Origin of the sequence: Clostridium sp. UMB9555A, assembly GCF_030222355.1 — a bacterium.
Classification (GTDB): domain Bacteria; phylum Bacillota; class Clostridia; order Clostridiales; family Clostridiaceae; genus Sarcina; species Sarcina perfringens.
On the sequence record NZ_JASORQ010000008.1, the window covers coordinates 1 to 57671 of the forward strand.

A 57671-nucleotide genomic window follows, 5' to 3' on the forward strand; every position below is an offset into this window, starting at 1 on the left:
CTGATGATCGGACTTGAACCGATAACCTGCTGATTACAAGTCAGCTGCTCTGCCAATTGAGCCACACCAGCACATTTTTTTATTTTCCTCTGTCGCTTTGGCTTATCGCCAATCGACAAGACTTAGTATATATTGTTATGCTTTTTATTTCAAACTCAATTTCAGGCTATTTTCAAACATTATGTTAATCTATTTTAAAATTTCTCACAATTTCTTTATTTTACTTCTTTTTTCATTTATATTTTCTCTTCAATTAACTCAATATTTATGTATGGACTTAATATATTTTTCATTTCTTTATATTCTTTCTCTTCTAATTTATCCTTAAGTATTTTAAATATATCAATAGCAGCATCTAACTCATCATTTCTCTTAATATGTTCTAATAAAACTCCATAATCAGTTAAGGATAAATTTTTAGCAATAGCCATTAATTTAAACTTATCTGCTTTATTTATCTTCTTAGGAATTGAATATTTATCTACTTTAAATACTTCTTTGCTTTCTTTTGATGATTTCCCCACAGCTACCTTTTCTTTATACTTTTCATTTTTTTTGATATTTGTAGCATTTTCTTTAAACTTACCTTCTATTTCTTTTTCTTCTTTTAATTGAGATTCATCTAAATCATTACTTTGATTATTGTTATTCTCACTTATATTTTCTTTCTCTGTATCTTCTTTTAACTCTTCTTTATTATTTTCTATAGTCTTTTTCTTATTTTCCTCTTCATTAATATTTAAAATTTCATTCCTTTGATTTTTTACACTCTCTGCTTGAAATTTAACTTCTTCATAATTTAAGTTAACAAAATACATCATTGCTCCCATTATTAATGTAGTAAAAAATAGTACTAAAAAACTTAAAAACCCTTTATTCATAAGCATATTCACCTCCATTTTAATAATTACCACCTAAAATCTTTTTTATACTTCAATTTAATATTTCTAATGCTTCCTTCATATAATTAATGAGGGGGTGAAGCCTTGAATAAAATAAAAACTTACTACGAAAATTATCTGGCATATTACGAAATTTCAAATTTTTTAAAAAATCATATAGATGAAAAAACCATTATAGTATGTATAGGAACCGATAAATGTATAGGTGATTGCTTAGGTCCATTAGTTGGTACCCTACTAAAAGAAAAATTCTTTCCTTTAAAAGTGTTTGGTACACTTGATTCTCCTATCCACGCTCTTAATCTTGACAAAAAGATAACCGAAATATTAAAAACTTATCCTGGCTATAAAATACTAGCCATAGATGCTTGCCTAGGAGATTCTAAATCTATTGGTGAAATTCATGCTAGAAACGAGCCTATTCACCCTGGGAAAGGCGTTGGTAAATCCTTAAGGAGTGTTGGAGATATGTCTATAATAGCTATAGTTGATTCTTCCGAAAATATAGATCTATTTACAAGTAGACCTATTAGATTAAGCTTTATATTAGATATGTCTAAAGTTATTGTAGATTCTTTAATTCACGCCTATTATTTGAAAAATAAAAAAAATTAACTATATATCTCTTAACATTAAGAGATATATAGTTAATTTTACTCATCAATTAATTTCACTTCTAAATCATCTATATCTAAATTTAATTTCTCAAATGTTTTTAGTACTTTACCTGTTCCTTCAGCTACGCATTTTACAGCATCATCAGCAACTCTAACCTTAACTCCTGTCCTTTGTTCAATAAACTTATCTAAACCATTTAATAAGGCGCCTCCACCAGTCATAAGAATTCCTTCTTCTATTATATCCGCTGCTAATTCAGGTGGTGTTTTTTCAAGAACAGAATGAACAGCTTCTCCAATTATGCTAACCTCATCTTTTAAGGCTATTCTAAGTTCTTCACTATCAACTGTTATTATTCCTGGTAAACCTGTAACTAGATTTCTTCCTTTTACTTCCATACTCTCTTTTCTATTGCCTTCAACAGCTGTGGCAACGTTTATTTTTAATTCCTCTGCTGTTCTCTCACCAATCATAAGTTTATATTTACTTCTAACAAATTTAATTATAGCTTCATCAAATCTGTCTCCAGCTACTTTTACAGATTCTCTTATAACAATTCCACCTAAGGATATTATAGCTATATCTGCAGTTCCTCCACCTATATCTACAACCATATGTCCACTAGCCTTTGATATATCTAATCCTGCCCCTATTGCAGCTGCTAATGGTTCTTCTATAAGATATACGTTTTTAGCTCCTGAATTCTTCGCAGCATCTATAACTGCTCTTTTCTCAATTTCAGTTGCTTGACAAGGTATACATATCATTACTTTAGGTGCTGATATTCTTCTATTTCCAACACCCTTCTTGATAAAATACTTTAACATAGCTTCTGTCATCTCGTAATCTGATATAACACCATTTCTCATAGGTCTTAATGCTACTATATTTCCTGGTGTTCTTCCTATCATCTGTCTTGCAGCTTCTCCTACTGCTAGAACTTTGTTCTTATTTTTGTCTATAGCTACCACTGATGGCTCTTTTAAGACTATACCTTTATCTTTCATATAGACAAGAACTGTTGCTGTTCCAAGGTCTATACCCATGTCTGTACCTTTTCTCCAAAACCACATATTTACAACTCCCTAATATATAATAATAATTATTATTTTCTATAAAAATATACATAAATACTAACTTTTATTATATAAGGAATAATTTCATCATTCAACAACTTTATATTTTAACTTAGTTGCCTTTCCACCTCTTATATGTCTTTCAGCTTTATTTAAATCTAATATACTTTTTGCTTCTTCAGCTATATCTGGATTTATCTTAGGCAATCTTTCAGTCATATCTTTATGTATAGTACTTTTACTCACACCAAAAACTTTAGCTGTTTTTCTTATAGTAGCCCTTGAATAAATAATGTACTGAGCCACTTCTAAAACTCTCTCCTCAATATAATCTTTCAAGAACCTTACCTCCTTAAAAATATTCTTAAATTTTTAATCAGCTGCTTTTTATATAAGCAGCTGATTATGTATTAAATTATTCTTTTACAGGAATATCTTTTAAGTATTTTTGTGGATCTACTGGCTCCTTAGAATTTTCCATATGGAACATTAAATAATTTTCAGAAACTCTATCACTTGGACTACTTTGAATAGTTTTTCCAATCTTACCTATAGAATCTCCTTTTTTAACATTATCCCCTTCTTTAACTTTAATCTCTGGATCTAAGTTTCCATAAAAACCAACAATACCATTTTGATGCTCTATTTTAACAAAGCACCCTTCTTTTGAGTTCCCTTTTCCAGCCTCTACAACTTTACCATCACCAATTGCTAAAACTTCAGTTCCCTCAGTAGCTTCTATATCTATTCCTTTATAAACAGATGCACTTTGACCTGATTCATTTAATCTAGGTTCTAAGTTATATAATCTTGTTATAACTCCACCCTTAATTGGTGATGTAAAACTTTGACTTTGGCTTGAAGTTGCAACTGACTTATCATCATTATTTGCTTCCGGTTTTACTTCTTCAATATTAGCTTCATTAGATGCAGTTTTTTCCGAATCATTTGCTACATCTGTTTTTCCTTCAACTAGTTCAGCATCGTCAAAAGTATTACCAGTTGTAGTACTATTATCCTCTGTATTTTCTATAGTGTTTTCTGCTATATTTTCTTCTACTGTGTTATTTGCACTTTTATTTGCTACCACTACTCCAACTGTTGCTACTAAACATAGGCAAACAAATAAAACTACATAAAATCCATCCTTTTTAATAAATCTCTTAAATTGGTCTTTTTTATTCATTTTCAACACCTCCGTTTCTAATTCTGTCCATTTATCCTAAATTAATACACGTATATAAATCTTTTTTATAAAAAAAGAACAAGCAAAACTTATTTGCTTGTTCTTCTATTAAGCTATTAACCTATTAAAACTTCATTACTTTCTTCAATTTTACTTCCTTTAAAATAATGCTCTAATATTTCATCATATTTACTGCCTTCCTTCGCCATTACATTAGCTCCCCATTGACTCATGCCAACACCATGTCCATACCCTAAACATTTTATGTTTATTTTATCCTCTAAAACTTCTAATGTAAAATTAGCAGAATTTAATCCAAATATTTTTCTAAATTCCTTTCCCTTAATTGTAGCATCTCCTATTTTTATGTCATCTACAGTTCCCCCTGTGTTCCTACTTAATATTTTAACTTCCTCATTTATATTATTTCCTAAATCACTATTAGGAATATATTTTTTAATTTTACTCTTAAAATCACTTATAGAAATACTGATTTCACTCTCATATTTAGGTGATATTTCTTCCCCTGGACTTTCAACTGACTTTAAGTAAGGAACATCTTCTGAAAATACAGCAACAGCATCCTCTGTATTTCCTGAACTTGTAGAAAAGTATTGAGGATATTTTACTAACTGGTCATTATAAGCTAGAACCTTGCCTTCTGTTTCTTTAACAACTTTTTTTAATTTTTTTAAATATTCATCTCCCTCTTTACCCCAAGCTTTTTTCCTTTCATTGATATTTAAGTATGCTTGACAGTGAGTAGTATCACATATATTTCCTTCCTTTATATTGTTACATCCAGTAATTAATTTATTTATAACAAATGTCCTTGCTAAAATAGACTGAGCTTTTAATGCCTCTTCATGAAAAGTAGCTGGCATTTCACTTGAAACTACAGATAAGACATATTCCTCTAATGGTACTTTTTCTACTTTATTTTCTTTAGATATGTAAACTTCAACTTCCTTTAAATTAACTACATCAACTAACTTTTTATTTTTAACTTTCTCTACTTTATTATTACTTTCAGCCATACTTGAACTAGATAAAAAACCAAAAAGTATTGGTATAAAAACTATACTCACTATAATTGTTACAATAAAAATTGCTGATTCTAAAATCTTTCTATTTATCATAAATCCTCCTAAAACTTATTAATACAGTTTATGTATATGCTAAGTTTTCTAAAACTCGAACTTATAATAAAATTATTTAAAGCAAAAAAGTCAACAGCAATGCTGTTGACTTATATTCTACTTATGTCAGCACCTAAGGCTCTGAACTTATTTTCTATTTCAACATAACCTCTATCTATATGGTATATATCAGTAACTATTGTCTCTCCCTTTGCTACAAGTCCAGATAAAATCAAAGCAGCTCCTGCCCTTAAGTCAGTTGCCTTAACTTCACATCCATTAAGGTTATTTACCCCTTCAATTAAAGCAGATCTTCCTTCTACTTGTATATTTGCACCCATACGTCTTAATTCATCTACATTCATAAATCTATTCTCAAAAACACTTTCAGTTATAATACTACTTCCTTTTGCTATGCTCAATAAACTCATCATTTGTGATTGCATATCAGTAGGATATCCTGGATAAGGCATTGTTTTTATATTAATTGGTTTTATTTCTTCATTTCCTTTTACTATTATACTGCTTTCCTCATTATGAACATCAAAAAACTCTGTTCCAGCTTCTTTTAACTTAGATATTATAGCTGAACAATGGTCTTTATTTACTCCATTTATTTTTATTTTTGATCCTGTTATTGCCGCTGCAACCATAAATGTTCCAGCTTCTATTCTATCATATATAGGAGTGTACTCAGTTGAAGTTAATGAATCCACACCTTCTATTATTATTTTACCTGGTTTTTCAATATAAATTTTAGCTCCCATAGAATTCAAAAAATTAATTAAATCAGTTATTTCTGGCTCTTGAGCGGCATTTTCAATTACCGTAGTTCCTTTAGCCATAGTTGCTGCCATCATTATATTCTCTGTTGCTCCAACTGATGGAAAGTCTAAATATATTTTACTCCCAACTAATTTTTTTGCTTTTATACATACAAATCCATTACCACAATTGCTATCTTCAGCTCCTAATGCTCTAAGACCTTTCAGGTGTAATTCTATTGGTCTAGAACCTATATTACATCCACCTGGTCTAGCTAACTTAAACTCACCATATTTAGCTATCATTGGCCCCATTATTAAAAATGAAGCTCTCATTTTTTTAACCAAATCCTCACTTGGAATTAAAGGATCTTTATTTAGTGGTGGTACAATTAATTTATTTTCTTTCTTATCTATTTTCAAATTATATCCCAATTGTTCCATAACATTACAAATTGTAAAAACATCTTGTAACATAGGTAATTCATTTATTAGTACACCATCAGTAGCTAATATACTTCCTGCGATTATTGGTAAAACTGAGTTCTTAGCCGTATTTATATTTACTTCTCCTTTTAATTTCTTTCCACCTTGTACTACTATTTTATCCATATTATCCTCCATTAAAATTGTTTTAATATGTTGTAAATATGATAGGAGTTCCTAAAATCAACTTCCTATCTTCCTCATATGTCATAATGGAGTAATTAAACTGGTAATCACTCTTAAGATTAATTATTCCTGTAGTTCCTTTCTCTAAATTTATTCTTTTGGTTTCCTTTACCTTACTCTTACCAATTGATTTTATAAGTTTTTCTTCAATTTCATCTATATTATTATTCTCTCTAATATTCCCTTTTATATAAGTATAATATTTTATATTTTTCATGTTTTTATTATGAATAAATTGAAAATATTCCTTAATATTATTAAAATCAATTCTATTTTTAGAAACAATTACTACTTGAACTCTGAGTTTTGAATTTTCTTCTATTAGACTAATATCCAAGTCAAATTGTTCTTTTGAAATATTTAAATATATCTCATTTTCTTTTTCTACTATACTAGTAAAATCTTCAATTTTAATATAACCATTAATATTTTCAAACTGATTTTTTATATTTTCATCTGTAATATATTCTATTTTCATACCATACTCTTCTATATTACCAATTTCCTCTTCAACCTTAGAATAAACTTTGTTATCTAAGTTGTTAGTGCTTGGACTAAAAATAAGCGAGAAACAAAATAATGCTACTACAAAAATATTATTATTCATTAATATACCACCCTTCTAATTTAATTATTGTCAAGAGTAGTATTTTTATACAAAATTTTCCTTGCATATTATCAATATATTATAATAATCTAAAAAAGTTCTATTAATTACATAAAAATATTTATTAAGAAGAATAATCCTAACAAAAAAAGCATACAGTTTCCTGTATGCTTTATATAAATTACATTTCTTTTAACTTTAATCTAGACATAGCTCTTGCTAAGGCTAACTTAGCTCTCTTTTCATCTAGTTCATCAGTCTTATTTTTTAATCTTTCCTCTGCTCTTTGCTTAGCATTCATAGCTCTTGCTTGATCTATTTCTTCAGGCCATTCTGCTGAATTTACACAAAAAGTAACTTCATTATTTTGAACCTTCATTAATCCTGTTGAAGTAAATAAGTATTTACTTTCACCATTCTCATCATCTATTCTTGTAACAGTAGGAACAGTTGCTGTTAAATAAGGTTGGTGACCAGCTAATATTTCAAACTCACCAACAGCATTTTTACATAAGACTCTTGAAACTTCACCTGAAATAAGAACTCTTTCTGGTGTTGTAACAATTAACTTAAATTTATTCATTTTTATTCACCCCTTTTATTGGGCCATTGCTCTAGCTTTTTCTAGTACTTCTTCTATTGTTCCAGCAAATAAGAAAGCTGATTCAGGAACATTGTCATGTTTACCTTCTAATATTTCTTTGAAACCTCTTATAGTTTCTTTTATTGGAACATATCTACCTTGCATTCCAGTAAATTGCTCTGCTACTGTGAATGGTTGTGATAAGAATTTTTGTATTCTTCTTGCTCTAGCAACTATTAATTTATCTTCATCTGCAAGCTCATCAACACCAAGGATAGCGATGATATCTTGAAGTTCTTTATATCTTTCTAATATATGCTTAACTTTTGAAGCAACTTCATAGTGTTCTTCTCCAACAACTCTTGGGTCTAATATTCTTGATGAAGAATCTAGAGGATCAACAGCTGGGTAAATACCTATTTCAGCTATACTTCTTGATAAAACTGTTTTAGCATCAAGGTGGTTGAATGTTGTAGCTGGAGCTGGGTCAGTTAAGTCATCGGCTGGTACGTATACCGCTTGAACTGATGTAATTGATCCATGAGTAGTTGATGTGATTCTCTCTTGAAGAGCTCCCATCTCTGTAGCAAGAGTTGGTTGGTAACCAACAGCTGATGGTATTCTTCCTAATAAAGCTGAAACCTCTGATCCAGCTTGTGAGAATCTGAATATGTTATCTATGAATAATAACACGTCTTGACCTTGGTCTCTGAAGTACTCAGCCATAGTAAGTCCTGTTAAAGCAACTCTCATTCTTGCTCCAGGTGGTTCGTTCATTTGTCCAAATACTAATGCTGTATTTTTTATAACTCCTGATTCCATCATTTCATAGTAAAGGTCATTACCTTCTCTTGATCTTTCTCCAACTCCTGTAAATACAGAAAGTCCACCGTGCTCTTTAGCTATGTTGTTTATAAGCTCTTGTATAAGAACTGTTTTACCAACACCTGCACCTCCAAATAGACCGATTTTTCCCCCTCTTTGGTAAGGTGCTAAAAGGTCGATAACCTTTATTCCTGTCTCAAACATTTGAGGAACAACTGATTGCTCTTCAAATGATGGAGCTGGTCTATGAATTGGATATTTTTCTTCATTATTAACTTCAGCTCCACTATCTAGTGGTTTACCTAATACGTTAAATATTCTTCCTAATACGCATTCACCAACTGGTACTGATATAGGTGCTCCTGTATCAACAGCTTCTACACCTCTTCTTAGTCCTTCAGTAGCTTCCATAGCTATAGTTCTAACTATATCGTCTCCTACGTGTTGCTCTACCTCACAAACTAAAATTTTTCCATCGTCCATTTTTATGTGTATTGCATTAAATATATTAGGAAGTTCATCATTTGCAAATTTTATATCTACAACTGGTCCAATAACCTGAACTACTTTACCTATATTATTAGACATTTTGAGTACCTCCTTATTTTTGTGCTTCTGCTCCACCAACGATTTCTGATATCTCTTGTGTTATGATACTTTGTCTTATTCTATTGTACTTAGCATCTAATGAGTTTAATAAATCATCGGCATTTTTAGTTGCTCCGTCCATTGCCTGCATTCTAGCACTTTGTTCACTAGCTTTTGAATTAAACATAGCATTCATGAATTTACCTTTTAAGTATGATGAAACTAATGAATCTATTATTTCATCCTCATCAGGTTCAATTAAGAAAGAAACTTTACCTTTTTCTCCAGTTAAGTCTAGTGGTAATAATTTTTCTTCAACAACCTCTTGCTTAACAGGTGAAAAGAATTTAGTATAAACTAAACTTACTTCTCCAAAATTTCCATCAGTAAATTCTTTAACAGCTTTATTCACTATAGTTGATGCATCACCAACGTTTGGTGTATCTCCTAAATCAACATATTCTGCTAAAGTAGAAATCTTGTTTTTCTTAACATAATGGATACCTTTTTTTCCTACTACTACTGCTTCTATGTTTTCAAGATTATTTTCATAGTTATCTCTTACAAAAGCCGCAGTATTACCATTAAATCCACCACATAATCCTGAATCTGATGCTAATAATATTATTAACTTTTTAGGATTATCATTGGGTTTAAGTAAAGGATTATTATTGCTATTTAATGATCCGATTAATTCTCTAGCAATTTCATCTAGACTACTAAAATATTGATTGTTTTCAGTTAGTTTTTGTCTAGCTTTTCTTAACTTAGAAGTGGCAACAAGTCCCATAGCTTTTGTTATTTTTCTTGTGTTTTTGATACTTTTTATTCTTCTTTTAATTTCTAAAAGTCCTGCACCTGCCATTTAAGCTCCACCTCCATTCTTAAAAATGTGGGCATAGCTTTAATTAAAAAGCTATGCTCTTATTTTACATTAAGAATATTTTTTTAAATTCTACTATAGCACTTTCTAAAGCAGATTTTAATTCATCGTCTAAAACTTTCTTATCTAATATAGCTTTACCAATTTCTCTATGATGAGTGTCCATATATTCTAAGAATTCTTTTTCAAATCTCTTAATATCTGAAACTTTGATATCTAGTAAGAAATTGTTAACTGCAGCGTATATTATCATAATTTGTTTTTCAACTGCCATTGGCTTATATTGATCTTGTTTTAAGATCTCGATAAGTCTCTTACCTTTTTCAAGTCTTGCTTGAGTATCTTTATCAAGGTCTGAACCAAATTGAGCAAATGATGCTAACTCTCTATATTGAGCAAGTTCTAGTCTTAATGTACCAGAAACTTGTTTCATTGCTTTTATTTGAGCGTTACCTCCAACCCTTGAAACTGATATACCAGGGTTAACAGCTGGTCTTTGTCCTGCGTTGAATAACTCAGTTTCTAAGAATATCTGTCCATCTGTTATTGATATAACGTTAGTTGGAATATATGCTGTTACGTCTCCTGCTAATGTTTCTATTATTGGAAGTGCTGTTAATGAGCCTCCACCATTTTCTTTTGATAACTTAGCAGCTCTTTCAAGTAATCTTGAATGGATGTAGAATACATCCCCTGGGTAAGCTTCTCTTCCTGGTGGTCTTCTAATTAATAGTGACATTGTTCTATAAGCAACTGCGTGCTTACTTAAGTCATCATATATTATTAATACATGCTTACCTTTATTCATGAAGTATTCACCCATTGTACATCCTGAATATGGTGCAATGTATTGTAATGGAGCTGATTCTGATGCTGATGCAGTTACAACTATTGAATAGTCCATAGCTCCTTCTTCAGTTAAAGTGTTAACTATGTTAGCTACTGTTGATTGTTTTTGTCCAATAGCAACATATATACATATAACATCTTTACCTTTTTGGTTAATTATAGTATCTATAGCTATAGCAGTTTTACCTGTTTGTCTATCTCCTATAATTAACTCCCTTTGTCCTCTACCTATTGGTATCATTGAGTCGATTGCTTTGATACCTGTTTGTAGAGGCTCATTAACAGAACTTCTTTCTAAGATACCTGGTGCTGGTACTTCTATAGCTCTGTATCCATCATTTTTAATAGGACCTTTTCCGTCTATAGGTTGACCTAATGAATTAACAACTCTACCTATTAAGTCCTCTCCTACTGGTACTTCAACTATTTTTCCAGTTCTTTTAACGATGTCTCCTTCTTTTATACCTTCTTCAGATCCTAAAAGAACGCAACCAACGTTATCCTGCTCTAAGTTAAGAGCCATACCGAAAACTTGATTAGGGAATTCAAGAAGTTCACCTTCCATACACTCTTCTAACCCGTAAACTCTGGCAACTCCGTCACCTATCTGTATGATAGTACCAGAATCAACAGTTTCTAACTCTTTTTCATAGTTTTTTATTTCATTCTTGATTATAGAAGTTATTTCTTCTGGTTTAATATGCATAGACTCACCTCTATTCTCTCTTAAGCATTATCTGTTTCATATCGTCAAGTCTAGATTTAACAGTACCATCTATAACATCATCGCCAACTCTGACAAAAAGTCCTCCAATGATACTTTTATCTATTTCTTGCTTTAATAAAATTTTCTTTGAGTATTTATTTTCTAACTTTCCTACAAGTCTTGTAACTTCATCTTCTGTTAGTGGAACAACACTTTTTACTTCTGCAAGTAAAGTATTGTTTCTTTCTAGATGAATTTTTTCCATTTCTTTTAATTTTTCTCTTAGATAAAGTATTCTATCTTTTTCTATAAGAACCATTAAGAATGAAAGTAACTCATCATCTATTTTTCCTTCAAATATGTTTCTGAAAGTTCTTTTCTTTCTTACAGTACTAATTTGAGGATGTTTTATTATTTCATAAAGTTCATTATTTCCATAAATGATATCACAGATTTCTCTTAAATCATTTAAGTATTCTTCAACTTTATGCTTTTCTTCTGCAACTTCATATAGAGCTAAGGCATATCTACGATCTAAATATTCATACATAATTAGATACCTACCTTTTCAATAAAATCATTTATTAATTCTCTATGTTTAGATTCATCAATAGATTCTCCAAGTGCTTTCTCTGAAAGCATTACAGAAATATCAACTACTTGTTGCTTTAACTCGTATTTTACTTTTTCTTCTTCTCTTTGAATTTCAATATTAGCTCTATTTATTATAGCCTCAGCTTCTCTATGAGCATCATCAACTATTTCTTTATAAATTCTATCAGCTTCTTTTTTCTGTTCTTCTCTAAGCTTTCTGCCTTCTTCTTTAGCAGATTTAAGAATTCTTTCATTATCTAATCTTAATCTTCTTGCTTTTTCTGCATCTTCATCGGCCTTTAAGATAGTTTCATCTATAGCCTCTTGTCTTGCATCGATGGCTCTTTTGATTTTGTCCCAGAAAAAATGTTTTAGTATAAGAATTAATATTATAAAGTTAATGATTGTAGCTAATATTCTCATAAAATCTATTTCCATATATCAATCACAGCCTCCCTTCGGAGTCAATTATATTAACTCTATTATGTTTATTTATTAATTACTACAAGTTCTTAATAAAAAGTACGTAATTTGATATTAAGCAACGAATAATAAGATTATTGAAACAACTAATCCATAGATAGCTGTTGCTTCTGAAAGACCAGCTCCCATGATGAATAAACTTTGAATCTTATCTGATGCTTCTGGTTGTCTTGCAGTTGCCTCTAATGCTCCTGCAGTTGCAATACCTATACCTATTCCTGCTCCTATACCTGCTAATACAGCGATACCTGCTGCTAATAACTTCATATCCATTAAAAATTCCTCCTTTTTCAAATCAAATAAAGTTACTTTGATTTGTTTAATTAACTTTTCTTAGTGATCTGCTATAATTTTAATATTTACCATAGTTAACATAGTAAATACTATCATTTGTATTGTTCCATCAAATACATCGAAGAAACCATGTGCTAGTATTGGCATACCTAATTGAGCAAACCAACTTATGTGTCCTAAACCTGAATACATTAAGTCTATTAATAAGGTAGCTGCTAGCATATTACCGAATAAACGTAGTGCAAGAGATACTGGGAAAATAATTCTCTCCATTAAGTTTAAAGGTAACATTAGTGGATAAGGCTTAAAATATCCTTTGATATATCCTCCAATATGACATCTACGTATAGCATTAACATGAACAACAACAAAGGAAGTAATTGCTAATGCCACTGCAACACTTAAATCTTGAGTAGGAGGTGCAAGCCCTATTAACCCATAAAAGTTTAATACAAGTAGGAATATTGCTAAAGTTCCTATATAAGGCACAAAACCAATATAACTTTCCCCCATGTTGCTCTTTACTAAGTTATAAACTGTTTGATAGATTGATTCTAAAACAACTTGTAACTTACCTGGTTTATTTTTAAGATTTCTAGTTGATAATAAAGCAAAAACTATTATAAGAAGCATTGCTGCCCATTGAAAAATAATTGTACTGCTTATTGTCAAACTACCAATCTTAACTGTAAACAATGGTGCAAAGATATCCACGGAATCACTCCCTTTCTATCTTAGTATTAATTTATATATGTATATAAATATTTATTTATTGTTTTTTATAAGGCCTTATTTTTTTTAGTATAAATAAATATTGATATCTGGTGTAAAATGAATCCTATTAAGTAAAATGCTAATTCCTTAACATCTTTCATAAAGATTAGTGTAAATAAAAGAATCAAAAGCATTCTTAATACAAAACTTAATTGTATCTTTAAAGCGCCTCTTCTATTACTTATGACTTTATTAATTACAATTGCATTTGCTGTAAAATTAATTGTTGCAATTACACTTCCAACTAAAAAAGCCACCCCAAATCTAAAATTAAATAAACTAATTAATAGGGTTGCTATTATTGTTAATAAAATATTAGTCTTCATAACTGAAAAAACTAAACTTTTAATTTTAGCGTTCACATATAACCTCCATAGTTCCGCAATGTTACTTTACTAATTATATTCCCGAATTTAATATTAATAAAATTTAAATTTTGGTTGAATTTATTAATATTCTGATATTTTAAAGTGATTTTAACTATTTCCTTCATTTTTACTCTTAAAAACTCTCATTTACTCTTTTATAAATTATTTATGAATGTTTTTGAATTTATCATTTCATTTTTCTGAATTTTTAAATTACTATATAAGAACTTAAATTAAATTTCGATTACTATTTTCGATTTTGAAATCCTTTTTTAAAAGTTTTTGTTATAAAATTGTATATTTTATAGGGTTTTTTATCAAAAAAATTTTAAACCACTATTAAGAATAAAACATACAACTTAAAAGGTTTTGAATAACCTTTTTAATATTTATTCACATTTTTTTATTTTTTTTTTTCAAAATCTAATATTTTAAATATTTTTCTTTACTTTAATCCTATTTTTTTCTATTCTTCTTACTATTATTCATGTTTTTTATATAAAATTAAATAAATTATCTGTTTTCTAATATGAATTTTTATTCTCAAATTAGTGCATTTTTTTAAATATATTTTTAAACTTAAATATGAATTTTCAAATAATTTTTCACAAAAAAAGATACTATCCCAAGATAGGATAGTATCTTTAAAATATATATTATAATAATGGTAAACTTATTATCTTTCTACTATTAAAGCAGTTCCCATTCCTCCACCTATACAAAGTGTTGCTAAACCTCTCTTAGCATCCCTTTTCATCATTTCGTGAAGTAATGTAACTAATATTCTAGCCCCTGAAGCTCCTACTGGATGTCCTAAAGCTATAGCTCCACCATTTACGTTAACTTTACTCATATCAAACTCTAAATCTTTAGCAACTGCTAAACTTTGAGCTGCAAAAGCTTCATTTGCTTCTATTAAGTCAAAATCTGCAACTGTTAATCCAGTTCCTTCTAAAGCTTTTTTAGTAGCATAGAATGGTCCATAACCCATAATTGAAGGATCTAATCCTTTTGAACCATAAGAAACTATTTTACAGATTGGAGTTACTCCTAATTCTTTTGCTTTTTCAGCACTCATAACAACTAATGCAGCAGCACCATCATTTATACCTGATGCATTACCGGCTGTAACTGTACCATCTTTTTTGAATGCTGGTCTTAACTTAGCTAATTTTTCAGCAGTTGTTCCAAATCTAGGGAATTCATCAGTATCAAATACTATTGGATCACCTTTTCTTTGTGGAATTACTACTGGAACTATTTCATCTTTGAATTTTCCAGCTTTTATAGCTGCTTCTGCTTTCATTTGAGAATTTGCAGCAAATTCATCTTGCATTTCTCTAGTTAATCCCCATTGTTCTGCTATATTTTCAGCAGTTATACCCATGTGGTATCCATTAAATGCATCTGTTAAAGCATCATTGACCATAGCATCGACCATTTTTCCATCGCCCATTCTTTGACCAAATCTTGCAGTTCTTAAAACATATGGTCCTTGTGACATGTTTTCCATACCACCAGCTACTATTACGTCAGCATCTCCTGCTTTTATCATTTGAGCTGCTAAAGCTACACATCTTAAACCTGAACCACAAACTTTATTTATTGTCATTGAAGGAATTTCAACTGGTAAACCAGCTTTTACAGCTGCTTGTCTTGCAGGGTTTTGTCCTAATCCAGCTTGAATTACATTTCCCATTAAAACTTCATCAACACATTCTGGTTTTACACCAGCTTTATTTAAAGCTTCTTTAATAACTAAAGCTCCTAAATCTACAGCAGGAACATCCTTTAATGAACCACCAAATGAACCTAATGCTGTTCTTACTGCACTTGCAATAACTACCTCTCTCATATCAAAAACCTCCCATTTAGGTAAAAATTTATCAAAAATCTATATTTTTTCTAACTAATTTAATTATAACCATAAATTTACTAGCTTTCAATATTTTTTGTTAAATTTTAAACAATCTTTTTTATTATTTTTTCTCTTTTCGAAAAAAAAGACAGATAATTTAGCTTTATTATAGAAGTCTTTTATTAAAATTTCTATATTATTCTAAATATCTGTCTATTTATACCATTTATTCAAATTATATTTATTAAACTTTTTAACAAAGTCTTATTTACTTATAAATTCTTCTACTTCTTCATTATCTTTTCCAAAGTAATTTAAAATAGCTTTTACTATTCTTTCAGAAGCTTTACCATCTCCATATGGATTTATAGCTTTACTCATTTTGGCATAAGCTTTTTCATCATTTATAAGTGAATTAGCTTCTTCTAATATTTTTTCAACATCAGTACCAACTAATTTAACTGTTCCTGATTGAACAGCTTCTGGTCTTTCTGTAACATCTCTTAAAACTAATACTGGTTTTCCTAAGTGAGGAGCTTCCTCTTGTAATCCACCTGAATCAGTCATAACCATAAAGCATTTATTCATTAAGTTATGAGTTTCTTTTGTATCAAGTGGTGGTAAAAGATGTACTCTTTCTTTACCATCAAGATTTTTATAAACAACATCTTTTACAACTGGATTTAAGTGAACAAGGTAAACTAATTCAACATCTTTATTATCTTCAACTATTTTATTTAAAGCTGTACAGATATTTTCTATACCTTCTCCCCAGTTTTCTCTTCTATGAGCAGTTATCATGATAACTTTTTTGTTTTCAAAATCTATTTTATTTAATTCATCATTTTCAAAAACATAGTTATCTTCTACAGTATGTTCCATAGCATCGATTACAGTGTTACCTGTAATTTTTATGTCATTTTCATTTATTCCTTCTCTTAAAAGGTTAGCTTTTGATCCTTTAGTTGGAGCAAAGTGTAAATCAGCTAAAGCACCTGTTAACTTTCTATTCATCTCCTCTGGGAATGGAAAATATTTATCGAAAGTTCTAAGTCCTGCCTCAACATGACCTACTCTTATTTGTTGATAGAATGCTGCTAATCCTCCAGCAAAAGTTGTTGTAGTATCACCATGTACAAGTATCATATCTGGTTTTTCTTCTGTAAATACTTTTTCTAATCCTTCTAAAACTCTATTTGTTATTCCAGTAAGAGTTTGACGATTTTTCATTATGTCTAGATCAAAGTCAGGCTTTATATCAAATAGTTCTAAAACTTGATCTAACATTTCTCTATGTTGAGCAGTTACACAAACCTTTGATTCTATTTCTGGTCTTTTTTCTAATTCTTTTACTAATGGAGCCATTTTTATAGCTTCCGGTCTTGTTCCAAAGATAGTTAAAACTTTTATCTTTTCCATGAATCATTTACCTCCAAAAATAATTAATAGCTACTTAAAATTAAGTAGCTATTTAAATTATAACTATTTTGTTCCAAATAGTCTATCTCCTGCATCACCTAATCCAGGAACGATGTATCCATGATCGTTTAATTTCTCATCAATACATGCCACATATATATCAACATCTGGATGAGCCTTTTGTACAAACTCTATTCCTTCTGGTGAAGAAATTAAACACATAAGTCTTATTTGCTTAGCTCCTCTTTTCTTTAAAAGAGTTATAGCATCTGCAGCTGAACCACCTGTAGCTAACATTGGATCAACAACTATTACATCTCTTTCAGCTATGTCTTGTGGTAACTTACAGAAATATTCTACAGGTTGAAGAGTTTCTTCATCTCTGTATAATCCTATATGACCTACTTTTGCTGCTGGGATAAGTTGTAGCATACCATCTACCATACCTAATCCTGCTCTTAATATTGGAACTATAGCAACTTTTTTACCAGATAAAACTTTACATTTAGTTTTGCAAACTGGAGTTTCTATTTCTATTTCTTCCATAGGAAGATTTCTTGTTACCTCATAAGCCATAAGCATAGAAACTTCACTTACTAGTTCTCTAAAATCCTTAGACCCTGTATTTTTATCTCTTATAAACGCTAACTTATGTAATATAAGTGGATGTGTTATTTCTGTTACTTTACTCATTGTATCTTCCTCCTAAAATTTATATAAAAATATTTTTATCAAATTATTTTAAATACTTTTCTTCAATAGATGTTATTTTATCTATTCTATTTTGGTGTCTTCCACCTTCAAATTCTGAATTTAAGAAAGTATCAACTATATCTAAAGCTAATCCTGGTCCTACAACTCTCTCACCCATAGCTAGAATATTTGCATTGTTATGTTGTCTTGTTGCATGAGCACTAAATGTATCAGAACATAATGCTGCTCTTATTCCTGGCACTTTATTTGCTGCTATAGATATTCCTATACCAGTTCCGCAGATTAATATACCATATTCAAATTCTTTTTTAGCTACAGCTTCTGCAACCTGTATAGATATATCAGGGTAATCACAAGAATCTGTGCTGTATGTACCAAAATCTTTTACCTCAATACCTTTTTCTTCTAAATGTTTTATCACTGTGTTTTTTAAATTAAATCCACCATGATCGCAACCAATTGCTATTTTCATTTCATTAACCTCCATTATACCTGTTTGTTTTAATATATTATTTTAAAAAAAGTGCTTTTTCAATGACTAATAACACTACTTAATTTAAAAAATTAAATAGTAAGTCAAATAAAAAAGCACTTTTTTTTATTAACTGGAAGAACACTAAATAAAGATATTAAACTTTCAAAAAAAACAAATATAGAATTTTTAAAAAATATAAATTCAAAACAGTTCCTTTTTCTCAAAAGTTTCATTTTTATCTAGCTCCTTCCATATATATTCTTAAACTATTGTTATGTCAAATCCACAGGATTTTTTTAATCTATTCATTATGGCTACGCCTAAATCTTTTTCCTCAAAGGCCTCAGTTATTATAACATCTACCCCTAAGTCATCAAAAGCTCTAAGCATTTCAAATAAATTTTTTGTTACAGAAGTTAAGTCTTCTCTAGTTCCTAATGATTTTACTATTCCTTCATTGTACATAGAAATTGTTTCATCAGTTGCCATAATTCCGACCTTTAAATCTTCATCTATGTAATTATGCACTATTTCTTTAATTTTTTCAACCATTTTATTTATTGGACCTTGAACCATTCTAACTTTTGCCTTTGGTGCATAATGTTTATACTTCATTCCAGGTGCCTTAGGTTTTGTATCTTTATCTAAAGTAGTTAATATAGCTTTATCTATATATACTCCTTCATCTATGTCCTTTAACATCTCTAAAGTTATGCCTCCAGGTCTTAAAACGCATAAATGTTCACCAGTTGCATCTACTATAGTTGATTCTACTCCTATTTCACTTTTTTTAGCTCCTATTATAAAATCAACTCTTCCATTTAAATCTTCCTCACATCTTTCTATATCTGTAGGACTTGGTCTTCCTGATATATTAGCTGATGGTGCCGCTATTGGAACTCCTGATAGTTCTATTAGCTTTAAGGCTATTTCATCATTTGGCATTCTAACTCCAACTGTATCTAAACCTGCTGATGTAACATCTGAAACTATATCTTTTTTCTTTAATATTATTGTTAAAGGACCTGGCCAAAATTTATCCATTAACTCCTGTGCATATTTAGGTATTTCAGCAACATATTTATCTATATCTTTTTTATCAGCTATATGTATTATTAAAGGATTATCCTGCGGTCTTCCCTTTGCCACAAAAATCTTTTTAACAGCTTCTCCATCTAAAGCATTTGCGCCTAATCCATAAACTGTTTCAGTAGGAAATGCCCCAATACCACCATTTTTTATTATTTCAGCGGCTTCCTCTAAATATTTTATATCTTTATCTATATCTTTTATGAATTGTACTTTTGTTTTCATAAAACAATATCACCTTCATCTTTTATAAATTCTTCTGACCTCTTGCGATCTTTATATTTTCAATACTATCATTTGTATAAGTTGCTGTAACACAATTTTTATAAATGTCATCTAAAAGTTTAAATTTCTTTAAAGCCCCTCTTTTTATTATTATATAATACCATTGTGTTTCCTTGTTTAATTTAATCATCTTATTATAATCCTTGCTTAGTCCAGGATGAACTTTACAAAAGTACTCTCCTACTTGCTTTCCAAATTTACCTTTTCTTCCTTTGTTAGTAAAGACAATTATAATTTTCATATCTTCAAGTTCATTTTCTGTATGAACTAAACCTACTCTATCGCAGTATATATACTTATATTTAGATAACACATTAGGTTTTATTCTTAGAATTCCATTTTCACAAGTATATTCTAATCTTATATTATTAAAATTTTTAATCATAACAATAACTATAAAAATTTCTAAAAAGATCAAATATACTATAAGAAAATCCTTATAAACTTCAAAAAAACAAACCAAAAGAGGTAATAATATTAGAAGTATTACCATAACAAACATGAATCTTTTATATGATTTTTTTTGTTTTTTTATAGCTTTATCTATATCCATAATTATATTCCTCTTTAATTACCATTTTAAAACTATGTATTTTTAAAGCCTTACATTATTCATGTAAGGCTTTGTATATTAAAATTCAGTATTACCCATTGCTTTCATCTTTTGAGCTTGATCTTCAGTAATTAGAGCATTTAATATTTCGTCTATGTCACCTTCTAAGAAACTATCTAATTTGTATAAAGTCATGTTTATTCTGTGATCAGTTACTCTTCCTTGTGGATAGTTGTAAGTTCTTATTCTTTCACTTCTATCTCCAGTACCAACCTGACTCTTTCTATCTTCAGCAATACCAGCTAATCTTTCAGCTTCAGCTTGCTCGAATAATCTTGCTCTTAATACTTTCATAGCTTTTTCTTTATTTTTAAGCTGTGATTTTTCATCCTGACATGAAACAACTAATCCTGAAGGTAAGTGAGTTATTCTTACAGCTGAATCAGTTGTGTTAACGCACTGACCACCATTACCTGATGCTCTAAATACGTCTATTTTAATATCTTTATCGTTTATTTCGATTTCTACATCATCAACTTCTGGTAAAACAGCTACTGTAGCAGTTGAAGTATGTATTCTTCCTGAACTTTCTGTATCAGGAACCCTTTGAACTCTGTGTGCTCCACTCTCATATTTAAGTTTTGAATAAGCACCTGCTCCTTTTATCATGAATACAACCTCTTTGAAACCTCCAATATCAGTTTCATTTGCACTCATAAGTTCAACTTTCCATCTATTCTTTTCAGCGTATTTAGTGTACATTCTGAAAAGATTAGCTGCAAATAGTGCTGCTTCATCTCCACCAGCACCACCTCTGATTTCAACAAATACGTTTTTATCATCATTAGGATCTTTTGGTAGTAAAAGAATTTGTATTTCGTCCTCTAATTCTTTTTTTCTTTCTGTTAAGTCCTTGATTTCAGAGTTTATCATTTCTCTCATTTCTTGATCACTTTCTTCTGAAAGCATCTCTTTGTTAGCTTCTAATTCTTCTGTCGCTTCTTTGTACTCTTTGTACTTATTAACTATAACTTCTAAGTCAGCGTGTTCCTTACAAAGCTTTCTCCACTCTTTTTGGTTAGCCATTATTGAAGGATCACTAATCTTAACTGAAAGTTCATCATATTTATTTTCAATAAAATTTAATCTATCAAGTATCATCTATTATCACTCCGTATACAGATTTTCATATTTTACAATTATAGCACACTACTATGCTATCTTTCAAGGCTTACTCTTCCTATAACACATCTATCTAAACCAGCTAAATCTTTTATGACCTTAACATCGTAGTATCCTTTTTCAATCATAAGATTTTTAACATCCTCACCTTGATCATGTCCTATTTCAAAAGCTAATATACCATTTTCTTTTAATACTTCTAAAGATTCATTAATAATTCTTCTATAGAATATTAAACCATCTTCTCCCCCATCTAAAGCTAAATGCGGCTCATAATCCTTAACATCTTCCATTAAAGTATTTATGACTTCCGTTCTTATATATGGTGGATTAGAAACTAGAATATCATACTTATTTCCTTTTTTAATGACTTCACTTAAAAGATCACTCTTAATAAAGCCACATCTTTTTGATAATTCTAATTCTCTTATATTTTTTCTTGTAACTTTTTCTGGTATATCATCTATATCTACTAAATCTACAACAATATTTTTTCTATAATTAGCTAAAGATAAGCCTATAGCTCCACTTCCACAACATAAATCACATACATTAATTTCTGCATCTTCATCTATATTGTTTAATACTTCCTCTACAATTATTTCAGTATCTCCTCTTGGAATTAAAACTCCTTCTTCTACATAAAAATCTAATCCCATGAATTCACAAGTTCCTAAAATATATTGCATAGGCATTTTTAATTTTCTTTTTTCTAATAAATTTAAGAAATGTATTTCATCTGACTTTTTAACTTCTTCACTTTTATTTGTTATAAGCCATATTTTATCTTTTTCTAAAACTTTTCCTAATAATAATTGAGTATCTAATATATATGTATCTATACCCACTTCTTTTAAAATTTCATTTCCTAAATTTAATAATTCTCCAACTTTTTTATTTGGTTCTTTCAATCCTTCAGCCCTCCTTAAAGAAGCTATCGCTACTTCAATTTGTGAATCATCAGGCTCCCTTGTAGTCAATTTTTGCAATTGTAATCCTGGCGCTGCTATTATCTTTGCAAAATTTCCTTGAGATTTGCCAAGCCATCTTATAAGTTCATAAGTTATTCCTGATATTACTGGTAACATTGCCACTCTTATAGCCGTTCTCTGAGCAACTGAATCCCATTTAGTAAAGGAAAATATAAATATACTTACAATAGCAACTAAAAACAGAAAGTTTGTTCCACATCTAGGATGAAATCTAGGATATTTTCTTACATTTTCAACTGTAAGTTCATCTTCATTCTCATAACAGAATATAGTCTTATGTTCTGCTCCATGATATTGAAATACTCTTTCTATATCATCTACTTTTCCCATTAAATACATGTATCCTAAAAGCATACCAATACTTATGACTCCTTCAATAGCACTTAAACTCCAATCTGGCAGATTAAGTTTTTTAAGTAAAAAAGTAATTCCAGTTGGTATTGCTACAAATAAAATTATGGCAAATACAAAGGAAAGCATAATTGTAAGTGTCATTATTACATTATTAGCTTTTTCACCAAATTTATTATTTAACCAATCTTCAAATTTAGATGGTTCTGTATCATCAAAAAAACTTGCTGAATAATTTAATGATTTTAATCCTACAATTAAAGACTCTATAAGAGTTACAAATCCTCTTATAAAAGGTAGCCCTAAAATTTTATTTTTCTTTGTATATGGTATAGTCTTTTCAAAAGAAACCTCTATATCTCCCTCTGGAGTTCTAACTGCTGTAGCTGTTCCTTTTGATCCCCTCATCATAACGCCTTCTAATACTGCTTGACCGCCTACTTGGCATTTTCTCATAATTTGAACCCTATCCTTTCATTAACTACTTATCAGAATCCTTACCATATTTATAATTAAAATAACATTGTCCACATAGTGATTGATATTCTACATTGTCAACTAAATCTATAGCCACTTGTTCTCCTTCAAATGTGAACTTTCCATTTATCATTCTTCCATTTAATATAGCTTTTCTTCCACATCTACATATAGTTTTCATTTCTTCTATACTATGTGCTAATAATAAAAGTCTTTCACTTCCTTCAAACCCATTCATTTGGAAGTCTGTTCTTAATCCGTAACAAATTACTGGTATTCCCTTACCAACTGCAATTTCAAATAATTCATCTATGTGATGAGCTTTTAAAAATTGAACTTCATCAACTATTATACAATCTATTTTTCTTCCTTTTTCAAGTCTATCTTCAATTGTTTCTATAATATTCTCATCATTATCTATTAAAATATCTACAACTCTCTCAACGCCTAGTCTTGAAACAACCTTATCTCCACCTTTTTTATCAGTAGATGGTTTAATTATGATAACTTCCATACCTCTTTCCTCATAGTTATGTGCTACTTGCATAAGGTGTGTAGATTTACCTGAATTCATAGCTCCGTATCTAAAATATAATTTGCTCATTTTAACTTTAAACTCCTTATCCTTTTATAATATTCTAAATATGATTATAACTTAAATAAGAAAGCTTTTAAACTATTGACGATTAAATATCCCCATGATATACTTGTTAATAGTTGTTTAGCAACATTTTTTTATTTTTGAAAGAGGTGAATTACATGAGACAAGGCATACATCCAGAATACCATCACGATACAGTGGTTAAGTGTGCATGTGGAAACACTTTCACAACTGGTTCAGTTAAACCAGAACTTAAAGTTGAAATATGCTCTAAGTGCCACCCATTCTTCACAGGAAAACAAAAAATCGTTGATGTTGGCGGAAGAGTTGATAAATTCAACAAGAGATTTAATCTTAATAAATAATTTCTTTATGGGAAAGACTCAAATCTTTCCCATTTTTGTTTATAAGGCATATTTTTCAAATAAAGTTTGTTTTTGCAAATAGATTTTTAGTAAAAGTGAGTGGATATGATGAAAAAAGTTCTTATTTTAAGTACATCTACTGGTTATGGTCATAATCAAGCAGCTAACTCTTTAATGGAACTTATAAAGAATGATGATACAGAAATTCTTGTACACGATTTTCTTAAGGAGAACCGTTTCTTTGATAGATCAATAGTAAATGGATACGATTTATGTGCAAGTTCCCTAGGAACTCTTTATGGTCTACTTTACAAAATTAGTAATATAAAATTTATAAATAATTTAGTTAGTTTTTTATTTTTGCCAGTTGCAAATAAATTAGCTAAATTTATTCATAGTTTTAATCCAGATTTAATAATTACAACCCATCCTTTAGCAGTAAGTATTCTTTCTTATTTAAAGAAAAGACAAATTATAAAAGTACCAGTTATTTCTGTTGTTACTGATTTTAAATGTCATTATACTTATGTTTCTAAAATAATTGATCATTACATAGTTGCTTGTGATTTTACAAAAGAAAATCTAGCCTCAAAGGGAATACCTAAAGAAAGAATATCTCCTTTTGGTATACCTGTAAAGCAAGATTTTTATAAAGAAGATTACCATAACTATGTAGAAAATATTATCCAATCACCATTAAATATTCTTTTAATGGGAGGCGGTATGGGGTTAGATAACATATCTAAAGTATTAAAAACCCTAATTAAAAATGAGAACCCTTTAAATTTAACTATTGTTTGTGGAAACAATGCTGAGTTAAAGAAAGAATTATGTAAAGAATATAGACATATAGAGGGGAATAAAAATTTAAACATTTTAGGATACACAACTGAAATACCTAAGATAATGAAAAGTTCGGATTTAATTATTACAAAACCTGGTGGACTAACTACTACAGAATCACTTTTAAGTCATTTACCAATGATAATTCCATTTATAATTCCAGGTCAAGAAAGTGAAAATAGAGAATTTTTATCTAAAAGTAATTGTGCAATTACTATCAACCACTTGGAAGAATTAAATAAGGTAATTAATGATTTAAATAAAGATAATAATAAATTAATTAATATGAGAAAAAGTATTTTAGATGTGTTAAGTTCTTATTCTCCAGAAGGGACAATTAAACTTTGCACTAAGATGCTAAATGATTCTTATAATAAAAGAAGATATTAAAGTTTATATACTTTAATATCTTCTTTTGTTTTAAAAACTTATTTAATTTTCTAAATTGCTTTTTAAAACAACTTGTAAAAACTCTTTATTATTTTTTGTTTTTGATAATAAATTTATAAGCTTTTCAGCTACATCCTCTATATTATTTTCCTTTTGTAATACTCTTCTTATTTTATATGAAGCTTCTCTTTCTTCTTCATTAAATAATAAATCTTCTTTTCTAGTACCAGATTTATAAATATCTATAGCTGGGAATATTCTTCTCTCTTGAAGCTTTCTATCTAAGTGTACCTCCATATTTCCAGTACCCTTAAACTCTTCAAAAATCATATCATCCATTCTACTTCCTGTATCAACTAAAGAAGTTGCTAAAATTGTTAAACTTCCGCCCTCTTCTAAATTTCTAGCTGCTCCAAAGAATTTCTTAGGCATTATAAGTGCCCCTGGATCTAGTCCCCCTGATAAAGTTCTTCCAGATGGAGTAACTGTTAAGTTATAGGCTCTTGATAATCTTGTTAAAGAATCCATTAAGATAACTACATCTCTTCCTTGTTCAACCATTCTTTTAGCTCTTTCTAATACTATACTTGAAACTTTAGCATGGTTTTGTGGTTCTTCATCAAAAGTTGAATAGATTACTTCTCCATCTATACTTCTCTTCATATCCGTTACTTCTTCTGGTCTTTCATCTATTAAAAGCACTATAAGTTTAACTTCTGGATTATTCTTTGATATGTTTTGAGCTATTCTTTTTAAAAGAGTTGTTTTTCCAGCCTTAGGTGGTGCAACTATCATACCCCTTTGTCCCTTACCTATTGGACAAATTATATCCATAAGTCTTGAACTTAAATCTCTTCCATTTTCAGTCTCAAGTCTTAATCTCTCTTTTGGATATATTGGTGTTAACTCTTCAAATTTCTTTCTTCCAACTGCTTTTTCAGGACTTTCACCATTTACTCTCTCTACATAAAGTAAAGCTTTAAACTTTTCTCCATCCTTTGGTATTCTAACTTTACCTTGAACTTCATCTCCAGTTCTTAATCCAAATCTTCTTATTTGTGATGGAGAAACATATATATCATCTTCACTTGTTAAATAATTTCTACATCTTAAAAAACCAAAATTATTATTATCTAGTATTTCAAGTATTCCCTTAGCAGAGTCTGATGAACTTATCATATCCTTTAATTGCTCTTTTTTTCCTTCATCATTTGAATTATTATAATTACTATTATTGTTATTATAATTATTGCTATTTCTAACTACTCTTTCACCAGAAAAACTTTCTTTATTTCCACTTTGCTCTTTTTGAGATATTTTTTCTCTTAAAATAACACCGTCTTTATGTATTACTTTAGTGTTGCTATTTTGTTTATTAAATTCAGCTTTTAATTCCTCAATTAATTCACTTTTTTTCTTTTTACTTATATTTTTTATTCCTAATTCTTTAGCCTGCTCTTTTAGCTGAACTAAAGTCATATTTTCATATTGTTCTATATTCAATTTAAGCACCTCCTGCTTTTTTAATTAGTGGAATAAGGTAAAGAAAAGTTGTTTTAGATTGCCTTAAGACTTTTATATATAGAAACTTTCGAATATCCTATTTAAAAATGTATAAATTTCTTATGTTAAATATTTATATTATTATCATATCACATAAAATCTAATCTATATATAGTATATTTTTATAAGATTTTATTTCTAATATTATTAAATAAAAAAGGACACCTAACATTTAAGTTAGATATCCTTAATATTTCTAAAATTATTTATTGTTTAATGCAGCACCAACAAATCCTACGAATAATGGGTGAGGTCTGTTTGGTCTTGATTTTAACTCTGGATGATATTGAACTGCTACGAACCAAGGATGATCCTTAACTTCTACACACTCAACTAATCTTCCATCTGGTGAAGTACCAGCTATAGTTAATCCGCTTTCTATTAATTGAGTTCTGTATTCATTGTTGAACTCATATCTATGTCTATGTCTTTCGTAGATTAAATCTGAAGCATAAACATCCTTACAGAATGTATTGTCTTCTAATTTACATGGATATAATCCTAATCTCATTGTTCCACCTAAATCCTCAACATCTTTTTGCTCAGGCATTAAGTCGATTACTGGGAATGGAGTTTCTGGATTTAACTCTGATGAATGAGCTCCTTCTAATCCTAATACGTTTCTAGCGTATTCTATAACAGCACATTGCATTCCTAAGCATATTCCTAAGAATGGTTTCTTGTTTTCTCTAGCCCATCTTATAGCTTCGATTTTTCCTTCTACTCCTCTGTCTCCGAATCCACCTGGAACTAGAACTCCATCTACTCCACTTAATAATTCATCAACATTTTCTTTAGTTACATCCTCAGCATTTATCCACTCTATTTCAACATTAGTGTCATTGCTTAATCCACCATGATTTAAAGCTTCAACTACTGATATGTATGCATCATGTAACTCAACATATTTACCAACTAAAGCAATCTTAGTTGTATGAGTTAAGTGAGTTATTCTATGAACCATGTCTATCCATTCAGCATTATCTATGTCTCTGCATCCAAGACCTAATTTTTCACAAACTAATCTATCTAATCCTTCTTTGTGTAACATTAGAGGAACAGCGTATAAATGCTCTGCATCTAAGTTTTGAATAACTTCGCTTGCATCTATATTACAGAATAATCCGATTTTCTTTTTGATATCTTCTGATAATTCTTTTTCTGATCTACAAACTATTATGTCTGGTTGAATTCCTATACTTCTTAACTCTTTAACTGAGTGTTGAGTTGGTTTTGTTTTTAACTCACCAGCTTTTCCTAAGTAAGGTACTAATGTAACATGTATGAAACAAACATTTTCTTTACCTACATCATATTTGATTTGTCTTATAGCTTCTAAGAAAGGTAATGATTCGATATCACCTATTGTTCCACCGATCTCAGTGATTACTACATCTACATCTCTTTCTTTTCCTACTCTATGTACTCTATCTTTTATAGCATTAGTTATGTGAGGTATAACTTGTACAGTACCTCCTAAGTATTCACCTTTTCTCTCTTTTGATATTACTGACCAGTAAACTCTACCTGAAGTAACATTTGAGTTTTGAGTTAAGTTTTCATCTATGAATCTTTCATAGTGACCTAAGTCTAAGTCTGTTTCAGCACCATCATCAGTTACGAAAACTTCTCCATGTTGGTATGGGCTCATTGTACCTGGGTCAATGTTTAGGTATGGATCAAACTTTTGAATACTTACACTTAATCCTCTATTTTTTAATAATCTTCCTAATGAAGCAGCTGTTATTCCTTTTCCTAATGAAGAAACAACTCCACCTGTTACAAATACGTACTTAGTATTTTTGCTCATATCTTTTCCTCCTAATATAAATTTATGCTTGACATCGTTCTTTATTTCATTTATAATGATAATTACCTCATTTAGAATGGGTTTTTTATTGCTTGTTTTAATAACATAGTAGATATTCTATCAAAAGTTAATGTAGAAGTCTAGTACTTTTTTTGTGTTTTTTTAATTTTTTATTTATAGAACGTTTACTATTTATATTTTACTCACATTTAATAAAATTAATTATTAATATTTGAATTTATAAGTTGAAATCTTTCAACTTTTTTTATTTTAAAAATAAATAACTTATAAAAATAAGGCTACACCTTTTGGTATAGCCTTATTTTTTATTTAAAGATTAATCTTCTACTTTTATTTTCATATCAAGATTTGTTTTTATAGGTTCTTGTCCACCAGCTATTAGATGATATTTTATAGAGATGTTTCCTCCCTTTTCATTAACATCTAAATCTAACTCTTTTGTTGATGTCTTAAGCTCTAACATTCCATAAGGAGTATTATAAAGAGCTACTTGTGTATTATCTTTTTGGAATTCCATCTTTGTACTAGTTGTTCCTTCTCTATGTAATACAACTTTATCACCTTTTATTTTTAGAGTTGTTTTTGTTCCTTCCATTCCTGATATTTCAGTTTCATCATAAGTAGCTATAAATTCATCTCCATTAATAGAAAATTCTCCAACAGTTACAACTTCTATTTTTTCTTTTTCTCCAATATCTTGAGTGCTACATATTGATATTATAGCTTTTTTACTCATAATAATATCCTTTCTAAATCAATTATTGATTTATCATATATTTTTTAAGTTCTTCATCTTTAAATGGAGTTATTGTTATTGTATTAATCTCTCCATTTTTCTCATAATTTATTTCAACAGCATCGCTATCTTTTTCTTTGCAATATCTTCCGCATATTCTAGCAGCAGTTTCTAAATCTTCTTTATTAAATTCTCCTCTTAATATAACAGGAGCCCCAGTAGAATTTTTAGATGTTACTAAAATATCATCTTCTCTTTTAAACTTAACTATTTCTTTCCACTCTTCACCATTTCTAGCTACTATAACTTTATTTTTTGGTGATATTCTCATATGTCTACCATACTTAAGAACTTCAATTTCATCCTTAGCTACTGTTTCTTGATTATCAAGTAAATCACTTAATCTTATTGCATATCCAGGCTCTGTTAATTTACATCCCCCTGCTGGTGATGGATAATCAACTATATTCCACTTTTCAGCAAGCTCCATTTGAGCCTTTCTACTTCTACCTGATATTTTTAATAATTTTTCTCTATCTACTAAGCCATTTAACTCCATCTCTGTAGGCTCTAAGTTTAAAGCACATAATGGTCTTAAGATTTTTTCACTAAATCCTGATTCTTTTTTAACAGTATTTAATGCTTGTCTATTTTGAGACATTGGTCTTTGGTTTAAAACTTCACCAGTTATTATAAAGTCAGCGTCAAACTTTTTTAATAATTCTCCTGAATATCTCATCATCATTGCATGACAATCTATACATGGGTTCATATTTTTTCCCCTACCATGTTTAGGGTCCTTAACCATTTCAAAATGTTCTTCTGAAAAATCTACTACCTCTAAAGGCATATCTATTTGTTTACACATTCTCTTTGCATTCTCTTCATTAAAGAAATAAGATTTAAAACAGATTCCTATTACCTCTATTCCTTGATCCTTTATTAACTTTGCAGCTAATATACTATCTAATCCACCTGAAACCATGGCTAATGCTCTAGTCATATTTTTTCCTCCTAAAAATCACTTTATTATCATATGTTAATTCTTTTATTTAAATAAATCAATTACCTTAAATTCAAAATTTACGTTATTTTCCTTTTTATTAACACTCTTAAATTCTTCTTCTGATAATACATCCTTCATCTTTTTCTCTGTTTCATCATAGGCAACTTGTCCCTTAGTAACATCTATGAAGCATAAAGGCGGAAACATAACACACCACCAATTTTGACCTTTTCCTTCGCCAATTAGTATTCTATAAGCCTCATATTCTCCTTGTGGTAAAACTATATTGCCATATTCTTTAACAGGAAAATTTTCTCTTGTTAATGTTGTTTCAACAGTATAATCAAATCCCTGTGATTTAATATAATCTTCAGCTATTTTTATAATGTTTTTATCTTCTCTTTTTAATATTTCTCTAGACTCCTCTAAACTTTGTGATTCATTTAATATAGGTGAAATATATTTTAATACCTCATCTTTAACTCTAAGTTTTAAGTCTTGATCTATATCACTATCACTATTGGCTAAAACATGAAATCTTATTAACTTTTCACTTATATCTTCAACAATATTTTCCTCTGTAACACCTAAAGCTTGTCTAGTATTTAAAGAACTTCCTACTATAAATAAACATATAACTCCTAAAAATAAAACTGATAATATTTTTTTCATAACAAACACCCCCTGATACCTTGATTATTACCAAGGAGTATTTTTTATATACAATAAAAAAATATTTTTTTATAAATTATTGCTATTTATAGTTCTTGTTATATATACATCTGAATATTTATATTTTCCTTTTAAAAATTCAAAAGCTCTCTGAGCTGTTAGCATATCATCAAAAAAAGCAAATACAGTAGGTCCACTTCCACTCATCATTGCACCTAATGCTCCACTTTTTCTCATGTCTTCTTTTATATTTTTTAATATAGTATGCTTCTTTAGAGTTACATTTTCTAAAACATTTTTCATATTTTTTGATACATAATCTAAATCATCATTTTCCATAGCTTGAATTAAGCCTTCTATATTAACATGTTTTCTTATCTTATTTATATCTAAATTTGTATAAACTTCTTTAGTAGATACCCCAAAATTAGGTTTTAATACAACTAATATTTTATTTTCAAAAGGTTTTAAAGGTGTTATAATCTCTCCAATTCCTTCACATAAAGCAGTTCCACCTTCAATACAATATGGAACATCTGCTCCTATTTTTAGTCCTATTTCTTTTAACACTTCTAAACTAGCATTTACATTAAAAAGCTTATTCATTATAACTAAAACTGCCGCCGCATTAGTACTTCCACCAGCCATACCTGCAGCTACAGGTATATTCTTCTTAATATTAATTTTTACACCATCTTTTATATTAAATTCATCTCTAAATAACACTGCCGCTTTGTATGCTAAGTTTCTTTCATCTGTAGGGACATAATGCTTATTACAAGAAATGCTTATATTACTATCATTACTTTTCTCTATATCTATAACGTCATACAAATCTACTGTTTGCATTATCATTCTTAATAAATGATAGTTATCTTCTCTTTTTCCAATAGCATCTAAGGCTATATTTATTTTTGCATAAGCCTTCATTTTCATATAATCACCCTTCTTACATTAATTAAAGCTAAATATAATTATATTATTTTCTTCTAAAAACATAAAGAGTTAATTAAAATAAAGAGAAATCTTCTAAATTACCTACTAGAAGATTTCTCTTTTAAATTATTTTTACTATATGCTAGCACTTTTTAAATCTTTTGTGCCCTTATTTTTAAATTCATTTATTATATCATATAGAGATTCGTAATCTTCAAAAAACATTATAATAGTTTCACCTTTTTTAGCTAACTTTAAAGTTTCTCTAAGTGCTTCTTCCTCTGACAATATGATTTTTACATTTAAATCTTTTCTATTTGATGATAATACACCTTCGTTTATTATACTAGCAACCTCACCTTTATCTTTTCCTCTTAAGTCTTTATCCTCTTTTATTACTATGGAATCAAAAAAGTCTCCACTTATTCTACCAACTTCTTTCATAGTATTTAAATCTCTATCTCCAGGAACCCCTATTATTCCAGTTATATTTTTTAAACCAAGATTTTTAAGAGAGTCTATAACCACCTTGTATCCATCAATATTATGACCATAATCTAATATTACATTTACACCATTAACGTCAAACATATTAAACCTTCCTCTGTTGTCTTCTTCACAAGATTTAAACTGTTTTAGACCTTTAGATATGATGCAATAATCAACTTCTATTCCAACTAAGGCTGCACAAGCTGCCATAGCATTTTCTATATTATGCTTTAGTTTACCATTCATAGTAAACTTCATTTCCTCTGCGGAAGCTATTTTATATTCTTTACCTCTATTTTTTACATATATAGTTTCATCCCTATAAAATACAATAGGATTTCCCTGTTTTAAATTTTCCTGTAGGTATTTATTATTTTCATTCATTGAAAATAATATTTTAGGCTTTTTAATCCTATCTAAAACTTTTAAGCTCCATTCATCATCAGCATTTATAACTGAATATCCATTATCTTTTACAGCTTCACCAACTAAGGATTTTACAAAAGACAAATCTTCCATATCATTTATTCCATCTATTCCTAAATGATCCTCTCTTATGTTAGTTATTACTCCTACATCTGCTAAATCATAAGCTAATCCTCTTCTTACTAAGCCACCTCTTGCACTTTCTAAAACAGCTACATCAACCTCTGGATTTAATAATACAGACCTTGCACTATCATATCCTGTATCATCACCTTTATGTATATATTTGTTACCTATTTTAACTCCAGAAGTTGTTGTACATCCTACATTAAACCCAATTAAATTTAAAATATAAGATATTAATCTTACTGTAGTAGTTTTCCCATTGGTTCCTGTAACTGAAATAATAGGAATATTAGAATAATTCTCTTTAAACATATTATCTAAAATTTTTCTTCCTACATTTCTTTCTTTGCCTATAGTAGGAAAATGATGCATTCTTATTCCTGGTGCAGCATTAACTTCTAAGATTATTCCATCATTTTCATATAGAGGTTCTGCTATCGATTTTGCACAAATATCTATACCACATATATCTAAACCAATAGTTTTAGCTGCTCTTTCACAAATTTCAATATTTTCTTTACATATTAAGTCAGTATAGTCCTCAGCACTTCCACCTGTAGAAAGATTTGCATTTCCTCTTAAGGTAACTTTTTCTCCATACTCTAAAACTGAATCTAAGGAATATCCTAGCTTGCTTAATCTATTTATTAATTCTTCATCTATTTTAACCTTTGTTAAAGGTTTTTCATGCCCTTCTCCTCTTAGCGGATTAGCATTCATAGCTTCTATTAAATCTCTAATAGTTCTTACTCCATCACCTGTTATATATGGTGGTTTTCTTAAAGAAACTGCTACTACCTTATAATCCACTAACATTACTCTGTAGTCATTTCCAACCTTATATTCTTCTATCATTATTTCTTTACATTCTTTTGTGATTTCAGCATAGGCTCTTAAAAGTTCTTTTTCACTATTTATATTTACAAAAACTCCATTACCCTTGCTTCCCCATTGTGGTTTTAATACTACAGGATACCCAATTCTATTAACCACTTCAAGAAGATGTATTGTGTTAAATACCTTTTCTCCTCTGGCAACAGGCAAGTTCTGTATATCTAAAAGTTCTTTTGTAAGCATTTTATCACAGGCTATATCTATAGCAATTCCCTTTGTATTATTGCCAATAGTGGCACTAAACTTCTTTCCTGCTTTTCCATAACCTATTTGGTATAAATTTTCGTTTCCTACTGTAATTATAGGAAGACCAACTTCTTTAGCCGCATCACATATAGCCTTTGTTGATGGCCCTATGCTCTCTTCCATAATAACTCTCTTTATTATTTCTATTCTTTCATCAAAGTTAATATCTTTTTTCTTTATTATTGAATTTATGAGATCTATGGCTAATTCAGCTATTAATATTGCTGTTCTTTTTAATTTATATTCAAATATTATGTAATAAAAATCATCCTTTATTTCTCTTGCTTTTCCATATTTTATATCTATACCTAGTTTATTATGTATTCCTATAATTGTATGTTCACAAACATGAGCTAAGTATGTTCCCTCTTTTAAGCGTTGAACAAATCCACCTTCTATGTCTATTCCACATCTATGAGTATATAACTCTGGAACATAACTTAATAACCTTTCATTGAATCCATCAATATCTTTAGTAGGAGTTTCACAATATCCCTCTAAATCAACATCTAATCTAATACATTTTCTATGTGAATATATGTTTCTTCCCTCAAAGATACGTTGATTATTTATCTTCATTTTTATTTCTTTCCTCCTCAAAAGGCACCCTAGTTGATAAATTCATTTTTTTGCCTGCTGTTAATACATGTAACTTTATATTAAATATACTAAATACCTCATCTTGTCTTTTCTCAGATACATTTGTATATTCAATATTTCTTCCATCTACAAAATAAACTGCTCCACTACCAATTACAGTTAATTCATCATCATTAATTACTATAGCAGTATCTTCATCTATACCAATTCCTAAAACTTCAGGATTTTGGCACACTCCTGATAATAATCTACCTATCCTTCCTCTTTGAGCAAAGTGTTGATCTATAAGAGTATTTTTAATTAAACCTAATCCTGCAGACATATTTAGTGTACTCTTTTTAGGTGACTCCTCTTCTTCTCCACCAACTATCATAACATCACTCATAACAGAAGCCCCTGCTGATGTTCCTACAAAGTAACATCCCTCATTACTTCTTTTTTGTAATGTATCATAAAGAGGAGTTCCCCCAATTAAACTAGTTATTCTAAGCTGATCTCCTCCAGTAAAAAATATTACTGAAGCCTCATTTACTAAAGAAATATTATTTTCATCAAAAGCTTCTTCTCTTTCTATGACACGAAGCTCTTTGATTTCTCTTATTCCCATACTTGAAAATATATTTTTATACTGTTCTATGACTATATTAGGTGATTCTGTAGCTATGGTTGCAATCAACATAATTCCTTCAGATTCTTTAAATTTATCTGCTACAAAATTTAATATAATCTTTTCCCCTTTTTTATCTTCTGCTCCACCTATTATTATTAAATTTTTTTTACTACTACTTTTCAAATTATTCACCTCAAATCATGCATTTCTTATTTTTGCCATAAAATTTATATTTATTCATAAAAAAGAGTTTTACGACATAATATCGTAAAACTCTTTTTTTTATAAAACTGCTCTTCCTGGAATCATAATTTTATCGCCAGCATATATAGAATCTGGATCTTCTATATCATTTAATTTAACTAAAGTATCTATTGTTGTCTTGTATTTTTTTGCTAAATTCCACAAAGTATCACCTTTTTGAATTGTGTATATAGTAATGGATGCTTTCTTTTCAACAGTGTCATCATTTTGTTCAATATCTTTAACATATTCTTTATCAAAAACATCTGAACATTTAGCATAAAAATATACTACTGCTTTAACTGCTAAGCTATTTCCTTCTATACTACATTGTAAATCTTCTAAATTAGCCTTAGTATCAAAAGTCATACCAGACTGAGAATTTGGCATATCTAAAGCAACTTCAAAAGGAATTTCTCCACTTACTTTATTAAGTCCCTTTTCCTCATCAGTTGTCTTGTATATTGATTCAACAGATAAATTACCTTTTATAACAACCTTTTGATCCATAAAATAGCTTTCCATATCTACTATTTTACCTTTGCAATCAACGGTTTGAGTGGCATCTAATCCATTTTTCCCTAAGTCTATATTTCCTTTTATTACTGATTCATTTGAATTTTCACTAACAGCCATATTAATCTTGCAAACTTCCTTTAAAGGCATTACATTTTGCGTTGGTGAATATAAATCTTCAACTGTTTCTGCAAATTCTAATTTTGATATTGCAACATTTGCATCAACAGATAAATTAATATCTATTATTCTACTTTCTCCTAAATCATTTTGAGAAATCTTCACATCATGACCTTTGATTTCGAAGTATCCATTACAATTCATATCTGAATTTACACCTACAACCTCTTCATCATTAGATAAATATAAATCCTCTTCTAAAGCTACAACCTCTCTAGAATCATAAGCTCTATAAAGAACATTAATTTTAGCCAAGCAAGATGCTTGTACTTTATCTTCTCCTAATTTTATCTCTTGTCTATGAAGCATATATCCACATTTTATTATTTTTCCTATTTGAGGTTTATCCATACCTACGTTTATAGGTAATTGTCCACTCATTGAACAAACCATATTTGTAATATTCTTCTCTATACTCTCTGGTTTTCTCTTTATTTGTAAATCTCCTAAACCATCTAATTCTTTAACAACATCTATTTTTTCTTCTTTATAAACCCTATACTTGGTTCTTAGTTTTCCTTCTACTCTTATCTTTCTTTCATTGATTATGTTCGCATCGATATGTTCTAAATCACATTCCATATCACACATCATACTATGTTCAGCCCCAGCTATATCAATAAAGCTAGAATTTTTTTCTTTATAAATAACGCTATTTATCCCTAAACCTTCTTCTTCCCTAGCTAAGTACATAATATTACACTCAACTTCATATTCTAATAATACTCTATCACTTTGAACTTCTCTGTTAAGCACATATACTTTAGTATCAACTGAAAGTACATCATGAACATCCGGTTGAGTATCTGGTATTAAGTATTCTTCTCTAAAAGGTATATCTAAAGAGTTTTCACTTAAGACCTTCTCAAACCCAAGACTTTCTTTAATAATATCTAAATTAACCAAATGTATCCCTCCTAAATAATCTAATACTATAATATATATGTATGATAATTAATTTATGATAATTCTTCTTATTGATACTTTATTTATTTTTTTATTGAAACCCATATTTTATAAACGTTTACATAACTTTTTAAAGTAAAATTAAAAATTTTTTATCTTTTTTCGACATTTTTTTATTTAAAGTGTTGACATACTAAAAAATATGTCGTATTATAAAGATGGTTATTGACCATATAACCTCTCATAAATTCTCAATACCCTTTTATACCATAGTTGAAAGATGGAAACCCACCATCTTTCTTTTTTTTGTTAAATAAATAAAACAAAAAAGTTAGCTAATTTAATTAGCTAACTTTTTTATTTAACCAACAAAATCTAGTTGAACCGTTTTTGTAAGTACATCTGAATAACTGTATGTCACTTTCCTTTGGGTGTCTTTTTGTAATCTAACTACAAAAATACTTGGGTGAACACTTTCTAGTATTCCTTCATTTTCCAAAATCTTTTTTCTTCCACCATTAGCTCTTAGCTTAACTTTCTCACCTACGTGATCTTCTATGCTTTTTCTGATGGAATTCAATGTAAGTCTGGTACTCATTTTAACACCCTCTTTCTATTATACATTATACACTAAAGGGGATGTTTTTTCAATAAATAAATAATTTTACTATATAAGTCCATGTCTTGTCAACAAAAATATACTATATTTAAACTAAAACATCCAATTATATTATTAACTTAAATGTCTTATTTTATTCTATTAATTTAAATATAGGGATTTTGGATAACCTTCCCTATATTTTCCTCTAGTTTGTAATCCACCAACTCCCTTTATTCCAGTTATTGTGTTTTCTATAACATCTTTTATTGAAACAATCTCATCTATTCTTGTATATGCAACTCTTTCACATACTAAAACTGGATCTAAACAATGTATAAGTACTCTATTAGGTGAACTTGCAAAATTAGCACCTGCTTCTAAAATACTTTCATAACAAGATTGGCAAGCCCCAGCAAAAATAACAAGCTCATCATAACTTGAATTATAATTTCTTAAAATTTTTACAGATTCAATAAAATACTTTGAGTTTCTATAATTATTTAAATCAAGCATTCCCTTTGAATCTTTAAGAACCCCATCATGGCCAGTTAATACAACTATATCTGGATTATATTCCTTAACTAAAGATAAAATTTTTAAAGGTTGTTCTCTTTCAGATACTGCTATTCCTACAGCATTTAAGTTTAATTGCTTGTACGCCTTTAAGCAGGTTTCCATATATGATGGATCTCCATCTATATGAAGTATTCTCCCAGGTCTTCCAAATACCAACCCTTTTTCTTTTTCTGTCCTTTTTAAATTATCCTCTTCACTTCCTCTTGTCATTAATTGATTATTTTTCTGTTCTCTACTTAAAATTACTTTTTTAATAATATCATTCATTTTAGAATCAAAGGATTTATCTTTATCTCCAGCAAAGTCATCCTCAACTTTTTCTAAATCCTCTCCCTTAGAGTCAGCTATTATCCTTATATGAAGTCCCTTTAAAATATAAGTTATTCCCTCCCCATTCTCTTTAATATCTATAATTTTAAAAGTTATATCCTTACTATATGATTTTCTTACTACTAAATCTCCAACTTTCATATACCTTCTCCTAACTTATATAGTCCTATTATCATAATATGAAGATTTATTTGTAAGTGTGATGAAGCCATCTCCTCATGTAATTTATTGTTTTTTTATTTAAATTAAAAAATATCTATTAAAAATTTAATAAAATTAATATTAAAATTAACTATAAAGCAAAATAAAAAATGGTGCCTAATTAGTAGGCACCTAAAATATAATTATCCAACTTGGTTATATTTACTTTTAAATTCTTCAATAAATTTCATATAACTTTCTTTCTCATTAATTATGTTGTTTATTTTATTTATAAAGATATTTTGTCCCCACATAACTTCATTGTAATAGTATCTATTTGCAAGTCTCCAATATCTTTGAGGGAATAACAAGTATGCATATAATACCTCATATTCTTCTTCTCTTAATGGACTTACTGTATTATAAGAATCTATTATGGCCTCTGCATATTCAATATTCCAGTCAACTCTTTTTAAAACCTTCTTCATGAAGTTAGCTATGTCATATGTTCTTATTTCTCTTTTACAATAATCAAAGTCTATTATATATACTTCATTATCATCTCCAATTATTATATTGTGATAAGTATAATCATGATGACAAAATACTTTCTCAGCCTCTGCTTCCTCACATAAACTTAAATACTTTGAATTATTTAATATTTTTGTGGCTCTTATTGCTAACTCCTTATAAAAATCAACATTTTTTATATAAATAATGTCAAAATCTTTTTTTAAATTTTTCTTTCTAGCCATTCCTCTCATTTTTTCTAAGGCTTTGCCTCTCTTCTCCATAAGATATGGCCATCTTCCTAAGTCACTTTTTAATTTTGAGTTTTCTGGTGGATCATATCCCTTGCTGGCTTCATGTAATTCAGCTAACTTTTTAGCAGCTAATTTAACCTCTTCTATGTTAGTGAAATCACACTCTCTTCCCTTTATCCAATTTGAAAGAGTATATAAATCCTCATTTACTAGAGCATACGGTTCACCCTCAATATTTAAGAAATATCTATCTATATGTTCAAATCCATTTTTAGCTAAATGCTCCTTTGCTCCATAAACGAAAAGAAGTTTTTGAGTTCCATAGTTTATCCTTTTTAAACACCTGTCACCCTTATTACTCTTTAAATAATATACACCCTTATTAGGTTTTAATTTTTCTATTTTAATATCAAATTGTCTTTCTATTTCAAACTCTCTCATCATATCTATTCACCCCCTACCATATTTATATGTAACAACCTCTTGTTTTATTAACATTTTATTCCATATATAAATATAATAATATATATTTATACTGAAAGGACATATGCTATGAAAATATGTATTGATGGAAGGGCAGCTACCTTATACCGTGGTACTGGAATTGGTAACTACACTTATCAAATAATAAATAATCTACACCAGATAGATTTTTTAAATGAATATAACATACTTACTCCAGAAGCATCCTCTCTAAAATTACCTAAAAAGAATAACTTTAATTATTTATCCTCAAGTACAAATGATAAGAAAAACTTTTGGGAATTTATAAATACAAAAAATCCTAAAGAAAATATTATAGGTGATGTATATCATATTCCTCAAAATGGTATAGGCTTTTCAAAACCTAATGATATAAAGACCGTAATTACCCTACATGATATTATCCCTATGAAAATGCCTGATACAGTTAGTGAAACCTTTTTAAAAATTTTTAATGAAAATATACAAAATATTTTAGATAACACAGATGGAATTATTACAGTTTCTAACTTTTCTAAAGAAGATATAAGTAAAACTTTTTCCTACCCAAAGGAAAAAATATTTGTTACTCATTTGGCTGCTGAAGAAATATATACCCCATTAAATAAATTCCACTCATCTCAATATCTAAAAAAACACTATGGTATAGATAGGGATTTTTTATTATATGTAGGTGGTTTTAGTCCTAGAAAAAATATTTTAGGACTTATTGAAGCCTTTAACCTAGTAAAAAATTCTTATAAAAGAGATTTAAAGCTTGTCATTATAGGAACTAAGGGACCTTCATATGAAATTTACAGAAAAAAAGTAGATGAGTTAAATTTATCTTCATCTGTTATTTTTACTGGATTTATTCCTATAGAAGATATGCCTATATTCTATAGTGCCAGTAAAGCATTAGTTTATCCTTCTTTTTATGAAGGCTTTGGATTACCTCCTATAGAATGCATGGCCTGTGGAACCCCTGTAATAGCATCTAATTTAACCTCAATGCCTGAGGTATGCCAAGATGCTGCTCTTTTAGTTGATCCTTATGATGTTGATGAAATAAAGGAAAATATACTTACTTTATTAAATAACCATAAATTTTATTCCCTTATGATTTATAAAGGTCTAAGTCATTCAAGTAAATTTAATTGGAAAAAAACTGCTTATAATACACTTGAGGTCTACAAACATATTTCTTCACAAACTTAAAAATATACTCTCTAAAATTTAGTTTTAATATGTCTTATAAAAAATTTATTATTTTAAAATGAAAAGGTACTGTATAAAAATTTAAACATAAAACTTATAGACTTAATAGAATTTCTTACTTCTAAGAATCAATTTATAAGTTTTATTAGTTATTTTATACAGTACCTTTTTCTTAGTTTTATTATTTATTTATATGATTTAATAAAATTTCCTTTTCCTTTGTATACTCTAATTTTCTTTCTAATTTATTTAAGAATGACTCATATTTCCAATCCTTTAATTTATGATAATATTGCATTGAAACAGTATAAAAATCATGAGGGAATCTTAAATATATATACATTAACTCTTTTTCTTCCTTTGATAAGTTGTTTAAATTATCATACTTTTCTATAATTGAATCATACATTTCTAAACTAAATCCAAATCTTTTTATACTCTTAATTATAAAATTACATAAGTCTATAACCCTTAAATTTATATTGCAATAATCAAAGTCTATAAAGCTTACATTATTTTGATTAAATAATATATTATGATATGCAAGATCATTATGGCATAAAGTTATTTTTTCTTTATCTCTACATAAGTCATCATATTTACTCTTTTCTAATAAATCTATACACTTCTTTACATCACTTAAATGATAATCTACTTCTTTTATAAAAATTTCATCAAATTCATTTTTATACTTATATTTCCCCACTAATTCCTTTAGTTTTTCTAAATCTTTTTTGCTATTTATAAAATAATCTTTTAACTTAAAAAGCTCACTATTTTTTTCATTCATTTCCTTTGAAGTAGCCTCTTGAATTCCTCTTCCTGCATTATGAAGTTTAGCTACTGCCTCTGTTATTATTTCTAATTCGATTGGATTAGCTATATTAAATTCAGTTCCTTCAAAGTAGTCTAATAATATATAATCATTTCCCTTCCATTTGAATCTCCACTCTCCATTTGTAAGCTTATTTATTTTTAATATACCATCATATCTTTCCCTTAAGTACTCTGTTGAATGGATTATAAAGTTTAATCTGTCATCATCATAATTTATCATCTTTAAAATCTTCTTACCTTGTTTTGTATCTAATAAAAATACATTTCTATTTGGTCTTAAATCAAATATATCTAGTCCTAAAGCTTCAAATAATTTAATATCTAAATCATATCTACATAAATATTTCTCATCTTTATATCTAATCTTATTCATAAACCTCTCCCCCTACTATATAAGATAATCTTTAACTAATAATTCTTCTAATTCATTACTTTTAATCTTTAAATCCTTTATATAATTATTTTGCAAATACCTCATTGAATTATATGGATACTGAATCAATGAGTTTATATAAACATAACTTTTAAAATCTAAGTTTTCTTTCTCTACTACTTCAAGAAGTAAATCCTTTAATTCATCCTTATAGTTTCCTCTTATCTTTTTTAAATAGTTATAATAATCCTCTTCCACCATATTAAATTTTATATCCTCTGTATTTTTTATAAAAATCCTTTTGTCTCCATTCTTAACTTCATAATATATCCTACCAATACATACTTCTTCCCTTTCCATAGCTCTTCTTATAAGCTCTTTATAATTAATATTATAAATACATTCTAAGCTTTTTTTTGAGGCATCTAAGACCTTATTAATCAATTTATTACTGTCTTCTATTCTCTCTACTCTTCTACTCCAAAGTTTAAAAATTTGAACCTGTTTCCACACTTCATTTCTAAATTTAAATCTTATCCTATTTTCCTCTTTAAAAAATTCCTTGTGAATCTCACTTAGTGTATTTAAATATTCTAATGGATCATAAAATCTTAATTCTCTTTTTTCTCTTTCTATTTCTTTTCTAGGTAATACCTCTATATTATTTTCTCTTAAAAACAATTCTAATTTTTCACTCAAATTTAAATCACCTCAAAGTAAAATTGCTTAATTCATCAACAAAGTTCTGTCTAAACTCTCTATCTTTTTCGTATTTACCTAGTTTCCTTAAAAAATGTTCTTCTTCCCAAGGCTGTTGTTCCCAATAATATTGAAGTCCTAATTGCCAATAAGCTTGAGGAAATTCAATAAAAGAAGCCATAATAGGAAACTCTTCATTCCTTACTTCTTTATTCTTTGAATAACTCTCTATTATATATTTAAATAAATTTAAGTCCCATCTCCCCTCTTTCATTGTTCTAATGCATAGGCTACTTAAATCATGTAAGTGAGAATCTAAAATACAGTAATCAAAGTCTATTATATTTATTTCATTATTTTCTAATAAAAGCACATTATGATTTGCATAGTCATGATGACAAAAGCCTAATTTTTTAACTTCCTTTTTCATATAGTCAAAATATCCACTAGTTTTTATATGAGAAAGTGTTCTTTCAACTCTTTTTAACTCCTCATCCATAATAGAAAGATATAACTTATCAAATTCTGACATATATGCTTTCTGATATATTCTTTTTTTAAAATCAAGAATTTCTTCTCCCCTTGTTTCAAAGATCTTATACCACTTACCCCATGCTATTCTAGGCTTAAGATCTCTATTTATAACAAACCCTTCACTACTATTATGTAGTTCACTAAGCTTTTTCGCTGCTAAGCTTAAATCCAACTTATTTTTATAATCACATTCTCTACATTTTACCCAAGGAGTTAAATAAGCTAATTTATCATCTAGCCTTACATAATCTTTTCCGCAAACAGTATCTAATATTTTAGGAATTGAATTAAAACCATTTTTCATAAGATGCTTTTGAGCAGAAACTATAAAATAAAAATGAGGATATTGATACTTTATTACCTTCAAACAATACTCCTCATCACTGGTTATAACTTTATATGTGTTTTTCACTTTTATTACTTCTTTGCTTTCTATACCATAGTTAAGTAAGATTTTATCCTTTATATAATCATGTTCCATAAACTTACTCCTACTGTCACTTTTTAATTAGTATATGTTCCTTAAATTCTTCTTGTTACATGCACATTTTATATTATTTATTAATATTATTAATTATAATGATTATTTTTCTAAGGAGTGGAATCTTAATGTATAACTTAATAGATGCAAGAGGTGCAACTTGGTATAGAGGGACAGGTATAGGAACATACACATATAACCTATTAACAAACATATTAAAATTAGATAAGGATTCATCTTATGATTTATTATGCTCTGGAGAAAAAATACCTGAGTTTGAAAGTGAAAATACTAAAATAATAATGTCTTCTAGAAAACATCAACGTTTTTTTGAAGATTACTATATACCATCCTATGGAATAAAAGAAAATATAGATTTGCTTCACCTTCCTCAAAATGGACTTGGACTTTCCTCTGAAGGAAACTTTGCAAAATTAGTTACTATTCATGACTTAATTCCTTACATTTTACCTGAAACTGTTGGTAAAGGTTACTTAAAAAAATTTCTTCAAAGTATGCCTGAAATAATTGATAATTCAACAGGAATAATCACTGTATCAGAATACTCTAAAAGTGATATTCTAAGATTTTTCCCACACTTTCCTGCTGAAAATATTTTTGTAACTCCACTGGCAGCTAATGAAAATTATAAACCTTTAGATAAAGAAAAATGCCTATTTGATGTTAATAAAAGATTTAATTTTAATGGACCATTTATTATGTATATAGGGGGCTTTAGCTTAAGAAAAAATGTTAGAGGACTAGTTGATGCCTTTAACAATATTCATAAAAATATTGATGAAAATTATAAACTTTTAATTGTAGGTGGATTAAGAGACGAGGGATTAAAATTAAAGACATATACTGAAAGTTTACCTATAAAAGATAAGGTTATTTTCACTGGATTTATAGAGGATGAATATTTACCAACCTTGTATAACGCAACTACCCTCTTTGTTTATCCTTCTTTATATGAAGGTTTTGGTTTACCTCCTTTAGAAGCTATGAGTTGTAAGACTGCCGTTTTAACCTCAAATATAACTTCTATTCCTGAAGTTGTTCCCTTTAAAGAAAGCTTAGTTGATCCAAATAACCCTAAGGAATTATCTTCAAAACTAGAAAATCTATTAAATGATTCAAAACTTAGAAATAATTTAGAAGATATATGTTTTGAAAGAAGCAAAGAATTTACTTGGGAAAAAACAGCAAAGAAAACCTTAGAGGTATATAAGAAGGTAATAGAAATCTCTAAAAACTCATTAATAAAAGCATAAAAATTTATTTTTTTAAAAATTACAGTTAATAAATAAAACTTATAAATATATTATGAGAATTAATGAATTTTAAATGAAAGTCTAAAGTTTAATTTAAAGAACAATTATTTTATAAACTAGATTAATGTCTAAAATTCATTTAAATATTCTCTTAATATTATTTATAAGTTTTTATTTTCATAAAGATATTTTAATTGATAACTTTATAATTTTTCCTAAAAGCAATTTAATTTGCCATGTTTCTATGATAATCTAAGTTATTTAAAGCTTTCATATGCTTTAATAGGTAGTTAGCTGTTATTCCAATAAAAATGCCAGTTCCTATACCTGCTATAGATAGAAAAGGAAGATAACTTAGTATGCCTATATTTTTAATTACAATAGCTGTAACAATTAATTGTCCTAAATTATGAAATACTCCCCCAACAGTACTAACTCCAATAGCCGATACCTTTTCTTTTAATATATTCTTAGTTAAAATCATTCCTAAGAAACTTAAAATCGTTCCTCCTAATCCAAAAATAAATGTAGAAACTGAGCCCATAATAAGGGTTGATAAAATTAATTTCAAAAATATTAACCATAGGCATTCTTTATAATTGTCTAAGGTATATATTCCTATAACCACTATTAAATTAGCTAATCCTAACTTTGCTCCTGGAGTAATAAAAGGCATAGGTATCATACTTTCAAAAATATATAAAACTAAAGCTTGTGCAACTAATACCCCTATATAAATTAACTTTTTAGTCTTCATGATATATAACTCCCCTTTTTAATTATTAATACTCCAATTAGAATTTTATTTTATTGAACACCTCATTGTCTTAGCCATCTTATCTGTTGCACCTTATTAGAATTCTATTTTATTAAATACTAAATAATCTAAATTTTGTTACTAAAATTCTATAGTATTATAAAATTTAAATCCTAAGCTTTTTGATTTAAACTTAATTTCTTAGTAAGATAATATGCACTCTCCTTCTTCATCACCTTTAATTTCAATAAAAACCCTATTAGGTAGACATACTATACTTTCTCCTATCTTACTTATCTTTCCTTGTTTCATACATACTTTATCTGTACAATTTGAATGATTCATATATACCTGCCCTTTATTTATACAAATCTCATTAACCCCTAATCCCTCTTCAATTTTAATAATCTTATTAAGATTTTCCTTAATCTCTAAACTTTCATATTCTTCTCCATTAACACTTATAATTACTCTTTTTAAATCTCCACTATTATTATTTGAAATAAGAAGTCTAATAGGCATTAAAGATAGAATTATTAAAACTATAATTATAATCAAATCCCACTTTTTCATAATAAACTCTCCCATATTAACAGTTCCTTGTTATGTATATATGATTTTAAAGTTAAAATTATTTGTTTTATTACTCTTTAAGGAATTTTTTTAATATTAAAAAGTATATTTATAGTAACAAAATTATTTAGGAGGAATTTATGAAAAAGAAATTTTTTGCTCTTATATTATCTACTTTAGTAGCTTCTAACTTTATTGCTTGTGGAGCTTCAAACAACTCTAAATTAAAAGATGGGGACTATACTGTAGAAACTGCTAAGGCCGATGATCATGGTTATAAAGCTAAACTAAGCATAAAAGTTTCAGAGGGTAAAATAACTGAAGCAAAATATAATGAATTTAATGGTGAAACTAATGCTATGAAACGTGAAGATAAAGATTATAATGAAAAAATGATAGGAGTTTCAGGAATTGGACCTGCTGAATATGAACCTCAACTTGAAAAATCCTTAATAGAAAAACAATCTTCTGACATAGATGTTATTACAGGAGCAACAAGTTCTTCTAATCAATTCAAAAAATTAGCTGAGAAAGTATTAAAGAATGCTGAAGAGGGAAAAACTGAAGCAACTTTAGTAGACTAGGTAAAACATATTATCTTATTTCTAGGAGGGTAAAATGGAGAACTTAAGACATATTTGTATTTTTCTATGTATGATTTTAACTTTCACTTTAAATGGATGCTCCATAAAAAAAGAACCTATAAGCAAATCTAGTTTTTTTATGGGGACAATAGTAAATATAACTTTATACGATAAATTTGATCAAAGAATTATAGATAAGGCATTTAATAAAATAAGTGAAATTGAATCATTGTTAAGTTTAAATATACAAAACTCTGAAATTAATAAAATAAATGAAAAGTCTGGTATAGAACCAGTAAAGGTTACCAAAACTACCTTTGACATAATAGAAAAATCACTAGAATACTCTAAAGCTTCTAAAGGAAACTTTGATATAACTATTGGGCCTTTAGTTAAGCTATGGGGAATAGGAAGTGAAGATGCAAGAGTTCCTGATGATAATGAAATACTAGATACTATAAGATTAATAAATTATGAAAATATTATTTTAGATAAGGAAAATACCACTGTATTTTTAAAAGAAGAAAATATGGTTTTAGACTTAGGTGCTATAGCTAAGGGATATATAGCAGATCTTATTTCAGATATATTAATAAATGAAGGTATATCTAAGGCTATTATTGACTTAGGTGGCAATATTTTTGCCCTAGGTAAGAAAAACAAAAATGAAAATTGGACAATAGGAATACAAAATCCTTTTGAAAACAGAGGTGCTCCCCTAGGAACTTTAAGTATATGTAATAAATCAGTAGTTACCTCTGGGATCTATGAACGTTATTTAGAAATTAATAATACTAAATATCATCACATTTTAAATCCTAAAACTGGATATCCCTATGATAATAATTTAGCTTCTGTAACCATAGTTTCTTCAAAATCTATAGATGGTGATGCCCTTTCAACCTCAACCTTTGGTATGGGCCTTTCAGATGGCTTAGAGCTAATTGAATCACTTCCTGAAATAGAAGGTATTTTTGTAACTAAATCTAAAGAAATCTTCATATCAAAGGGACTAAAAAATAATTTTAAATTACTTGATAATTCTTTTAAAATAGCAAATTAAACAAAAATTTATATAAATTATTAAAACATAGCTTTTTATTAAAATTAATATTTCCTTTAAATAAAAAGCTATGTTCTAATTAAATGTTTATTTTAAAAAAACTATAGGACTTTATCCTTAAAAAATTAAGATTCTAAAACTGGAATATTTTCTTCACTTTGACTTTCATCATTTAAGTTTTCTTCTGTCTTTCTATGTACTATTAAAGCTACAACCATGGCAGTTATACCAGCTATTAATTTTGATGCTATATAAATATTTATAATCTCAGGTGTCTTAAGAGATACAAAACCTAGCTGTCCTCCAATTACAAAGGCTCCACTTACACTAAAGGCAGTTAAGGCTATTCTTCCCTTAGAACTCATCTTATTAAAACTTTGAAATAATATTATATTTGAAGCAAGAGTTCCTAAAAAAGCCGCAATAGAAAACTCATCTATATTTATCTTTTCTCCTATTTTACTTAAGACTTTTGAAAATTTTTCTGTTATAAAATTAATTAAAGGATATGCTCCTCCTAAGAATATAGCTATTTTACCAACCACACTTAAAGCCTCATCTATAGGTAAAATACTTCCTATAGGCTTTATTCCTAAAATAGATAAAAATCCTAAAACTAAAAGCCCTAATATACTAACAAGCTGTATAAGCTTACCTAATTTAATAAAGAATTTCACTGTCGTATCTTTAAACCTATTCATAAAAACTGCTAATAATATAGCAAATATTATTAATGGAAAAATATTAAATAGTAATAATTTAATATCAACTCCTAAAAATAAGCCTGCAACTATTGGCGCTATAGGTAAAGTCATTATTCCATATAATAAACCTGTTGTTAGGTCTTCAAGATACTTCTCCTCTATAATTCCTAAAGCTAATGGAATAGAAAAGCTTATGGTAGCCCCTAAAGTCGAAGCTATTATTACCCCAGAAATCCAATACATGTGAATATTTGATGATAAACTTTCTGCAATTCCTAAAGCTCCCATATCTACAGCTAAAAACATTGATGGAAATATGGATGAATCAATTCCTATAAAATTGCTTATTGGAGTTAATAAGAATCCTATGCCTTCTCCTATTAAAGGCGAAAGAGAATATATCCCTACCATGGATATAGCTATTGATCCCATAGATATCATTCCATCTTTAAATTTATCTCCCAGCCCCAATTTATTATTATTTATGTAATCAAATCCACTAATTACAAAGAAAATACCTATTATACCAAGCACTAATTTCTCCAAATACTCTCCTCCTTAAAACCTCACTATTTTTTTAGTATATTTGACTAACTTATTCAATTCAATATATATATATTTAAATTTTCAATTTATTAAATATATAAATAAGAATCGTATAAGGCCCTTTTTAAAAAGACTTCTTATACGATCCCCTATTAAAATTTCTTACAAATTATTTGTGGATAATTCCTTATTATCCATTAGTGCTAAGGCTTGATTTAAAATCTTATTACCATTCATCGTTCCATAATCTGCACTATTTATAAGAGTTATTGGTATATTACTATCTACTTTTTTTCTTAAACTATTAAATAAATACCTTACTTGAGGTCCTAACATTATTATATCTGCCTCTTTTTCATATTTTTTAAGCTCATATTCTCCTATTGCAACTATAGAACAATCAATCCCTAATTCATTTGCAGCTTTTCTCATTTTAGAAACTAATAAAGATGTAGACATTCCTAGTGTACATAATAATACTACTTTTTTCATATATAATCCCCCTAAATTAATACCTTTCTTTGCTTACACCATATATTTTTTTATTTTAGATAAAATATATATTTAATTTAAAATGACTATTACTACTATTCTATAGTCAAATATAATAATTAACAATCAATTTTATTGGATATATTTCATTTTTATCTAAAATTTTACATTTTTTTTGTTTAAAATAAAAAAGGACATATATCAAGGTAATAAAATTTATTTGATATACATCCTTTATTAAACTAATTAGCAACTAATGTTAAATTTAAGTTGACTTTCTTACCATCTCTAATTACTTCAACTGGTACTGAATCTCCGTCATTATATTGACTTTTAGCTTGATTTAATTCTTCTAAAGTTTTTACTCTTTTTCCGCCAAATTCAATTATTAAATCCCCTATTTTTAATCCTGCTTTTTCTGCTGGACTAAATTCTTGTACTCCTACAACATAAACTCCTTCTTCTAGCTTATTTTCTTTTGCTAATTCTGGAGTAACAGTTCTAGCTGTAATACCAAGTTTTAATATTGGTTTTGATAATGAACCTAATCTTGTTTTAACTTCATTTATAGGAATTGCAAATCCTATACCTTCAATATCTTCACCAACTTTTTTAGCGGTATTTATTCCTATAACTTCTCCTTTAGAGTTTATTAATGGACCACCACTGTTACCAGGGTTAATAGCTGCATCTGTTTGTATATAATCTAATACATTTCCGTTTTCAGTCTTCATCTTTCTATTTGGTGAACTTACTATACCCTTAGTTACTGTTGAACTAAATTCTTTTCCTAGAGGATTTCCTATAGCAATTACTTCTTCACCAGCTTTAACTGTAGATGAATCTCCTAATTGTGCTATTCCAGGCATTTTAACATCGTCTGTTATTTTTATTACTGCAATATCTCTTTCTGCATCGTAATTTACAACCTTAGCATTTACTTCTTTTCCATCAGAGAATATTACTTTAACTTCTTGAGCTCCATTTATAACATGGTAGTTTGTAACTACGTATCCTTCTTCATTTATTATAAATCCAGATCCTAATCCTTCTTGTTCTTTTACATTAAAGAATTGATCTCTTACTAAGCTCTTTGTAGATACTCCTACAACGGCAGGTGTAACTTTTTCAACTACTTGTGGAACAGTTAATGCTCCATCTTCCCCTTTAAATTCTGGTGGATTAGCTGAAGTATTACTATTATTCTCTAATTTACTTACTGGTATGCTATTTTTGAAGGCATAATAAACTCCTCCAGCTCCTATAACACCTCCAAGCATAGCTACTATAACAGCGCCTGCTACTAAGGCTATTCCTCTTTTAAATCCACTCTTTTTCTTTACTTTTTTGTTTTTACTATTATCATTAGATTCTTTTGAGCTTTTTGCTTTTATATCAGAGGAGTTTTTATCTTCCTCTCTTTTAACTTCATCTTTTGAATTAATTTTATTATCTATATTTAATTGCTGAGTTTCATCTATGTTAGTTTGCTTCGTATCATTATTTGACTCTATATTTTCTTTATCTTCTATGTCCTTATCTGAATCTAAAGTTTTATTTTCTTTATCATCAAAACCAAAGTAGTCATTTAAGTTTTCATCTTTTTTATTGAAATCACTCATTATTCATACCCTCCTAAACATTTGTTTTCCACATGTTTATAATAACCATTTTTTGTGTCATTTATATGTCATGTTTATGTCATTTCTATGTCATAGGATATGTCTATATTCTTAGGCTAATTCTGCTCTTCCAAACTATTATCTTGAATAAATCTTATACTATCTAAAAATAATTCTGGCTCCTCTAAAGGTATAACATCTGTCTTATTCTTAGCATTTATTATTTGAACTTTGTTGTCTAAAGTGAGTTTCTTTAAACTCTCTTGCTCCTTAGTAAAAGCATTATCATTAACTATTATGCTCAAAGGTTTACCATTTAATAGACCAGATTTTTGTGAATTACTACTTTGCTCTAAAATATTTGTAAGCTCACTATAGTATCCACTATTATAATCACTTTTTGTTCTTAAAATATTATATACCTTAAGATTTTCATTACTTAAATTTTCCTCTAAACCATTTGGATTTTTTAACATACCAAATTTATTCATTATTGATGTTAACCCAAAATATGAACCATACTTTTGTATAAATCTACTGATTTTTTGACTTGAATACTGTTCCATATAATCTTTATTTTTACTTAAAGCTTCTTCACTTATTGGATCTACAAGAATAACTCCTTGGACTAAGTCAGGATAAAGTTCAGCAAAGTTACACATTACTAATCCACCATATCCTTCTCCAACAAGTATGTATGGTCCACCAATTCCTGATTTTTTAAGAATCATTCTAAGATGTTGAGCTTGTTCTTTAATACCATCATCCTTTACTGATTCTGAAAAACCATAGCCTGGTCTATCATAAGAAAATGTTCTATAACCATATTCTTTTTCTATAAGCTCTTGAACCTTACTCCATTCACTTAGTCCTAGACCTATATCAGAACTCATGATTATAGTTGGTTTACTTTCTCCTTGGAAATTGTAATAATTTTTCTTACTATCAATTCTTACATACTTAGTATCTGGTTCTATTTTTTTACTATCTATTTTGTTTAATATCATTTGATAAGCAAAACCTATAAATACTAGAGCTAATATAAATATAAAAATATTCCTAATTACGTTTATAGGCTTTATTTTTATATTCTTGTTCATTTTATGAAATCCATTTGAGTACGGAATAAACCTCATTGATAATTCAGCCCCTATCTTTCTCCTAATCTTAAATTAGGTTTTGCGTTAAGACTCATTTCAGATACATTTCCCTTTAATAATTCAAAATATGCAGCACTTCCTATCATGGCAGCATTATCTGTACAAAGTATTGGTGATGGGAATAAAACCTTTATTCCTCTCTTTTCTCCTTCTCTAAGAAGATTTTCTCTTAAAGCACTATTAGAAGCAACTCCACCTGCAATGGCTATTTTATCTGCCTTTCTCATCTTACAAGTTTTTATTGCATTATCAGTTAATACTTCAACTACGGCCTTTTGGAAACTAGCTACAACATCAGCTTTATTTATTTCTTCATTTTTCATTTCCATCTTATTTAAATAATTTAATACAGCTGATTTAACTCCACTAAATGAAAAATCTAAGGTATCATCATGGAAATTAGCTTTTGGGAATTTTATAGCATCACTATTTCCTTCCTTAGCTAATTTATCTATTTTAGGTCCTCCTGGATATCCTAATCCTACGGCTCTTGCTACCTTATCGAAAGCTTCTCCAGCTGCATCATCTCTTGTTTCACCTATTATTTCAAATTTTCCATAGTCTTCAACGTGGACTACAAAAGTATGTCCTCCTGATACAACTAAACAAACAAAAGGTGGCTCTAAGTCTTTATGATCTATAAAGTTAGCACTTATATGCCCTTCTATATGGTTAACTCCTATTAATGGTTTATCTAAAGAATATGCTAATCCTTTAGCATATTGAAGTCCTACTAAAAGCGCTCCAACTAAACCTGGACCATATGTAACAGCTATTGCATCTATGTCATCAAATGTTACTCCTGCAACTTCTAAGGCTTCCTCTACTACTGCATTTATAGCTTCTATGTGCTTTCTTGATGCAACCTCTGGGACTACTCCACCGAATTTTGTATGTATATCTATCTGAGAAGATATTATATTTGATAAAACTTCTCTACCATTGACTACTACAGCCGCTGCCGTTTCATCACAACTACTTTCTATTGCTAATATAATTTTTTTATCCATTTTTATCCCTCTTAATTTTAATTTTTCATGTAAACATAGAGTATTATACTTTATCTGTTAAATACTTTCAAGAAATGTAAATACATAATGTTACATTATGATATAATCTATATTATTATATCATATGATTGGAGGTTTACTATGAATTCATACGCAAAAGTTATAGTAAAAGGCTCACCTATTACTAAATCAAATTTTAAGCTATCAAATTCACAAGGTAGAGCAATTTTACCATCCAATTCTGGAAAATATCATGATAGATATGCATTGTATGAAGAGCAAATTGCTTACGAAGCAAGAATTCAAAATCCTAATGTTATTTTAGAAGAATCTTTAATAGCAGTATTGAAAGTTTATTATAAAAGTTCTAAGAGACATCCAGATACAGGTAACATAACAAAAAGTATCTTCGATGGAATTGAAAAGAGTGGATTAATAATAAATGATATGCAAATAAGAAGAATAATAACAGAAGAATTTTATGATAAAGAAAATCCTAGATTTGAATTAGAGCTTTTTGGTGAAAGTTCTTATAGTTTTAATTATGAAATAAATAAACGTAAAGAAACAGTTGAAAAACTTCTTTATTCACCACCACCTAATAAAAAACGAAAAACTACTAATACTAATAAAGAAGAAAAAGGTTCTTCCATAAATAAAGAAACTTCAAATAAGGTATGTGCTATTTGTAATAAGGCTATTTTTGGAAATGATTTTGTTACAGCTAATAAAGGGACAACTATTATTTGCAAAAAATGTTTACTAAGAATGTAGGTGATTATATGAATATAATTTGTATAGGAGACTCCCTTACCTTTGGCTATGGTGTAGGACAAGAAAATTCTTGGGTTTCTCTTTTAAATGATGAAAAAAACAAATTCATAAACAAAGGGGTTAATGGTGACACTTCAACTGGTATTTTATCTAGAATATATGAAATATTAAAATCAAGTGATTCTAATATTTGTTTAATTATGTGTGGTTCAAATGATATTTTAATGAATAAGTCAATCCATTCAATTATTGATAACATAAGGTTAATGACTGATGATTGTAATTCACTTAACATAAAACCAATAATTTTATCACCTCCCAAAATATACAATGACTTAGCTATTAAAAGGTGGGATTCTTCTATTGATTATGAAAAATGTAATTCTAAGCTAGAGAATTATACTAGAGAATTAGATTTATTCTGTGAAAAAAACAATTTGTTATTTATAGATTTAAACTCTAATCTTCCTTTTGATTCTTTAAATTATACTGATGGATTGCACTTAAGCATAAAAGGAAATATATTAGTATCTAATTTAGTAAAAACGAGTTTAAAAAATTATTTATAATTCTATACCTTTGAAATTTTGAAAATTTCACTAAAACAAATATTTCTTTTTAATCATAACCTTCTTTAAAGCATAAAATAAGACTAAAATTCAAAATTAACTTAAATATTAATCTGAATTTTAGTCTTATTAAAAATTAATTTTCAAGATACTCTTTAATGGCATCTCCAACTTTAAATCCTTCTTTTGTTGCTAGATCAGATAGTTCATAGGCATGCAGAACATTTCCACAAGCAAATATTCCACTTTCTGATGTTTCAAAGTTTTCATTTACTAAAATGGTTTCGCTACTATTAGATATTCTTAATCCCATCTTTTTCCCTAAAGCACTTTCTGGTATCCATGGAACTGATATTAAAAGTGAATCACATTTTATAAAACTTTCCTCTTCTCCACCTTTACTTATCATTACTCCCTCTACTCTTTCAGTACCTAAAACTTCGTTTACTGTATATCCAAGTTTAACAGGAATATCAAAGGCCTCAATTATATTTTCCACAATATATTGAGAAGAATTTAAATAGTCCTTACTTTCAATTATGGCTTCTACTTTAGCTCCCTCTATAATAAGTCTTCTAGCAACAATCATATCACTATCATGTGAACCTATTATGACTATCTTTTTTCCTGGAAGATAACCATAAAGATTTATAAATCTATGAGCAGTTCCTGAAGTATATATACCTGTAAATTTATTTAAAGGGACACTTACATTTCCCTTAAACTTTTCTCTACTTCCAGTAGCTAGAACTATTGCTCTAGTTTTCATCTTTTTCATACCTTCATCTGGATTAACATAACTTATTTCTTTATCTTTAGTTATTTCTAATACAGTAGTATTTAATTTAACATCTATGCCTAGATTATGAACTTTATCAACTAGGTACTCAACAAATTCACTTCCAGTAACAGCTTCTCCTAAAATTTCTTTTCCAAAGCCACAATGTATGCAGTGGTTTAAAACTCCACCTAGAACATCTTCTCTTTCAAGAAGCAGAACTTTTCCTATGCCATTTTCTTTTGATCTTATAGCTGCTGCCATTCCACTTATTCCGCCACCAACAACTACAACATCATACTCACATAAAATATTCTCCATACTCTAAAAATATTTTCTCCTCTCAAAAGTATTATAACTTTATTACCTTATTAGAAGTATTCATAGATTCAACTATAGTGTACATATTGCTTATTTCTCCTATAGCTAAATCATCCTTTATTCCATAAAAATCTAAGCATGTTCCACAACTTAGTATCTTAACTCCACGCTTTTCTAAGTTTTGTAATGATTCTAAAACTTCTGATCCTTTAACAGTAAGCTTAACTCCACCATTTAAGAATATAAGTTCCTTAGGTATAATATCACTTTCTGATAAGGTATATAGGTATCCTTTCATAAGTATAGTACCTAAATCATCATTACCTTGACCTAATTTATCAGTACCTACTACTATTACAAAGTCATCTTCATTCTTTTCTATTTTATTCTCACCATTTTTTTCTATTTTAATTATATAATTTCCCTCTTTTTCTGAAGCATCAAAATTATATCCACATCCGTCTGCATACTTACAGATATTATTTTTTGCTACTTCATTATCAACTAATACTTCTGCAACCCCTTCTTCTATTGAATCAAAATATTTTTTTGTATTTATAACTGGCATTGGACAAGCCATACCTAAACAATCTATTTTTTTCATGACCTCACCTCTTAAAATAATCTATATTATAAAGATATCACATTTTTGTAAATTGAGAAAATCAAAGTTATTCTAAAAAAGTTCTTTTTAAACTTTTTTGTAATAATTCCTTCATACTATGAACATATTGTTTTATGATATAATATTAACAGCTTTGAATAATAAAAGAAGGGGTGTTTCAATGCAAGAAAAAGTTAAATTAAATAACAGGCTTTCTAAATTTAAGGAGTCTCTTAATAAAAATGCTTTAATAAGACTAGGTTTTTACATATTTACTCTTATAGCTATAGTTTTAAAAGGAGCACTTTTTTTAGGTTTCTCTTTAAACCAAAACCTTTA

59 protein-coding genes (1 of these 59 running past the window's edge) are annotated in these 57671 nt (G+C 28.5%); 10 read left to right on the forward strand and 49 right to left on the reverse strand.

Annotated features, from left to right (window positions below; genetic code table 11):
* Positions 1–236: 236 nt before the first annotated feature.
* Positions 237–899, reverse strand: a complete 663-nt coding sequence (locus QP548_RS14615) for a hypothetical protein (RefSeq protein ID WP_061429097.1) — start codon at positions 897–899, stop codon at positions 237–239.
* Between the two features lie 87 nt (positions 900–986).
* Here QP548_RS14615 and yyaC point away from each other — a divergent pair, with 87 nt between their 5' ends.
* Positions 987–1517: a spore protease YyaC gene (yyaC, locus tag QP548_RS14620; RefSeq protein ID WP_061429098.1), complete on the forward strand. Its 531-nt coding sequence runs from the start codon at positions 987–989 to the stop codon at positions 1515–1517.
* 38 nt (positions 1518–1555) lie between these two features.
* Here yyaC and QP548_RS14625 read toward each other — a convergent pair whose 3' ends face one another.
* From QP548_RS14625 to QP548_RS14740, 24 genes are all read right to left on the reverse strand, one after another.
* The gene (locus tag QP548_RS14625) at positions 1556–2593 is read right to left on the reverse strand and encodes a rod shape-determining protein (protein ID WP_061429099.1); all 1038 of its coding nucleotides are present in this window, start codon (positions 2591–2593) and stop codon (positions 1556–1558) included.
* Between the two features lie 90 nt (positions 2594–2683).
* Positions 2684–2935, reverse strand: a complete 252-nt coding sequence (gene spoIIID, locus QP548_RS14630; protein ID WP_003452341.1) for a sporulation transcriptional regulator SpoIIID — start codon at positions 2933–2935, stop codon at positions 2684–2686.
* A gap of 76 nt (positions 2936–3011) precedes the next feature.
* Positions 3012–3782 (reverse strand): M23 family metallopeptidase, encoded by a 771-nt coding sequence (locus QP548_RS14635; RefSeq protein WP_061429100.1) that lies wholly within the window; start codon positions 3780–3782, stop codon positions 3012–3014.
* 116 nt (positions 3783–3898) lie between these two features.
* The gene (gene spoIID / locus QP548_RS14640) at positions 3899–4921 is read right to left on the reverse strand and encodes a stage II sporulation protein D (protein WP_061429101.1); all 1023 of its coding nucleotides are present in this window, start codon (positions 4919–4921) and stop codon (positions 3899–3901) included.
* 110 nt (positions 4922–5031) lie between these two features.
* Positions 5032–6297, reverse strand: a complete 1266-nt coding sequence (gene murA, locus QP548_RS14645; RefSeq protein ID WP_061429102.1) for a UDP-N-acetylglucosamine 1-carboxyvinyltransferase — start codon at positions 6295–6297, stop codon at positions 5032–5034.
* 22 nt (positions 6298–6319) lie between these two features.
* The gene (locus QP548_RS14650) at positions 6320–6964 is read right to left on the reverse strand and encodes a hypothetical protein (RefSeq protein WP_061429103.1); all 645 of its coding nucleotides are present in this window, start codon (positions 6962–6964) and stop codon (positions 6320–6322) included.
* A gap of 181 nt (positions 6965–7145) precedes the next feature.
* Positions 7146–7547: a F0F1 ATP synthase subunit epsilon gene (locus QP548_RS14655; RefSeq protein WP_061429104.1), complete on the reverse strand. Its 402-nt coding sequence runs from the start codon at positions 7545–7547 to the stop codon at positions 7146–7148.
* A gap of 15 nt (positions 7548–7562) precedes the next feature.
* Positions 7563–8960 (reverse strand): F0F1 ATP synthase subunit beta, encoded by a 1398-nt coding sequence (atpD, locus tag QP548_RS14660; protein WP_003452277.1) that lies wholly within the window; start codon positions 8958–8960, stop codon positions 7563–7565.
* Positions 8961–8973: 13 nt separating this feature from the next.
* A complete protein-coding gene (atpG, locus tag QP548_RS14665; protein ID WP_003452288.1) occupies positions 8974–9825 on the reverse strand; it encodes an ATP synthase F1 subunit gamma in 852 nt (283 codons plus the stop codon).
* Positions 9826–9889: 64 nt separating this feature from the next.
* Positions 9890–11398, reverse strand: a complete 1509-nt coding sequence (gene atpA, locus QP548_RS14670) for a F0F1 ATP synthase subunit alpha (protein WP_003452357.1) — start codon at positions 11396–11398, stop codon at positions 9890–9892.
* Positions 11399–11408: 10 nt separating this feature from the next.
* Positions 11409–11948 carry a F0F1 ATP synthase subunit delta gene (locus QP548_RS14675; RefSeq protein ID WP_061429105.1) on the reverse strand — a complete coding sequence of 180 codons (540 nt, stop codon included), beginning with the start codon at positions 11946–11948 and terminating at the stop codon, positions 11409–11411.
* Positions 11949–11950: 2 nt separating this feature from the next.
* Complete coding sequence (locus QP548_RS14680; protein ID WP_003452454.1) at positions 11951–12430, reverse strand: F0F1 ATP synthase subunit B; 480 nt, start codon at positions 12428–12430, stop codon at positions 11951–11953.
* A 99-nt stretch (positions 12431–12529) separates the two neighbouring features.
* The gene (atpE, locus tag QP548_RS14685; protein WP_003452423.1) at positions 12530–12748 is read right to left on the reverse strand and encodes an ATP synthase F0 subunit C; all 219 of its coding nucleotides are present in this window, start codon (positions 12746–12748) and stop codon (positions 12530–12532) included.
* Between the two features lie 60 nt (positions 12749–12808).
* Positions 12809–13483 carry a F0F1 ATP synthase subunit A gene (locus QP548_RS14690; protein ID WP_003452429.1) on the reverse strand — a complete coding sequence of 225 codons (675 nt, stop codon included), beginning with the start codon at positions 13481–13483 and terminating at the stop codon, positions 12809–12811.
* Positions 13484–13548: 65 nt separating this feature from the next.
* Positions 13549–13905 (reverse strand): ATP synthase subunit I, encoded by a 357-nt coding sequence (locus QP548_RS14695; protein WP_061429106.1) that lies wholly within the window; start codon positions 13903–13905, stop codon positions 13549–13551.
* Between the two features lie 682 nt (positions 13906–14587).
* Positions 14588–15766, reverse strand: coding sequence for an acetyl-CoA C-acetyltransferase (locus QP548_RS14700; protein ID WP_061429107.1), 1179 nt, complete (start codon positions 15764–15766; stop codon positions 14588–14590).
* A 267-nt stretch (positions 15767–16033) separates the two neighbouring features.
* Complete coding sequence (wecB, locus tag QP548_RS14705; protein WP_003468131.1) at positions 16034–17188, reverse strand: non-hydrolyzing UDP-N-acetylglucosamine 2-epimerase; 1155 nt, start codon at positions 17186–17188, stop codon at positions 16034–16036.
* 63 nt (positions 17189–17251) lie between these two features.
* Positions 17252–17881, reverse strand: a complete 630-nt coding sequence (gene upp / locus QP548_RS14710; RefSeq protein WP_061429108.1) for a uracil phosphoribosyltransferase — start codon at positions 17879–17881, stop codon at positions 17252–17254.
* A gap of 43 nt (positions 17882–17924) precedes the next feature.
* Positions 17925–18374, reverse strand: coding sequence for a ribose 5-phosphate isomerase B (gene rpiB / locus QP548_RS14715; RefSeq protein WP_061429109.1), 450 nt, complete (start codon positions 18372–18374; stop codon positions 17925–17927).
* A 264-nt stretch (positions 18375–18638) separates the two neighbouring features.
* Positions 18639–19691, reverse strand: a complete 1053-nt coding sequence (locus QP548_RS14720) for an L-threonylcarbamoyladenylate synthase (RefSeq protein WP_003457388.1) — start codon at positions 19689–19691, stop codon at positions 18639–18641.
* 22 nt (positions 19692–19713) lie between these two features.
* On the reverse strand, positions 19714–20304 hold the full coding sequence (locus QP548_RS14725) for a hypothetical protein (protein ID WP_003452379.1): 591 nt from the start codon (positions 20302–20304) through the stop codon (positions 19714–19716).
* A 78-nt stretch (positions 20305–20382) separates the two neighbouring features.
* The gene (prfA, locus tag QP548_RS14730; RefSeq protein ID WP_003452315.1) at positions 20383–21465 is read right to left on the reverse strand and encodes a peptide chain release factor 1; all 1083 of its coding nucleotides are present in this window, start codon (positions 21463–21465) and stop codon (positions 20383–20385) included.
* A gap of 56 nt (positions 21466–21521) precedes the next feature.
* On the reverse strand, positions 21522–23285 hold the full coding sequence (gene prmC / locus QP548_RS14735; RefSeq protein WP_061429110.1) for a peptide chain release factor N(5)-glutamine methyltransferase: 1764 nt from the start codon (positions 23283–23285) through the stop codon (positions 21522–21524).
* A gap of 25 nt (positions 23286–23310) precedes the next feature.
* Entirely contained in the window at positions 23311–23910 is a 600-nt protein-coding gene (locus QP548_RS14740; protein WP_061429111.1) for a thymidine kinase, read from the reverse strand.
* A 155-nt stretch (positions 23911–24065) separates the two neighbouring features.
* On the opposite strand from QP548_RS14740, the gene rpmE reads away from it, so the two are divergent.
* Positions 24066–24272 (forward strand): 50S ribosomal protein L31, encoded by a 207-nt coding sequence (gene rpmE, locus QP548_RS14745; RefSeq protein ID WP_003452406.1) that lies wholly within the window; start codon positions 24066–24068, stop codon positions 24270–24272.
* A 108-nt stretch (positions 24273–24380) separates the two neighbouring features.
* Positions 24381–25505, forward strand: coding sequence for an MGDG synthase family glycosyltransferase (locus QP548_RS14750; protein WP_061429112.1), 1125 nt, complete (start codon positions 24381–24383; stop codon positions 25503–25505).
* Between the two features lie 42 nt (positions 25506–25547).
* Here QP548_RS14750 and rho read toward each other — a convergent pair whose 3' ends face one another.
* The 12 genes from rho to QP548_RS14810 all read right to left on the reverse strand — a co-directional run bounded on the left by rho (position 25548) and on the right by QP548_RS14810 (position 40341).
* Positions 25548–27008 (reverse strand): transcription termination factor Rho, encoded by a 1461-nt coding sequence (gene rho, locus QP548_RS14755; protein ID WP_061429113.1) that lies wholly within the window; start codon positions 27006–27008, stop codon positions 25548–25550.
* A 262-nt stretch (positions 27009–27270) separates the two neighbouring features.
* A complete protein-coding gene (locus QP548_RS14760) occupies positions 27271–28878 on the reverse strand; it encodes a CTP synthase (protein ID WP_003452392.1) in 1608 nt (535 codons plus the stop codon).
* A gap of 337 nt (positions 28879–29215) precedes the next feature.
* Complete coding sequence (locus QP548_RS14765) at positions 29216–29635, reverse strand: DUF1934 domain-containing protein (protein WP_003452275.1); 420 nt, start codon at positions 29633–29635, stop codon at positions 29216–29218.
* A 22-nt stretch (positions 29636–29657) separates the two neighbouring features.
* The gene (locus QP548_RS14770; protein WP_061429114.1) at positions 29658–30638 is read right to left on the reverse strand and encodes a queuosine synthesis; all 981 of its coding nucleotides are present in this window, start codon (positions 30636–30638) and stop codon (positions 29658–29660) included.
* 45 nt (positions 30639–30683) lie between these two features.
* Complete coding sequence (gene spoIIR, locus QP548_RS14775; protein ID WP_003470853.1) at positions 30684–31313, reverse strand: stage II sporulation protein R; 630 nt, start codon at positions 31311–31313, stop codon at positions 30684–30686.
* A 69-nt stretch (positions 31314–31382) separates the two neighbouring features.
* A complete protein-coding gene (gene ispE / locus QP548_RS14780) occupies positions 31383–32249 on the reverse strand; it encodes a 4-(cytidine 5'-diphospho)-2-C-methyl-D-erythritol kinase (RefSeq protein ID WP_003471015.1) in 867 nt (288 codons plus the stop codon).
* Between the two features lie 135 nt (positions 32250–32384).
* Entirely contained in the window at positions 32385–35009 is a 2625-nt protein-coding gene (gene cphA / locus QP548_RS14785) for a cyanophycin synthetase (protein ID WP_061429115.1), read from the reverse strand.
* Complete coding sequence (locus QP548_RS14790; protein WP_003452400.1) at positions 34996–35823, reverse strand: cyanophycinase; 828 nt, start codon at positions 35821–35823, stop codon at positions 34996–34998. Before QP548_RS14790 ends, cphA begins: the two co-directional genes overlap by 14 nt.
* Before the next feature lie 99 nt (positions 35824–35922).
* Complete coding sequence (locus tag QP548_RS14795; protein WP_061429116.1) at positions 35923–37485, reverse strand: DUF3794 and LysM peptidoglycan-binding domain-containing protein; 1563 nt, start codon at positions 37483–37485, stop codon at positions 35923–35925.
* 361 nt (positions 37486–37846) lie between these two features.
* On the reverse strand, positions 37847–38083 hold the full coding sequence (locus QP548_RS14800) for a Veg family protein (protein WP_003462688.1): 237 nt from the start codon (positions 38081–38083) through the stop codon (positions 37847–37849).
* A gap of 162 nt (positions 38084–38245) precedes the next feature.
* Entirely contained in the window at positions 38246–39133 is an 888-nt protein-coding gene (gene yabG, locus QP548_RS14805) for a sporulation peptidase YabG (RefSeq protein ID WP_061429117.1), read from the reverse strand.
* Positions 39134–39336: 203 nt separating this feature from the next.
* Positions 39337–40341, reverse strand: coding sequence for a CotS family spore coat protein (locus QP548_RS14810; protein WP_061429118.1), 1005 nt, complete (start codon positions 40339–40341; stop codon positions 39337–39339).
* A 108-nt stretch (positions 40342–40449) separates the two neighbouring features.
* On the opposite strand from QP548_RS14810, the gene QP548_RS14815 reads away from it, so the two are divergent.
* On the forward strand, positions 40450–41577 hold the full coding sequence (locus QP548_RS14815) for a glycosyltransferase family 4 protein (protein ID WP_061429119.1): 1128 nt from the start codon (positions 40450–40452) through the stop codon (positions 41575–41577).
* 181 nt (positions 41578–41758) lie between these two features.
* On the opposite strand, the gene QP548_RS14820 is transcribed toward QP548_RS14815, so the two are convergent.
* The 3 genes from QP548_RS14820 to QP548_RS14830 are packed head-to-tail and all read right to left on the reverse strand — an operon-like array spanning position 41759 to position 44501.
* A complete protein-coding gene (locus QP548_RS14820) occupies positions 41759–42787 on the reverse strand; it encodes a CotS family spore coat protein (RefSeq protein WP_061429120.1) in 1029 nt (342 codons plus the stop codon).
* A 15-nt stretch (positions 42788–42802) separates the two neighbouring features.
* The gene (locus QP548_RS14825) at positions 42803–43486 is read right to left on the reverse strand and encodes a hypothetical protein (RefSeq protein WP_061429121.1); all 684 of its coding nucleotides are present in this window, start codon (positions 43484–43486) and stop codon (positions 42803–42805) included.
* Positions 43487–43493: 7 nt separating this feature from the next.
* Positions 43494–44501, reverse strand: coding sequence for a CotS family spore coat protein (locus tag QP548_RS14830; protein WP_061429122.1), 1008 nt, complete (start codon positions 44499–44501; stop codon positions 43494–43496).
* Between the two features lie 128 nt (positions 44502–44629).
* Here QP548_RS14830 and QP548_RS14835 point away from each other — a divergent pair, with 128 nt between their 5' ends.
* The gene (locus tag QP548_RS14835; RefSeq protein WP_061429123.1) at positions 44630–45775 is read left to right on the forward strand and encodes a glycosyltransferase family 4 protein; all 1146 of its coding nucleotides are present in this window, start codon (positions 44630–44632) and stop codon (positions 45773–45775) included.
* A 226-nt stretch (positions 45776–46001) separates the two neighbouring features.
* Here QP548_RS14835 and QP548_RS14840 read toward each other — a convergent pair whose 3' ends face one another.
* Positions 46002–46532, reverse strand: coding sequence for a Gx transporter family protein (locus QP548_RS14840; RefSeq protein ID WP_081109966.1), 531 nt, complete (start codon positions 46530–46532; stop codon positions 46002–46004).
* 201 nt (positions 46533–46733) lie between these two features.
* Positions 46734–47105 carry a NusG domain II-containing protein gene (locus QP548_RS14845; protein ID WP_061429125.1) on the reverse strand — a complete coding sequence of 124 codons (372 nt, stop codon included), beginning with the start codon at positions 47103–47105 and terminating at the stop codon, positions 46734–46736.
* Between the two features lie 140 nt (positions 47106–47245).
* Here QP548_RS14845 and QP548_RS14850 point away from each other — a divergent pair, with 140 nt between their 5' ends.
* Both QP548_RS14850 and QP548_RS14855 read left to right on the forward strand, forming a co-directional pair.
* Positions 47246–47689 carry an FMN-binding protein gene (locus tag QP548_RS14850; RefSeq protein ID WP_061429126.1) on the forward strand — a complete coding sequence of 148 codons (444 nt, stop codon included), beginning with the start codon at positions 47246–47248 and terminating at the stop codon, positions 47687–47689.
* A 34-nt stretch (positions 47690–47723) separates the two neighbouring features.
* Complete coding sequence (locus QP548_RS14855; RefSeq protein WP_061429127.1) at positions 47724–48752, forward strand: FAD:protein FMN transferase; 1029 nt, start codon at positions 47724–47726, stop codon at positions 48750–48752.
* 125 nt (positions 48753–48877) lie between these two features.
* Here the strand turns inward: QP548_RS14855 and eutH are convergent, their stop codons facing one another.
* The 5 genes from eutH to tsaD all read right to left on the reverse strand — a co-directional run bounded on the left by eutH (position 48878) and on the right by tsaD (position 54286).
* Positions 48878–50002 (reverse strand): ethanolamine utilization protein EutH, encoded by a 1125-nt coding sequence (gene eutH, locus QP548_RS14860; RefSeq protein ID WP_061429128.1) that lies wholly within the window; start codon positions 50000–50002, stop codon positions 48878–48880.
* A 162-nt stretch (positions 50003–50164) separates the two neighbouring features.
* The gene (locus QP548_RS14865; protein WP_011010832.1) at positions 50165–50494 is read right to left on the reverse strand and encodes a PTS sugar transporter subunit IIB; all 330 of its coding nucleotides are present in this window, start codon (positions 50492–50494) and stop codon (positions 50165–50167) included.
* Positions 50495–50736: 242 nt separating this feature from the next.
* On the reverse strand, positions 50737–52116 hold the full coding sequence (locus tag QP548_RS14870; RefSeq protein WP_061429129.1) for a S1C family serine protease: 1380 nt from the start codon (positions 52114–52116) through the stop codon (positions 50737–50739).
* A 116-nt stretch (positions 52117–52232) separates the two neighbouring features.
* The gene (locus tag QP548_RS14875) at positions 52233–53252 is read right to left on the reverse strand and encodes an alpha/beta hydrolase (protein ID WP_061429130.1); all 1020 of its coding nucleotides are present in this window, start codon (positions 53250–53252) and stop codon (positions 52233–52235) included.
* A 14-nt stretch (positions 53253–53266) separates the two neighbouring features.
* Positions 53267–54286, reverse strand: coding sequence for a tRNA (adenosine(37)-N6)-threonylcarbamoyltransferase complex transferase subunit TsaD (gene tsaD, locus QP548_RS14880; RefSeq protein ID WP_003452273.1), 1020 nt, complete (start codon positions 54284–54286; stop codon positions 53267–53269).
* A gap of 141 nt (positions 54287–54427) precedes the next feature.
* Between tsaD and QP548_RS14885 the strand changes: the two genes are divergently transcribed.
* Entirely contained in the window at positions 54428–55060 is a 633-nt protein-coding gene (locus QP548_RS14885; RefSeq protein ID WP_061429131.1) for a RusA family crossover junction endodeoxyribonuclease, read from the forward strand.
* 8 nt (positions 55061–55068) lie between these two features.
* On the forward strand, positions 55069–55629 hold the full coding sequence (locus QP548_RS14890; RefSeq protein ID WP_061429132.1) for an SGNH/GDSL hydrolase family protein: 561 nt from the start codon (positions 55069–55071) through the stop codon (positions 55627–55629).
* 136 nt (positions 55630–55765) lie between these two features.
* Here the strand turns inward: QP548_RS14890 and QP548_RS14895 are convergent, their stop codons facing one another.
* Entirely contained in the window at positions 55766–56728 is a 963-nt protein-coding gene (locus tag QP548_RS14895; protein WP_061429133.1) for an NAD(P)/FAD-dependent oxidoreductase, read from the reverse strand.
* Between the two features lie 31 nt (positions 56729–56759).
* Positions 56760–57332 carry a sulfurtransferase-like selenium metabolism protein YedF gene (gene yedF, locus QP548_RS14900; protein ID WP_057257338.1) on the reverse strand — a complete coding sequence of 191 codons (573 nt, stop codon included), beginning with the start codon at positions 57330–57332 and terminating at the stop codon, positions 56760–56762.
* Positions 57333–57513: 181 nt separating this feature from the next.
* Here yedF and QP548_RS14905 point away from each other — a divergent pair, with 181 nt between their 5' ends.
* On the forward strand, positions 57514–57671 hold the 5' portion of the coding sequence (locus QP548_RS14905; RefSeq protein WP_061429134.1) for an LTA synthase family protein. Its footprint extends 1732 nt past the window's final position; the window shows 158 of its 1890 coding nt (coding positions 1–158); its start codon is at positions 57514–57516; its stop codon lies beyond the right edge, outside the window.

Excerpts from the sequence above, each read along its gene's own strand:
- QP548_RS14615 (WP_061429097.1), bottom strand. The coding sequence starts at position 899 with ATGGAGGTGAATATGCTTATGAATAAAGGGTTTTTAAGTTTTTTAGTA.
- QP548_RS14625 (WP_061429099.1), bottom strand. The coding sequence starts at position 2,593 with ATGTGGTTTTGGAGAAAAGGTACAGACATGGGTATAGACCTTGGAACA.
- QP548_RS14635 (WP_061429100.1), bottom strand. The coding sequence starts at position 3,782 with ATGAATAAAAAAGACCAATTTAAGAGATTTATTAAAAAGGATGGATTT.
- spoIID (WP_061429101.1), bottom strand. The coding sequence starts at position 4,921 with ATGATAAATAGAAAGATTTTAGAATCAGCAATTTTTATTGTAACAATT.
- murA (WP_061429102.1), bottom strand. The coding sequence starts at position 6,297 with ATGGATAAAATAGTAGTACAAGGTGGAAAGAAATTAAAAGGAGAAGTA.
- QP548_RS14650 (WP_061429103.1), bottom strand. The coding sequence starts at position 6,964 with ATGAATAATAATATTTTTGTAGTAGCATTATTTTGTTTCTCGCTTATT.
- QP548_RS14655 (WP_061429104.1), bottom strand. The coding sequence starts at position 7,547 with ATGAATAAATTTAAGTTAATTGTTACAACACCAGAAAGAGTTCTTATT.
- atpD (WP_003452277.1), bottom strand. The coding sequence starts at position 8,960 with ATGTCTAATAATATAGGTAAAGTAGTTCAGGTTATTGGACCAGTTGTA.
- atpG (WP_003452288.1), bottom strand. The coding sequence starts at position 9,825 with ATGGCAGGTGCAGGACTTTTAGAAATTAAAAGAAGAATAAAAAGTATC.
- atpA (WP_003452357.1), bottom strand. The coding sequence starts at position 11,398 with ATGCATATTAAACCAGAAGAAATAACTTCTATAATCAAGAATGAAATA.
- QP548_RS14675 (WP_061429105.1), bottom strand. The coding sequence starts at position 11,948 with ATGTATGAATATTTAGATCGTAGATATGCCTTAGCTCTATATGAAGTT.
- QP548_RS14680 (WP_003452454.1), bottom strand. The coding sequence starts at position 12,430 with ATGGAAATAGATTTTATGAGAATATTAGCTACAATCATTAACTTTATA.
- atpE (WP_003452423.1), bottom strand. The coding sequence starts at position 12,748 with ATGGATATGAAGTTATTAGCAGCAGGTATCGCTGTATTAGCAGGTATA.
- QP548_RS14700 (WP_061429107.1), bottom strand. The coding sequence starts at position 15,766 with ATGAGAGAGGTAGTTATTGCAAGTGCAGTAAGAACAGCATTAGGTTCA.
- wecB (WP_003468131.1), bottom strand. The coding sequence starts at position 17,188 with ATGGAAAAGATAAAAGTTTTAACTATCTTTGGAACAAGACCGGAAGCT.
- upp (WP_061429108.1), bottom strand. The coding sequence starts at position 17,881 with ATGAGTAAAGTAACAGAAATAACACATCCACTTATATTACATAAGTTA.
- rpiB (WP_061429109.1), bottom strand. The coding sequence starts at position 18,374 with ATGAAAATAGCAATTGGTTGCGATCATGGTGGATTTAATTTAAAAAAC.
- QP548_RS14720 (WP_003457388.1), bottom strand. The coding sequence starts at position 19,691 with ATGAAAACAAAAGTACAATTCATAAAAGATATAGATAAAGATATAAAA.
- QP548_RS14725 (WP_003452379.1), bottom strand. The coding sequence starts at position 20,304 with ATGGATATAGATAAAGCTATAAAAAAACAAAAAAAATCATATAAAAGA.
- prfA (WP_003452315.1), bottom strand. The coding sequence starts at position 21,465 with ATGATACTTGATAGATTAAATTTTATTGAAAATAAATATGATGAACTT.
- prmC (WP_061429110.1), bottom strand. The coding sequence starts at position 23,285 with ATGAGAAAATGCCAAGTAGGCGGTCAAGCAGTATTAGAAGGCGTTATG.
- QP548_RS14740 (WP_061429111.1), bottom strand. The coding sequence starts at position 23,910 with ATGAGCAAATTATATTTTAGATACGGAGCTATGAATTCAGGTAAATCT.
- rpmE (WP_003452406.1), top strand. The coding sequence starts at position 24,066 with ATGAGACAAGGCATACATCCAGAATACCATCACGATACAGTGGTTAAG.
- QP548_RS14750 (WP_061429112.1), top strand. The coding sequence starts at position 24,381 with ATGAAAAAAGTTCTTATTTTAAGTACATCTACTGGTTATGGTCATAAT.
- QP548_RS14760 (WP_003452392.1), bottom strand. The coding sequence starts at position 28,878 with ATGAGCAAAAATACTAAGTACGTATTTGTAACAGGTGGAGTTGTTTCT.
- QP548_RS14765 (WP_003452275.1), bottom strand. The coding sequence starts at position 29,635 with ATGAGTAAAAAAGCTATAATATCAATATGTAGCACTCAAGATATTGGA.
- QP548_RS14770 (WP_061429114.1), bottom strand. The coding sequence starts at position 30,638 with ATGACTAGAGCATTAGCCATGGTTTCAGGTGGATTAGATAGTATATTA.
- spoIIR (WP_003470853.1), bottom strand. The coding sequence starts at position 31,313 with ATGAAAAAAATATTATCAGTTTTATTTTTAGGAGTTATATGTTTATTT.
- ispE (WP_003471015.1), bottom strand. The coding sequence starts at position 32,249 with ATGAAAATGAAGGCTTATGCAAAAATAAATATAGCCTTAGATGCTATT.
- cphA (WP_061429115.1), bottom strand. The coding sequence starts at position 35,009 with ATGAAGATAAATAATCAACGTATCTTTGAGGGAAGAAACATATATTCA.
- QP548_RS14800 (WP_003462688.1), bottom strand. The coding sequence starts at position 38,083 with ATGAGTACCAGACTTACATTGAATTCCATCAGAAAAAGCATAGAAGAT.
- yabG (WP_061429117.1), bottom strand. The coding sequence starts at position 39,133 with ATGAAAGTTGGAGATTTAGTAGTAAGAAAATCATATAGTAAGGATATA.
- QP548_RS14810 (WP_061429118.1), bottom strand. The coding sequence starts at position 40,341 with ATGATGAGAGAGTTTGAAATAGAAAGACAATTTGATATTAAAATAGAA.
- QP548_RS14815 (WP_061429119.1), top strand. The coding sequence starts at position 40,450 with ATGAAAATATGTATTGATGGAAGGGCAGCTACCTTATACCGTGGTACT.
- QP548_RS14820 (WP_061429120.1), bottom strand. The coding sequence starts at position 42,787 with ATGAATAAGATTAGATATAAAGATGAGAAATATTTATGTAGATATGAT.
- QP548_RS14830 (WP_061429122.1), bottom strand. The coding sequence starts at position 44,501 with ATGGAACATGATTATATAAAGGATAAAATCTTACTTAACTATGGTATA.
- QP548_RS14835 (WP_061429123.1), top strand. The coding sequence starts at position 44,630 with ATGTATAACTTAATAGATGCAAGAGGTGCAACTTGGTATAGAGGGACA.
- QP548_RS14840 (WP_081109966.1), bottom strand. The coding sequence starts at position 46,532 with ATGAAGACTAAAAAGTTAATTTATATAGGGGTATTAGTTGCACAAGCT.
- QP548_RS14845 (WP_061429125.1), bottom strand. The coding sequence starts at position 47,105 with ATGAAAAAGTGGGATTTGATTATAATTATAGTTTTAATAATTCTATCT.
- QP548_RS14850 (WP_061429126.1), top strand. The coding sequence starts at position 47,246 with ATGAAAAAGAAATTTTTTGCTCTTATATTATCTACTTTAGTAGCTTCT.
- QP548_RS14855 (WP_061429127.1), top strand. The coding sequence starts at position 47,724 with ATGGAGAACTTAAGACATATTTGTATTTTTCTATGTATGATTTTAACT.
- QP548_RS14865 (WP_011010832.1), bottom strand. The coding sequence starts at position 50,494 with ATGAAAAAAGTAGTATTATTATGTACACTAGGAATGTCTACATCTTTA.
- QP548_RS14870 (WP_061429129.1), bottom strand. The coding sequence starts at position 52,116 with ATGAGTGATTTCAATAAAAAAGATGAAAACTTAAATGACTACTTTGGT.
- QP548_RS14875 (WP_061429130.1), bottom strand. The coding sequence starts at position 53,252 with ATGAGGTTTATTCCGTACTCAAATGGATTTCATAAAATGAACAAGAAT.
- tsaD (WP_003452273.1), bottom strand. The coding sequence starts at position 54,286 with ATGGATAAAAAAATTATATTAGCAATAGAAAGTAGTTGTGATGAAACG.
- QP548_RS14885 (WP_061429131.1), top strand. The coding sequence starts at position 54,428 with ATGAATTCATACGCAAAAGTTATAGTAAAAGGCTCACCTATTACTAAA.
- QP548_RS14890 (WP_061429132.1), top strand. The coding sequence starts at position 55,069 with ATGAATATAATTTGTATAGGAGACTCCCTTACCTTTGGCTATGGTGTA.
- QP548_RS14895 (WP_061429133.1), bottom strand. The coding sequence starts at position 56,728 with ATGGAGAATATTTTATGTGAGTATGATGTTGTAGTTGTTGGTGGCGGA.
- yedF (WP_057257338.1), bottom strand. The coding sequence starts at position 57,332 with ATGAAAAAAATAGATTGTTTAGGTATGGCTTGTCCAATGCCAGTTATA.